Source organism: Brevibacterium sp. H602, assembly GCF_051172395.1.
In the GTDB taxonomy this organism is placed as follows: domain Bacteria; phylum Actinomycetota; class Actinomycetes; order Actinomycetales; family Brevibacteriaceae; genus Brevibacterium.
Genome location: NZ_JBPIZD010000025.1, coordinates 1 through 46549, shown reverse-complemented (window position 1 = coordinate 46549; position 46549 = coordinate 1). Strand labels below are relative to the sequence as shown.

Sequence of the window (46549 nt, the reverse complement as noted above, 5' to 3'; positions counted from 1 at the left end):
TTGCTGCGCCGCCGTCAGGTAGTAATTAGGGGGTGCGGAGGGTTCTTGCCAGCTCGCGGCGCTTCGCCTGCTCCTTCGGGTCCGGGACCGGCAGCGAGGCGATGAGTCGCTTCGTGTAGTCCTCCTGCGGCGCACCGAGCACCTGCTCACCCGTGCCCTCTTCGAGCAGCTCGCCGTGGAAGAGCACGCCGATGCGGTCGGAGAGCATATCGACCACGGCAAGGTCGTGGCTGATGAACAGGGCCGCGAAGTCGAAGCGGTTCTGCAGCTCGACGAAGAGCTCGAGGACCTTCGCCTGCACGGACACATCGAGCGCCGAGGTCGGCTCATCGGCGATGAGCAGCTCCGGATCGAGCGCCAGACCGCGCGCCAACGACGCCCTCTGCCGCTGACCGCCGGAGAGCTCGTGCGGATACCGCGCCGCATAGGCCTTCGGCAGCTGCACGGAATCGAGGAGTTCGAGCACTCGCTGCGACCGGTCGTTCGCGCTCATCTCCCGACGGTGGATCGCGAACGGTTCGGCGATGCACTCCCCGATCGACAGATGCGGATTGAATGAGGCCGCCGGGTCCTGGAACACGAACCCGATCCGTCGCCGGATCTTCGAGAACTCACGCTCCTTGAACCCGACCATCTCGTGCCCGAGGACGGAGAGGCTGCCGCCGCTGGCCCTGGTCAGGCCCGCAATCGCGCGTCCGATCGTCGTCTTGCCCGACCCCGACTCACCGACGAGCCCGTAGACTTCGCCGGCCCTGATGTCGAAGCTGACCTTCTTCACCGCGTGGAAGTCCGACTTGCCGATCCCGCCCGGATAGACGATATCGAGCTCGCGCGCGGTCACGATCGATTCGCGTGCGTCCCCGTCCTTCGCCGAGGCGGTCCCGCCTGAGGTCTCCCCCGTCGAGGCGACCCCACCCGAGGCCTCCCCCGTCGAGTCAGTGCGCGCTGAGGCGGCGGCCGCCTTGCGGCTGCCGGCCACGGTCGAACCGATCCGCGGCACAGCGGCGAGCAGTTCCCGCGTGTACTGCTCTTGAGGATCGTTGAACAGCTGCTCGACGGTCGCGACCTCGACGAGGTCGCCGCGCAGCATCACGGCCACGCGATCGGCGAGGTCGGCGACGACGCCCATGTTGTGGGTGATGAGCACGATGGCGGTGCCCGTCTCGTCGCGCAGCTCACGCAGCAGGTCGAGGATCTCCGCCTGCACGGTGACGTCGAGGGCGGTGGTCGGCTCGTCGGCGACGATGAGCTTCGCCCCGAGAGCCAGGGCCATGGCGATGACGATACGCTGCTTCTGCCCGCCCGAGAACTGGTGCGGGTAGTAGTCGAAACGGCTTTCGGCATCGGGGATCCCGACCTGCCGCATGGCCTTGACGACGCGCGCCTTGAGTTCGGCTTTGCTCGCCTTCTTATCGTGCGCGCGCAGACCTTCGGCGATCTGCCACCCGACCGTGAAGACGGGGTTGAGCGCCGTCGACGGCTCCTGGAAGACCATCGCCACATCCCGGCCGCGCATGGCCCGCAGCTCGTCGGCGGAGACGCTGAGCACGTTCGCACCTGAGATGACGATGGCCCCGGTTCGCTGCGCCGTCTCGGGCAGCAGACCGAGGATGGACCGGGCTGTCACGGTCTTACCGGACCCCGACTCGCCCACGATCGCCAGCACCTCACCGGGCGAGACGCTCAGCGACACGTCCTTGACGGCGTGGACGTCCCCGCCATCGGTGGAGAAGGTGACGTCGAGACTGTCGACATCGAGGATGCTGCCCGTCGCCGAGGCGGCCTGCTCGTGTTTCTGCTTGCTCATGCCGTGACCTCCGCGGGCTTGACGTTCTTGACCTTGGCTTTGCGACGCACGCGCAGACGCGGGTCGTTGAGGTCGTTCATCGACTCACCGACCAGGGTGATTCCCAGCACCGTGAGCACGATGGCCACGCCCGGGAACACCGCCGTCCACCACACGCCGGAGGTGACGTCCGGCAGTGCCTTGTTGAGGTCGTATCCCCATTCCGACGCCGAGGTGGGTTCGATGCCGAATCCCAGGAACCCGAGTCCGGCCAAGGTCAGGATCGCCTCGGAGGAGTTGAGTGTGAAGATCAGCGGCAGGGTCCGCGTGGCGTTGCGGAAAATATGCTTGGAGATGATCCGCGTCTTCGAGGCGCCGAGGACGATCGCCGATTCGACGAACGGCTCGGCCTTCAGCCGCAGGGTCTCGGCACGGACGACGCGGAAGTACTGCGGGATGAAGACGACCGTGATCGAGAATGCGGCCGCGGCGATGCCGCCCCACGCACTCGACTGACCGCCGGAGATCGCAATCGACATGACCAGCGCCAGCAGCAGGGTCGGGAAGGCGTAGACGGCATCGGCAATCACGACGAGGATGCGGTCGAGCCATCCGCCGATGTAGCCGGAGACGAGACCGAGGATGACACCGGCGAAGATCGACATGACCACGGCCACGACGATGACGGCCACTGCGGTCTGGGCGCCCCAGACGACACGGGAGAAGACATCGTAGCCGCCGACGGTCGTGCCCCAGATGTGGGTGCCGCCGGGTGGCAGCTTCGACCCGAAGTTGCCTTCGGAGGTGCCCAGCTGGTTGAAGCCGTACGGGGCGATGAGCGGTGCGAAGATCGCGCAGATGAGCACGATTCCGCAAAGCACGAGACCGGTGATGAGCATTCCGCGCTGCAGCCCCACGGACTGGCGCAGATGCGAGATGATCGGCAAGCGGGAGAACCAGGATTTCTTTGCCCGGTCGTCGAACGCCACTGCCGGGACTCCGGAGCCGGGTGCCTCCTCGGCGAAGGTCTGGGCTTCTTCAACTGGGCCCTGGTTCTGCGGGTTGTCTGGAGTGGACATCAGTACCTCACTCTCGGGTCGATGAACGCGGCGATGACGTCGACGAGGAAGTTCGTGACCGCGACGATGACGGCGAGGAACACGACGATTCCCTGCACTGCCACGAAGTCACGAGCGGTCAGGTACTCGGCGAGTTTGAAGCCGAGCCCCTTCCACTCGAACGTCGTCTCGGTGAGCACGGCGCCGGCGAGCATGAGCGCGATCTGCATACCCATGACCGTGATGATCGGGATCAGCGCGGGACGGTAGGCGTGCTTGGTGACCAGGCGGTATTCGGAGATTCCGCGGGATCGACCGGAGTCGACGTACTGCTGCTCGAGCGTGCCGATGAGGTTCGTGCGCACGAGCCGGAGGAACACTCCGGCGGTGAGCACGCCGAGCGCGATCGCCGGCAGCACCGCATGGGCGAGCACGTCGCCGAGGACCGAGAAGTTGCCGATGCGCAGGGCGTCGATGAGGTAGAACCTCGTTGGGCCGACGACACCGGACATGATGTATTCGGTCTCTGTGGTGCCGCGGCCGGCGACGGGCAGGATCGGCAGGAACACGCCGAAGACGAGTTTGAGGATCATGCCCGCGAAGAACACCGGGGTCGCATAGCCGAGAATCGCGAGCACACGCAGTGCCGCGTCCGGGGCCTTGTCGCGGTGGTAGGCGGCGAGCATGCCCAGCGGGATGCCGAGGATGAACGCGACGATGAGCGCGTAGAAGACGAGTTCGACCGTCGCTGCTCCGTAGTTGAGCAGGATCGACGAGACCGGCTGCCCGTCAGAGACGGCGGTGCCGAAGTCGCCCTTGAGCAGATTGCCCAAGTATTCGAAGTACTGGACGAGGATGGGCCGGTCGTAGCCGGCGGCATGGACGCGTTCGGCCAGTTGGGCCTTCGTCAGGCGTCCGCCCAGCGCTGCGGTGATCGGGTCACCGGTGATGCGCATGAGGAAGAACACCAGAGTGGTGAGAATGAAGATGGTGGGAATGATGAGCAGGAAGCGGATGAGGACATAACGTCCCAGACCGCCTCCCGAGGGCTTCTTGACCGAGACCGAAGTCTCGGCGGCCTCAGCCCCTGGTTCGCTGATGGCAGCAGACATGTGTTCCTTATGGGATGTGTTTCGATGCGCCAGCGGCAGGGGACACCTCGGCGAGGGTCACTTCAGGTGTACGGACCTGACCGCGGACGCGCCACGAGGTGCAGGCGGCCTGATCGGCTCACCTGCACCTCGTGTGGGTGATCACTTGCTCAGCAGTGCCAGACGGAACTGGAAAGCGGGGTCGAGGGTGTCATCGACGCCCTTGACGTCCTTGCCGGACACGGCGATCTGGTTGCCCTGCAGCAGCGGCAGGGTCGGCAGTTCGTCGGCCAGCTCACCCTGGATCTTCTTCAGGGCATCTTCGCGCTTGCCCTCATCAGCGATCGAGGACTGAGCGTTGAGCTCCTTGTTCATCGCTTCGTCACGGTAGTGGTTGGCGAGGAACGACGGAGTCTCATCCGTGTCGTAGAAGAACGGCACGAGGTAGTTGTCGGCATCCGAGTAGTCCGGGAACCAGCCCAGCTGGTACATCGGGTAGACGTCGTCGGTGCGGTCCTTCGAGTACTGCACCCACTCGGTCGACTGCAGCTTGACCTTGAACAGCCCGGTCTTGTCCAGCTGGTCCTTGACCAGGGCGTATTCATCACCCGAGGAGGGACCGTAGTGGTCGGGGTTGTACTGTAGCTTGAGTTCGACCGGGGTCTTGACCCCGGCATCCTTGAGCGCCTTCTTCGCCTTCTCGACATCGGCGCCGCCCTTGCCGTCGCCGTATTCGGACTTCAGCGGTTCGTCGGAGCCGGGAAGCCCGTCGGGCACGTGCGAATACAGCGGTGTGAAGGTGTCCTTGTAGACCTGGCTGGCGATCGCCTGACGGTCGACGGAGTCGGCCATGGCCTTGCGGACGGCGAGCGCCTTCTTCTCGTCGGCGTCGTCGGTCTTCGCACCGAAGGGCATCGTGTCGTAGTTGAACACGATGTAGCGGATCTCGCCGCCGGGCCCCTTGTGGACCTTGAGGTCCTCGTTCTTGCCGAGGTCCTCGACGTCGGTGGCCGAGAGCGAACGCCAAGCGACGTCGATGGTGTTCTCCTGGACGTCGAGCTTCATGTTGTTCGCGTCCGAGTAGTACTTCATCTGCACGGTCTCGGTCTTCGCCGGCTCGATGAAGCCCTTGTAGTCCGGATTGGCCTTGTAGGTGATCAGCTCGTTGAACTTGAAGCCGTCGATCGTGTACGGGCCGGCGAAGGCCTTCCCGTCGACGATCTCCTGGTCCTTCGTGACCTTGTCAGCCGAGAACACGTCTTCATCGACGATCGGTCCGGCAGCGCTGGCCAGGACTCCGGGCCAGGTCTGGTCGTTCTTGCGCTTGAGGTTGAAGACGACGGTCTTCTCATCCGGGGTCTCCACGGACTTCAGGCCGCCGAGCAGAGAAGAGGGCCCGTTGGGGTCCTGGATCTTCAGCTGACGGTCGAAGGAGAACTTCACGTCCGAGGAGGTCAGTTCGTTGCCGTTGGCGTACTTGAGTCCGTCCTTGAGCTTGACCTCGTACTTCGTCGGCTCAGTGAAGTCAGCGGACTCGGCGATCGAAGGGTTGAGCTCGGCCGTACCCGGCTTGTAGGCGAGGATGTACGGGTAGATCTGCTGTTCGACGAGCGAGCTTCCGTTGTCGTACGCAGCAGCCGGGTCGAGAGCCACGACCTTGTCCGTGGTTCCGACCGTGAGCATTCCGCCTTCGTCGTCCCCGCCGCCGCCTCCGGTCGTCGAGGTCGAGCAGGCGGAGAGGAGCAGAGCGCCGGCCGCAGCGATGGCCACGGCCTTTGCACCAGTTCGTCGTTTCATGGTGTTCCTGTCTTTCACAAGTGCTCTTCGTGTCTTCTTTGCGCGAAGAGATCCGCACCACATCTTACGGTTCCCGTCCCAAATAGTGAACTGACGCACATGAAGTGACTCAGTTCGCAACGACTTCGCGACAATTCGCCGAGGCGGCCCAACCGACACACCGAAACGCCCCTTGCCGCAATGGCTGAGATTCCTTCCGGCGTCGCGACTCACAGCTCCCGCCCCTGCCGCGCAACGCTCCCCGGCCCAACGAATCCCCCGGCTCCGACGTCGACAGCGCAACTGGGAGCCGCCTCGGCGAATGCGATTTGCGTCACCGATGACAATCGGCTTGACTTATGAGGTGCATCACAGAGAACGCTAGGGAAACTCTCGTGAAACTGGCCGGTCCCCCGCTGGCCGGTGCTCTGGCACAGACGCTAGATAAGCAACACCGTGTCGGCGATCCCGGCGCGGAAGAACGAATGGAGAAGCGTGTCCGCTTTCATCGACTGGCTCAACGGGATTGTGTGGTCATCCGCCCTCGTCTACCTGTGCCTCGGCGCAGGTGTCTATTTCACGATCCGCTCCCGCGCGGTTCAGATCCGTCAGATCCCCGCCATCTTCAAGCAGATGTTCACGGGCAAGAGCTCCAATGAGGGAGTCTCTTCCTTCCAGGCCCTGGCGATCTCTCTGGCAGGTCGCGTCGGCGTCGGCAATATCGCCGGTGTCGCCACCGCCATCGGCTTCGGCGGCCCCGGTGCCGTCGTCTGGATGTGGATCTCGGCCCTCCTCGGCGCCTCGACGTCCTACGTCGAATCCACCCTGGGACAGATCTTCAAGGAACAGGATCCCCGCACCGGTGAGTACCGCGGCGGCCCGGCCTTCTACATCGAGAAGGCCTACCGCCACACCAAGGCCCGCGGCCTGTTCAAGGTCTACGGCATGGTCTTCGCGGCCGTGACCGTCATCGCCATGTCCTTCATGCTGCCGGGCATCCAGTCCAATGCGATCTCCGGCGCCGTCGAGAACGCCTGGAGCGTTCCCACCTGGGGCACCGCAATCGCGCTCGTCATCATCATGGGCTTCATCGTCGTCGGCGGAATCAAGCGCATCGCGCACTTCGCCTCGCTGGCGGTTCCGTTCATGGCCGTCATCTACATCATTGCAGCCATCGCGGTGACCATCATCAATGCCGACCAGATCGTTCCGGTCTTCCAGCTGATGTTCACCTCGGCCTTCGGCATCGACGCCGGTCCGGAAGCCGCCTTCGGCGGCATCATCGGCATGGCGGTCCAGTGGGGCGTCCAGCGCGGCATCTACTCGAACGAAGCCGGGCAGGGAACCGGACCGCACGCAGCGTCGGCTGCCGAGGTCTCGCACCCCTCGAAGCAGGGACTCGTGCAGGCCGGCTCGGTCTACATCGACACCCTGTTCGTGTGCTCGGCGACCGCGTTCATGATCCTCTCCACCGGCATGTACCGAGTCTTCGACGCCGACGAGACGACGATCATCGGCACCGGCCGCGGACAGATGGTCGAAGAGATTGCTGCGACTCCGGGCGAGAAGTGGCCCCAGGCGGGACTCGACTCGATGATCCACGGCTTCGGCGCCAGCTTCATCGCGATCTCGATCTTCCTCTTCGCCTTGACCACGATCGTCGCGTACTACTACATGGCCGAGACGAACCTCGTCTACCTGCTGGGCAAGGTCAAGAACACCTTCGTCCTCGCGGCCGGCAAGCGCGTGCTGCAGCTGCTCATCCTCATCGCCGTCGCCGTGGGTGCGATGTCGACGGCAGGCAGCGCCTGGGCGCTCGGCGACATCGGCGTGGGCCTCATGGCCTGGCTGAACATCGTCGGCATCCTCATTTTGCAGCAGCCGGCGTTCAAGCTCCTGCGCGACTTCGAGCGCCAGACCAAGCACGGTCTGGATCCGGTGTTCGAACCCGAGAAGGTCGGCGTGCGCAACGCCGACTTCTGGGATCAGCGCGTGGCTCGTCTCAAGGCCGGCGAGGCGGTGCCGGAAGGCTGATGCCCCACACGATCGACTGCCTGCCACCCGGCAGGCGGCCCGATCGGCGGGCAGGTCATTCGGATGACGGCTCATCGCTGGTCCGTGGGACAGACTGCGAGGCCCGGGACAATGGCGTCCCGGGCCTCGTGCCATTCACAGCGACGCACAGAGCAGCGGCCGCCGCCCTGAATCGGGCGACGGCCGCTGTCGGTTCGCGGGGCAGACTCTGCTGCCCTCCGGCTCACCAGCCGAGCTGACTGAGCCGGCTTCCCCTCACTTCTTCAGGCTGGTGCCAGCCGAGCCGAGGTTCTGGCAGGCTTCGACGATGCGCTCGGCCATGCCCTTCTCGGCGGCCTTGCCGTAGGAGCGCGGATCGTAGAGCTTCTTGTCACCGACCTCGCCGTCGATCTTGAGCACTCCGTCGTAGTTGCGGAACATGTGCTCGACGACGGGACGCGTGAAGGCGTACTGGGTGTCCGTGTCGATGTTCATCTTCACGACTCCGTGGCGGACCGCCTCGGCGATCTCTTCTGCACTCGAGCCCGAGCCGCCGTGGAAGACGAGATCGAAGGGAGCCTTCTTGCCGACCTCGGCACCGACCTTCTCCTGAATCTCACCGAGGAGTTCGGGACGCAGCTTCACATTGCCGGGCTTGTACACGCCGTGGACGTTTCCGAAGGTCAGAGCCGTGAGATAGCGGCCCTTCTCGCCGGTGCCCAGGGCGCGGGCGGTGGCCAGCCCGTCCTCGACGGAGGTGTAGAGCTTCTCGTTGATCTCGTTCTCGACGCCGTCCTCTTCGCCGCCGACGACGCCGACCTCGATCTCGAGGATCGAGTGAGCTACCGCCGAGAGCTCGAGCAGCTCCTCGGCGAGGGTGAGGTTCTCGTCAAGGGGAACGGCCGAACCGTCCCACATGTGCGACTGGAAGTAGGGCTCGCCGCCGTTCTTCACGCGTTCGGTCGACGCAGCCAGAAGGGGCTTGACCCAGGCTTCGACGGCGTCCTTCGGTGCGTGGTCGGTGTGCAGCGCGATGTTGACGTCATAGCTCTTGGCCACCTCGGCGGCGAAGACGGAGAACGCGATGGCGCCCCGCACGCGGTCCTTGACCGTCGGACCGGACATGTATTCGGCACCGCCCGTGGAGATCTGCACGATGCCGTCGGATCCGGCCTCGGCGAAGCCGCGGATGGCGGCGTTGATCGTCTGCGAGGAGGTGCAGTTGATCGCGGGGTAGGCGAAGCCCTGGGTCTTCGCGCGGTCGATCATCTCGGCATACACTTCGGGGCTGGCGATGGGCATACATGCTCCTTGGTCGGGTTCGGCCGTTTCTGCTGCCACCAGCCTACTCGTTCCGTCCCGCCCATGGCAGGGAGGCCCGGGGCGCGGCTTCCCTCGCCGAGGCGGCCCTCCCTTGGCATCGGCCGTGAACGAGTCCCGGAACGCGATTTCGGATCCTGTCGCCGAGGATGCCCTCCCCTGGCATCGGCCGTGAACGACGCAACCGCCCGACCGGATGGTCGAGCGGTTGCGTCGGAGGTGAGCCGCCTCGGTGCGGGACCGTGCCTCGCCGTGGAGGGCAGGCAGCGTTCCCGGACCGAGCCGCCTCGGTGCGGGTCAGGACTCGGTGTCCGGAGGTGTCTCCGTCTCCCGGGTCGGAACCTCACGAACGCCGCGCTTGTTGTCTCGGGAAGAAGACTTCGCACGCTGTTTGCCGAGCAGACCCTGGGAGCTCTTGAGCCGGTAGTCGATGCGTTCGTCGACCTTCTCACCCAGGTATTCGTCGAAGTCGTCGGCCAGGTGCTCGCCGACCGCACGGTAGCGTGCGGCGCGTTCGATCGCGGCCGTCCGCTTGGCCTCCATACTGAAGGCCTTGAGGGTGGAGACGCAGACGAGCAGCAGCACGATCGAGAACGGCAGCGCTGTGACCAGTGACCCCGCCTGCAAGGCGGTGAGCCCGCCGGCCATGAGCAGTGCGATGGCGATCGCGCCCTCCATCAGCGCCCACAGCACGCGCGACCAGATCGGCGGGTTCGGGTGACCGCCCGAGGCGAGCATGTCGACGACGAGCGAGCCCGAATCCGAGGAGGTGATGAAGAAGATCGCCACGAGGATGATCGCGATGACCGAGAGGACCGAGCCCAGCGGCAGGTCTCCGAGCACGTCGAAGAGGACACGCTCGGCGACGATTCCTTCGTCCGGGTCGACGAGGTCGCCGGAGCCGAAGATCTGACGGTAGATACCGGTTCCGCCGAGGACGGAGAACCAGAAGAAGCCGACGATCGAAGGGACGAGCAGGACGCCTGCGATGAACTCGCGGACGGTGCGCCCGCGGGAGATGCGGGCGATGAAGACACCGACGAAGGGTGCCCAGGAGATCCACCAGCCCCAGTAGAAGAGGGTCCAACTCGAGTTCCATTCGGCGCCTTCCTTGCCGGAGTAGGCACCGATGTCGAAGGTCATGTTGAGCACGTTCGCCAGCCAGACGCCGAGTGATTCGACGAAGTTCTGGAACAGGAACAGAGTCGGGCCGAAGACGAGGACCGTGACGAGCAGGACGCCGGCCATCGTGAGGTTGATGTTCGACAGCCACTTGATTCCTGCGCCCACGCCCGAGACCACAGAGGCGGTGGCCAGCAGGGTGATGATGACGATGAGGATGATGAGGAATGTGTTGTCGTAGTCGCCGACGACGCCGATGTGCTTGAGTCCTGCGGAGATCTGCTGAACGCCGAGACCCAGCGAGGTGGCGATGCCGAAGACGGTGCCGAAGATCGCGATGATGTCGATGACGTCACCGGCCCAGCCTTTGACCTTGTTGCCGAGCAGCGGTTCGAGTGCCCATCGGATCGACAGCGGGCGACCGCGGCGGTGGATGGCGTAGGCCAGAGCCATACCGAGCACGGCATAGAGAGCCCAGGGGTGCAGACCCCAGTGGACGAAGGTCTGTGCCATGCCCATCTGGGCGTTCTCGACCTCACCGCCGGGCCAGCCGGGCTTCGGTCCGGTCGTCGCATAGGTCAGAGGTTCGGCCACACCGTAGAAGACGAGGCCGATGCCCATGCCGGCAGCGAAGAGCATGGCGAACCAGGACAGGACGCCGAATTCGGGTTCGTCGTCGTCCTTGCCGAGCTTGATCTTGCCGAACTTCGAGAAGCCGACGATGATCGCGAAGCCGACGAACAGCCCGACGACGAGCATGTAGTACCAACCGAGCTGGGTGACGATCCAGTTCTGGATGTTCGAGATGACATTGCCGGTGCCCTCGGGCAGTGCCACGGAGAATACGACGATGCCGACGATGATGATCAGCGCCGGCCAGAAGACGCGCGGGGCGATCATGCCCTTGCCGATGCGCACTCCCTGGCGTTGCAGCTTCTGAGTGATTGCGTCATCGGAGTCGGATTCGCCGATGTGGAGTTTCTCGGGCAGATGAAGTTCTACGGGGTCGGGTTCGCCGAAGAGCAGCTGCTCTTCCGGCCCCGGGCCCAACCCGTTTCCCGACTGGGAATTGGTGTCGGGGTCGCTCATGTCGCCCTCCTGATCGAATGATTGGATTACCGCTTCACTCTGCCGTATTCCCCAGCCTCCTTCAAGGCAACTTTCAGCCCGAACCCGCACAACAGGGGTGATATCCCTGGTCACGGCGGGATTTCGAGGCCACCGTGATCAAGAAATGAACCTTGTGGGAGATGAGGATTCGGAACAGTTCTCGGTCCTTTTTCGGCCGCGGCATTCAGTACAGTGGCCTCATGGCCTCGACGCTGACTCCGCCCGGTTCGGGCACCGGTTCGGGCAATCGCCTGCGCATCTTCAATTGGGCTCTGTGGGATTGGGGGTCGGCGTCCTTCAACGCCGTGATCATCACTTTCGTCTTCGCCCCATATCTGACGAAGTCCGTCGCGGCCACCGAGGAAGCCGGATCCTCGGCATTGGGCTGGTCGATGGCCGCGGCCGGTTTCGTCATCGCCTTCATTGCGCCCGCCGCCGGCACTCGGGCCGATGCCGGTGGTCGGCATCGCCTGTGGCTGGGTGTGCACACCGCAATCGTCGTGCTCACGATGTTCGGCCTGTTCTTCGTCCGCGACTCCCCCGATTATCTGTGGCTGGGTCTTCTGCTCCTGGCCGTCGGCAGCGTCTTCTTCGAATTCGCCGAGGTGTCGTACAACGGCATCATGGTCCGCATCACCACCCCCGACAACGTCGGCAAGGTGTCCGGATTCGGCTGGGGAATGGGCTACGTCGGAGGGCTGGTCCTCCTCGTCATCCTCCTCGTCCTCGTCATCCAACCCGAGGTCGGGTTCCTCGGCGCCAGCGACGAGGATGGACTGCGGTTCCGTATCGTCGCGGTCCTGTCCGCCGTGTGGTTCGCAATCTTCGCGATCCCAGCTCTGTTCTCAGCACCGGGAGCAAAGGTCAAGGGCACATCGGGCGGGCACCCGATCAGGGCATTCATCGCTGACTACGCAGCACTCGTGCGCCGTCTGATCCGGATGTGGTCGACCGAGCATCAGACGCTGCGGTTCTTCATCGCCTCGGCGGTCTTCCGGGACGGCCTGGCTGCGATCTTCTCCTTCGCGGGCGTCCTCGCCGCCGGCAGCTACGGGTTCTCCGCGTCGGAGATCATCATCCTCGGCGTGGCCGCGAACGTCGCCGCCGGTGCCGGGGCGATGATCGCCGGGTGGTTCGACGACCGGCTCGGGCCGAAACCCGTCATCATCGCCGGTCTCATCGTCATCATCCTCGGCGGGCTGCCGATCCTCTTCAGCGCCGAGGCGGCCGTGTTCTGGGTCTGTGCCCTGATCCTCAGCTTCTGCGTCGGCCCGGTCCAGGCCTCGAGCCGGTCGTTCCTCGCCCGCATCACTCCACCGGAATCGGCCGGGGAGAACTTCGGACTCTACGCCACGACGGGCCGGGCCGTGAGCTTCCTGGGCCCGGCGATGTTCGCCCTGGCGATCCAGATCTTCGGCTTCCAACGGGCTGGGACGCTGGGTATCCTCATCGTCCTGGCGGTCGGCCTGGCGCTCATCATTCCCGTCCGACCCGACGCCCCGGCCCACTCCGTGCAGGCCCGCGTCGAGAGCTGAGCCATTGCGGAGAGGTCGGGCGCCGGCCGCACCGGCTCACTGCCGGGCGAGCAGATCGTCGATCTGGTTGATCGCTCCGGTCGAGCCTTCGATGACACCCATCTCCAGCACGGTGCGCAGCCCCTCGGCCGAGTCGAACACCGATTCGTAGGTGGCACGAGTCCCGGTCTCGGTCGTCTCGAAGCGGTAGATGCAGCTGCTTCCGGGCATCGATTCGACGACGGTGAAGTCCTCATCGGCGAAGTAGTCGCGGAATTCCAAGCGCGTGGGGCGGTCGACGGCGGTCAGTTCCCACAGCCCGCAGAACTTCTCACCCTCCGGGCTCGTCATGAAATAGGTGACTCTGCCACCGGGTTCGAGCGCATGGTCGACGACCGTGGCCGGGTACGTCGGTGGACCCCAGATCTGCTCGAGTTGGCGGGGATCGGCATAGACCTCCCACACTCGCTCGAGCGGCGCCGCGAACTCGGCGACGATCGTCAGGGTCAGTGTCTCTTCGTCATGGTATGTGTCGATGACCGGCATGGCTGCTCCTCAAGCAATGCGGTGGTTTGCCTCACGACCCGGCCTGCTCGTCCCCGGCCAGAAGGTCGTCGATTCTCTGCACTCGTTCGACCCACTGGTCTTCGAGTTCGGCGAGCATGCTTCTGATGGTGCGAAGCGGACCCACCTCTGCGTGCGCAATCTGCCGCTTGCCGACTCGGCGCTTCGTCACGAGTCCTGCACGTTCGAGGACCGCAACGTGCTTCTGCACTGCGGCGAAGCTCATGTCGTAGTCGGCGGCCAGATCGGACACCGAAAGCCCTTCTCCAGCGACTCGGCGCACGATATCGCGCCGAGTGCGGTCGGCCAATGCCTGGAACAGCGCATCCGCCTCATCGTCGAGAAGTCCTTTCATGCCATTAATCATACAACCGGTTGGTTGTATGTAAATAGGCGGAACGAGATTTCTCAGAACAGACTGCTTCACCCGACACTCAGGAGAAGCACCTGCTGCCCCTCGATCAATACCGCAAGTCAGGTGCGGGAATCCGCACGTGCACACAACTTCCGCCCCCTGGCGACCGTCCGAACAATACGGTTTCTCTATGACTACGATCCGAGCCATGACACCCGACGCATTCCTCACCAGCCTGCAGAGATTCGGTGATGTCAGCTACCAACAGACTCCATTCTGGGCGGAGGCACGGCGAGTCGATTGGCCCGATTACGTGCCGGTGGGCTGGTATGCCGACGGTGCAGATCCGATCTCGGTCGCAATCATCCGTTACCGCCGGATCCCCGGAACGAAGAAGCGCTTCGCTTTCATTCCCTACGGCCCACTGATCGATTGGGACAATGCGGACATAAGCGAGCAGCTCTCAACGTTGCGTTCATTTCTCGAAGCAAACGATGTCATCGGCGTCCGCATGCTCCCGTACCTCAGCCTCCGACGGTGGGACAATGCAACGGTACGAGCCGGACTCCGCGAGCCGATCGCCAGGCACTTCCGTGACCTCGCTCCCGATTACACCAACCCCACAGCTCTGCAGCTGAGGGCGATCATGCGCGACTCCGGATGGATCGAAAAGTCTGCCCCCCAGGAGACGCATATCGATTACGGCCGCTTCAACTTCCTGCTGAATCTCGAAGACCGCACCGAAGATGACATCCTTGCCGGAATGCACAAGACCTGGCGATACAACGCGAAGAAGGCCTCCCGTGAAGGCGTCAAGATCGAATTGGCATCCATTGCCGACGTCGATGATTTCCAGCTCCTGTACACCTCAACCGGGAATAGAAACGGATTCGCGACCCTGTCCACCGACTTCTTCAGGACCATGTGGACCCATCTCACTCAAGGACTGCCAGGCCGCTTCACCACGCATTTCGCCCGCTTCAACGGCGAAGTACTCGGAGCCACGACCACAGCTCGGGTGTCTTCGACCGCTGAATGCATCCACACCGCGACCGACACGACCAACCCACGAATGAAGCCCTCGAATGCCCTGTATCTCGCCTTGATTCGACAGCTTCTTTCCGAAGGCGCTAAATCCTACGACCTGGGTGGAGTCAAGGACTGCCTCGGCCTCGATATGGGCGGTAGCGGTCTGGTCCGCTTCAAGACTGAAATGGGCGCTGACGCCCACGAATACATGGGGGCGTGGGAACTGCCCATCACCCCTCGAACCTACGCCGCATTCTCCCACGCCGTCCCCGCCTATAACGCTGCCCGCTCACGCATAGATCCACTGCTCGCCTCCGCATCTCGACTGCACTCCCGGTTACCAGCACTCGCACGACGCGGCCCCTCCTGACCGCGGCCAGCTCAGCACGGTTCACACCATCTATTGACACCTTGATTGAACGCGCGTTTAATATTAAACATGCGTTCAACGACTCGCGACTCCAATTCGCACCGCTCTCCCAACACCTCACCGGAGACGGCGCAGAGGATCCTCTCGGCCGCCGTCGCCGAGTTCGCCCGCCACGGGTTCACGAAGACGACGGTCCGCGGCATCGCCGCTGCCGCGCAAGTCTCCCCCGGCTTGGTCATTCATCATTTCGGCTCCAAGGACGGGCTGCGCAGCGCATGTGACGAGCACGTGTTCGAGCGAATCGCTGAGTCGAAGGCGGCGAACGCTGGCTACGCCTCCATGGCAGTGCAGATGATGTTCGACGACCCCGAGATGTCCACCGCTGTGGACTACCTCGTCAAATCCCTGCTCGACCCCAGCGACCACGGTCAGCGCTACTTCGACCACTACGTCGACCTCGTCGAGTCCTATATCACCGACGGATTCGCCGGCTACACCTTCCGACAGAGCGAAGACTCCCGTGGACAGGCGGCGACCATCGCGGTCATGGCCCTGGCCCCTTCACTCCTCGAACACCGCCTGCATTCGGTCCTCGGCACCGAGGACACCACAGGAATGATGACCAGACTCGCGCCGCATCTGCTCGACCTCTACCTGCACGGTGCCCTCGAGTCCGTCCCCGAAGACTCCCAGTTAGGAGATGAGGAACCATGAGCACGTTGACCAGCGCCCGCCGAACCGACGGCAGCCGAGCATCCGCCTCGGCGGCGATCTCGATGCGGGACGTCGTGAAATCGTACGGACGCGTTCGCGCCCTTGATGGTCTCGATCTCGAGGTCGCCCGCGGCGAGGTCCACGGCTTCCTCGGCCCCAACGGCGCCGGCAAGTCGACGACGATCCGGATTCTGCTCGGAATCCTGCGACATAACTCGGGTACGGTGCGCCTCCTCGGCGAGGATCCTTGGTCGAAGGCGGTCCCCCTGCACCGCCGCCTGGCCTATGTTCCCGGCGATGTGGAACTGTGGCCAGGGCTGACCGGCGGCGAGGCGATCGACCTGTTCGCCAGGCTGCGCGGAGGTGTGGACAGACGTCGTCGCGATGAGCTCATCGAACGCTTCGACCTCGATCCGCGGAAGAAGGGACGGACCTATTCGAAGGGCAACCGGCAGAAGGTCGCGCTCATCTCGGCTCTGGCCTCGGATGTCGAACTGCTGCTCCTCGACGAGCCGACGGCCGGGCTCGACCCGCTCATGGAAGCGGTGTTCCAGGACTGCATTCGCGAGGCGAAGGACGCCGGGCGCACGGTGCTGCTCTCCAGCCACATCCTCGCCCAGGTCGAGGCCCTGGCCGATCGGGTGTCGATCATCCGGTCGGGTCGCATCGTCGAGACGGGGACCCTGTCCGAGCTGCGGCACCTGTCACGGACGACGATCACCGTCGGGCTCGAACACGATGTGCCCGCCCTGTCCGAAATGACCGGAGTCCACGACCTCGTCCGCGAAGGTTCGCGATTGCATTTCAGCGCCGATACGGCGCAGCTGCCCCGTATCATGCGGGCGCTCGGCGAACACGATGTCGAATCGCTCACCGCGACCCCGCCGACCCTCGAACAGCTGCTGCTGCGTCACTACGGCAAGGAGGAGTCATGAATCTGCTGGCCGCATACACGGACGACGGGGATCGCACTGTCCACGGAGGTCCCGGGAACTCACCGCAAACCGGGCATCATCATGGTGCACATGAACGTGTTCGGCGTGGCCGCCTCGGCGAGGGAAACCTGGCAGGGTTGGGGAATCTGCTGAGATTCATGCTGCGGCGGGACCGCCTGTGGCTGCCGGTCTGGGTGATTGCGCTGTCTGCGCTCACCGCGTATTTCGCGAATGCAATCGCGGTGGTCATGGATTCGGATTCGCTGCAGGCGATGACGGCGTTCTCGAAGAATCCGGTGATGGCGCTCATCACGGGGCCGGGTTACGGGCTCGACCAAGTGACGATCCCGCGGTTCATCGTCGGCATGTACGGGGTGTTCCTCATGATCGGGGCGACTCTGATGTCGATCCTCACCGTCTCCCGGCATACGCGTGCCGAGGAGCAGACCGGGCGAGCTGAACTCGTCCGCGCCGGCGTCACCGGTCGGCACACTCAGCTGATCGCCGCCCTTGCGCTCACGGTCTTCATGAATCTCCTGCTCAGCGCGGGTATGGCGGCGGCGTTCGGCTTCTCTCAGGCCGAGCCGGATTCGTGGTCGGCCACGGTGCTGTTCACGGTCGGAATCGGCGCGGTGGGGTGTGTCTTCGCCGCCGTCACCGCGGTCACGGTGCAGCTGAGCGCGTTCGCCAGGGCCGCCTCGTCGATGGCCGGAGCAGTGCTTGCACTCAGCTTCGTCCTCCGCGGGATCGGCGATATGTCGCACGTGTCGGGGGGTTCGCTCGATTGGCTGTCGTGGCTCTCACCGTTGGGATGGTCGCAGCAGACGGCGTCGTTCACCCTCGATCGCTGGTGGCCGCTGCTGTACTCGGTCGGATTGTTCGCGGTCCTCGTCGTCGTGGCCGTCGTCTTGCAGTCACGCCGTGACCTGGGAGCCGGGATCGTCGCCGAACGGTTGGGCCGGTCGCAGGCGGGACCGCTGCTGTCGACGTCGTTCGGTCTGGCACTGCGCCTGCAGGCATCGAGCCTGATCTGGTGGTCGATGAGCATGTTGGTCATGGGTGTGGTGTTCGGTTCGTTCACCGGGCCCATGGACGAAGGAGCGGCCGGAATGCCGCCGGAGATCCTGTCGATCATGGGCGGACGGTCCGGAATCGTCGACGGCTACCTCGGATACATGGCCCTGTACTTCGCGATCATCGTCGCCGCGTATGCGGTCATCGCCGCTGGTGGGCTGCGTTCCGAGGAGTCCTCCTTCCACACCGAACCTGTGCTCGCGACCGCGGTCTCCCGTGCTGGCTGGTTAGCTTCGTGGGCTGTGGTGACGCTGTTCGGGGCGGGATGGCTGATGGCCATGGCCGGCCTCGGCGAGGGTGTGGGAGCGGCGATGTCAATGGATGATTGGTCTCTGCTGTGGCCGACCCTGCTCGGGCATCTCGCTCAGGCGCCGTCGATCTGGGCGCTGCTCGGGTTCGCCTACCTGCTATACGGCTTCGCCCCACGGCTGATGAGCCTGAGCTGGATCGTCTTCGGTGCCTCGGCGGTGCTCGCGCTCTTCGGCGGGCTGATGCAGCTCGACGATGCGATCCTCGACCTGTCCCTGTTCACCCATATCGGCCAATATCCGGCACAGGATCTCTCCGCCGAGGCGGTGCTGTGGTTGGTCGGCATCGCTGTGGTCCTCGTCGGGGCTGGGATGGTCGGGTTCCGGAGGCGGGACCTCGTCACTGCGTGAGGTACCCCAAGGACCGAGCGCGGCTGAGGACGTCCGCCCGGTTCGAGACTCCGAACTTGCGGTAGAGAGCGGAGAGACGGTTCTTCACGGTTCCGGTAACCTGCTGCAGTTCGCCGGCGATCTCGGCGACTGACAGACCCCGTGCCAGCAGGTCGATGAGTTGGGCTTCGCCGGCGTTGAGCTGCGGCGCTTCTGCCAGGTCCACGGAGACCGGGCCGATACGGCGCAGCCGCTCCCTCAGCTGCGCCGGTGAAGCGAAGGTCGCGGCGAACTCACTTGCAGCTTCCGCCCATACGGGCGAGTCGGCCGTGAGGTCGACGAGTCGGCTGCGATCGGTCAGCGGCAGCAGTGCAAGCGGCAGCAGCGAGCTCACCCAGGTCGAGAGACTCACAGCCATCATGAAGTCACTCTGCGCCGCGGCCTCGTCCCCCGTGCGCAGTTTGGCTGCGGCTCTGATAGCGGCGAGTTCTGCGCGGCTGCGCGGACTGAGCGAGCGGTGATAGAACCAGGTATCGGCGCACGCTATCGCCTCGTCGTTGCGACCGGCCACGAGCTTTGAGCGGACGTCGAGGACGATGCGCGCATCACACGCTGGCGAGAGCCTCTCTCGGTCGAGCTCGGCCCACCGCAGCTGGCCGAGTGCGATGAAGACCGTGCTACGTCCGAACGCAAGCAGATCCTTCTCAGCGGCGGAGAGGACTCCGGAATCGCGATATCGCTCGGCATCATCGTTGACGAAGAGCAACCCGGATTCGGACTTTGCGGACAGCACTGCCAAGGTCCGGGCGATGAGAGGCAGATAGACCCACAACGTTCGCAGCTCGGGGTAAGCGGACAACGCATCGAACTCCGCCTGGGCTCGTTCCAGGTCGAGTCGGTCGAGAGCCCTCAGTGCCGCTGCGATACGCAGCGGCGGAGTGACGTGTTCGTCGATGATGACGCTCGGCGGTGTCTCTGAACGACCTGCGACAGAGCCGGTTCCGGCACCGACTCGGCTGGTCTCGGACGGCTCTGCCGCCGATGCGAGATGGGCATCGGCTCGTTCACAGTCGCCGCTGACGGCCGAGATGAGAGCCGTCCACGCGATGATTGCCGGCAGCAGGAAATCACCGTCGATATGACCGGCCCGGGCTGGCCCCTCGATCTCATTGAGCAGGGACAGTGCCCGGCGAGACTGGGTTGCATGGTGGAGTGCGATCGCAGTGAGGAGTCGGACGACGGAACGCCCACGCACACTGGGCATCTTCGCCGCGGCACGGATGCCCAATTCTGCGGCGTCACCGTGCCGGCCGGAATCGGCGAGACCGATCATCTGACGAACGGTGCCGACGACGTCCACCGACAATCCGTCCGGCCGGATCTCTCCGCTCTCATCTTCTCCCGGTGCCGAGGCGCCGAGGATCGCCGGCAGTCGTGACCTCAGGAGTCCCGGGCCGGTGTGCCTGATCGCGGCGGCACGGATGCGTGCTGGATCGGCGGCAGCGGAATCAGCGTCGATATCCTCGGCGAGGGTTCCGAAGAATTCGAGTCCGGGCCAGTTCGCACGAATCTTGGGCGGCAGAAGCCGAAACGCGGTGCAGGCGGTCCGTGGCGTGAGCAGGAACATCGGAATGCCCACCGCCTCGGTCACTCGCAGCAGCTGGGTCCAATAGCCGCCGTGTCGGGCCAAGAGCAAAACGTCGCTGAGAAGTTCGGGTTCGACGGCGCCCGCCGATTCCATATGCTCGATGAGCACTTCGAGCAGGGCTGCGACCGCGGATCCCCCACCGGCTGTGGTGGCGAGCTCATGGCGCAGCTTGGCTGCGATGAGGGAGGGCACCTGCAGCAGTGACCCCCTCACCTGGTCGTCCGCACGAGTGAGTATCCCGCTGGAGTGGAGTCGGACCAGCACGCCTTCAGGGTCGTTGACCCCGATTCCGCCGAGGAGGTCGTCGGCCACCGCTGTCAGCGCCCGCAAGGCGGTCGTCTCTGACACAGCGCTGAGTTGAGCGAGTATCGAGGCGGCTGCTGTGTCACCGGCTCCCAGCTCGAGGGACAGTCGTGGACACAGTTCGACGACCCAATCGGCGAAGGCCGCAGATCCAGGATCCACCGTGACCCCTGCGGTGGCAGCGGCGCGGAGGACCGCCTCGGCGAAGCGAGCACGACCGGCGCATTCCGTCCACAGCAGGTGGCAGAGCTCGGAGTCAACCGGACCCACCCCTGAGGATTCGAGTTCGACGATGAAGTCTCCCAGGCTGAGGCGAGGATCGTACGCTTTCCCTTCAGCTTTCGAGCTCATGGTCACCCATCCTTCATCTCGGCGGATCACACCCGCGTCACGCTCATCGACGTACACGTGAGCTCCCCTCTTAGACGTCCGGTCTTCGATGCCGGTCTGCCAGCACACTGCCCGCGCGTTGGTTCCGATTTCTAATCTGCCCGGAATCAATCACTAGGCACGTCCTGCGGCAGGCGATGTGCGGTAGTCCGCCACTACCATGCGGCAATTCGACTGCGTCGGAACCGATCCGCCGACCGAGTCACCAGCAATAGCACCCGAGTCTTCGCTAGGCGCGAAGAAGCGTCACAGCCTCTCAGACTTGCCCGGTCACCCGAATACTCTCGTATTTGGCGGACACAACACCCAACTCGTATTTGTTCCAGCACTCATCGACCTCGATATCGAATGCCTGAGAAAGGTAGTACAGCGGCACATCTGCACCGGCAAGGTGGACGAATGGATACCCACCACCGAAGCGAGGGTTGATGTCGATCACGGAAGCCTCGCCGAAGTCATCGACGAACACGTCGACGTCGATGAGCCCCGTCAGATCTGAAGCTCCGGCAATCAGCTCAGAGATTCGAGCGAAGGGTGCGGCGTCGACAGTCACGGCTTTGTCCGTCTCTCCGGCTCTCATGCGAACCTTGCGGCGCGCCAGCACGCCGCTGAGCATTCCGCCGTCTGTCAGACTCCCGATGATGTCGACACCGTATTCAGCCCCCGGGAGCTTCGACTGCACCACAACATCATCCCGGGTACCCGGATGCCCGCATGCCGCCGGGGCAGAAAGTGCGGCTTCTGTCACCGCCTGGCGAACCTGATCCGCTGAGACCACTCTCAGGCCCGAGGACCCGCTGCCGAATCTGTGCTTGACGACGAATTCGTCGGCCCGAGCGCTCAACTCATCGATTCCTTGGTCATCCGCGCCGCTGACGGTCGCCGGCGTCGGTACCTCAATGGCGGCGAGCATCTGCGCCATCTGCAGCTTGTCGGCGCAGCCGGCCTGCCATGCTGCCGATACTCCCGGCACCAACACGCCACTCTCCCGAAGAGAGTTCGCCAGTCCGCTATTCACATGGACATGCATGAGCTCGTAGTCATTCGCCGAAACGAAGATCTTGGCGTCGAATTCGGCAACCAGACTCATCAACTCGGGACCATAGTCTGGATCATCGTATTTCGGCAGACTCCGGCCCACGTCGCCGTAGGAGGCGGAGGAACTTGTCGGATCGTTTTCCGCAACGACCACTCGCCCTTCGAAGTCAAGAGCCTCGAAAGCCTCGCGAAACCAGTCGATGAGATACAGGCGTCTCCCCGCTGAGCTGATGATGATCGTCTCTGGTTTTGCTGTCATACCATCCTCCTCGATCTGGTCTGAGTCCCCCGGGCCGGAAGGCGTCGGGGAGTGCAGGCGCCCCCCCTCGGTTGGACACGAATGCAATCAGCTGCCGTTTCAAACGCGAATGAGACAACACGAGTCAGCACGCTCACCGATCACATCAAGCGAATTCTGTATAGATGGATTTCGCCTGGACCGAAATCATGAATTACAGAATTCAAACATCACGACGCAGACGATTACTGCGAAACAGAGATTCAGATCCGTCTACGCCGACTTGATTCTATTTCTATCATCGGACACCTCGATTGCAGCATGCGGTTCTCCGCAATAAACAGCGGAATGTCCCCGCACCCCAGATGCTCTCCGTAGACTAATTGAATACACGACATGAAACACAGAAGAGAGTGATTGAAGTGGCGCAGCACGGGACCCGGCAGCACGAGCCCCAAACGCCGGCTTTTGTCTTGGACTCATCAGTCCTCGAAGAATTCATCGATCGATTTCGCCAAGCACTTCTGAATCAATGGCCGAATTCAGTGCTGTCATATTCTTTCAAAACGAATGCGCTGCCATGGCTTCTGTCTTTCATGAATACGCAAGGCATCTGGGCAGAGGCGGTATCGGATGCCGAGTACCAACTTGCACTGTCCGTGGGATATCGCCCGGATCGCATCGTGTTCAACGGCCCGGTCAAGAGTCGGCAGCGATTGCGCCAAGCTCTCGCCCACGGGTCAGTCGTCAACCTGGATTCAAAGAGAGAGGTCAGGTGGGCCGCAGAATTTGCCAAGGAACAGACCGAGCAGACGCTTTCGGTGGGATTGCGAGTCAATTGGAATCTTGAAGACAGATGTCCCGGGGAGAGCACGACGTCGGGACAGCACAGCCGTTTCGGGTTCAATGCGGAGAATGGTGAACTCGGCGCGGCGATGTCCATGCTGACGGCCGCAGGGGTGAGGGTGGCTGGTCTCCATATGCACCGGAATTCGCTCACACAGAGTTTGGGAGTCTATAAGGCGTCGGCAGAACTCGCTGCCGAGCTCATCTCCGAGTTCGACCTCGATCTCGAATGGATCGATATCGGCGGCGGGTTCTTCGGCAGTCCTGCTGGGACTCCGACATTCGACCAATATGTGTCGACGATTCGCAGAGGACTTGAGGGAGCGGTCGACATCGATCGAACTCAATTGATCGTCGAGCCGGGCGGTTCTCTGATTGCGGTGCCTGTGGAATTCCATTCACAAGTAGTCGACGTCAAAGACGTCGGAGATCACCGGTACGTTGTCACTGATGCCAGTCGCACCAATATCGATCCCCTCTTTCGGAGACAGAGGGAGTTCGATGTGCGAATCGATGCCGCTTCCGAGGAAGCGATTCCCGAACAGGTGATCTGCGGCTTCACCTGTATGGAGGACGATCGCCTAACAGTCCTGAGAGACGCGCCGCGGCTATCGGAAGGTGACCGGATCGTCTTCTACCGGGTCGGTGCCTACACGATGTCCTACCAGTCTTCCTTCATCGAATTCCCTCCAGCTGTCTTCGTCCGGAACGACGATTCTCTGAAATTGGTGAGGCGGAGGGGCTCGGTGGACGACTATCTGGGCGGACATACGTGGCTCGATGCCACGGCATCGGTACCCGCCGCGGTCGCAGCTGGTTCGTGACAGAACCTCAGGCAAAGTCCTGGCACTCCAAGGCGACTTACGTCGGCCGTTGGACGGCGCTATAGACGGAGAACGGAGAATTCGTCTCTTCTCGCCGTCGTCATCCCGATCTCATAGTCCAACAGTGATGGAGCATCGGCCAGTCCCGCCAATTCACGGACCAGGTAGGCGGGAACATCCGCTCCTGCAAGGTGGCAGAACGGGTACCCTCCACCGAACCGCGGATTGATATCGATGATCTGCGGGGAGCCTTCGGCGTCTTCTCTGAAGTCGACATCGATCGGCCCAACAGGCTTGAGGAGGTCTCCGAGTTCGGCCAGTGCCCAGGTGAAGCCGTTCGCTGCGACTGTTGTGGCGACATCGGTGTCTCCGCCTCTCATCCGGTCTTTGCGCCGCGCAAGTGCCCCATTCAGACGACCGGTCCCATCGAGAGCGAACACTCCATCGACGCCGAACTCCGCTCCGGGCAAGAGGGTCTGGATGATGACGGCGTCCTCGCCGCGAGTTGTCGGTTGTCCGCCGGCGTCTCTTGCCGTCTTCGCCGATTCGATGACCATTTCCAGCAGAGTCTCACCCGTGGCAGTGCGAAGCCCATCTGATCCGCTTCCGAAACGATGCTTGACGATGAATCTCCCGCCCGAGTTCGCCGCCTGCGCCGTGTCAGCCTCACTGCCGAGCCAGGTTGCGGGGGTAGGAAGTCCTCGATCGCGCAACCTCGAAGCCATCAGGTGTTTGTCGAGGACGATGTTCTGCGCATCGGCGTCGAGTGCTGCGACTGTGCAACCGAACCTACGCAGCTCGTCTGCCAGGCCGCCTGCCAATACCTGAAGCTCGTAGTCATTCACCGAGACAAAGAGGGCAGGTGACTCTCGCCGAACCCAGTTCAATACCTCTTCGCGATACTCAGGAGAGTTGTATGCCGGCATCACCACGCCACGGTCTGCCAAAGAAAGGGTCGGAGCCGTGCCTCGGTACTCGAACGCGATGACTTCGCCGTGGATTCCTTCGGATCTCAAGGCCGCTTTGAACCACTCCACATAATGTGCCCGGTGGGCGGCAGAGGCAATGACAACCTTGAACCCGTTCGAATTCTTCATACTAGGTCCTCCCTCGAATGCATTTCGAACTTCTCACTGAGCACTCGAATCACTGTATCGAAGCAGGCAGCACTGGCTGGGAACGAAAACAGCAGCAAGCGCCGACGCACTTGCACATTGCCCTGTGCAGCCGAGGTCGGGCCGATGTCGAGAATCATTGCGGTTCCGAGACAGCTGAGAATTTCACGTACTGGGCCGTCCGCCGGCGTCGGTGGTCGAGGGAGTCGGCGAATGAGTCTTCTTTGTCAGCACGTCGCTCCGGCTCCCCCTGCTGGAAGGAGACGAATTGCGGGATGATTCGGCGTGGAACGTAGAAGGTGAGCAGCCAGAGGACGACGAGTGCTGCAATTCGTGCGTACATTCGCACTATCCATGTGTGGAATCCGGACCAGACGATGTCCCCGACTCCGCCCAATAGGGCTGCGAAGAACACCAAGAGCAGAAGGTCGCGTGGCCCCTGGACAGCACGTCGGTAGCTGCGGATCGTCCATGAGTCGATGCGATCAAGCATCACGGCGAGAAGCGGAACCCCGATCACCAAGCCCAGCGCTCCGAAATTCCACCAGAGATCGCCATAGACGGTTGCCACCGTGGAGAACCCGGTTCCATACAGCTGCGGATCTGTCAGAGCAGCGAGTTGATAGCCGATAGCGTCGGGTATCCAGTCGGGCGCGAAGCCATCGGGCAGCGCTGCCCGCAATGGTGACAGAAGCGATGCTCCGAGAGTCGGGAGCCCTCCGAGGTCGAAGTCATGTATCAGAGACCCGAAGTTGCCGATGCCGACGAACATCGACGAGAGGCCCGTATCGTTCCCGTGCTCGCCGCTCAACGAGGCTTCGTATTCCCTGCGCCATACACCCAACACCACAAGAATCATCGGGGCGAGGAGTACTCCGACCACTTTCAGCCATTGACGCCCGTATCTGAGGAAGAAGACGTAGACAGCAGCCAAGATGAGCGCTATGGCTCGCAAACGGCCTGTCCCCGAGATGATGGCGGTCGGATACACCAGGAGTGCTCCGGCGATGGTCACGGTATTCCAAGGGTTCCTCAGACCGCGCGGGCTGAGCAGAATCGCAATGCAGATGAGCAGAATCGCCGATGACCCGAATCCGTCCGACAGCACCCCCAGCCGATCTCCCAGAAGAACTGTGGCCGCGAGCGTAACGACTCCGGCGCCGAGGGCCCACTGCACGCAGCGGACAGGCAGCACCACCTCATGAGGACGTCCTATTGAATCGGATCTCAGGCAGAGCATTCCGATCCCGATCTGAGTCAGCGTACTGCCGAACAAAGCCGTATTGAGGTAGACCTCGGGGTGGGAGCCGACGATGAAAGTCGGATCTGGGATGACGAGCAATCCGCTGACCCCGACGATTGCTGCACTCGATGCCATGAACAGTCCCGGCATAGTGATCCGATCACGTCCGAGTAACACGAAAAGCGTCATGCCGTGGGCAAAGGAAATTGCGGCGATGACCCCGCTCGAGTATGCGGCTGCTTCGACATCCGTGGAGAACCACAGGCGAGCAATGACGACGATCAGTACACAGACTGCGGTCAGTGATGCCACAAAGATCGGAGAATGAGCAGGGTCCTTGAGGGCACTCCTCCGGGCCTCGGACGAGTCCCTCTGAGGGCGGACAGGCGGCAGCACGTCACTCACCCTGCCCGAGCTCAATCATTGCTGATCGCCCATTCCCCGGGGAAGACAGATCCACGACCTGAAGCCTGACGCAGAGAGCTGTCAGAAGCTGAGAGGGGGATCTCACGGTCGGAGTCTGGAGGAGCCTCCGCCTGCCGGACCGCCACTTGCTTCGAATAGACGGGCTCCGGCTCAGCACGGTGCGCCCAAGTGTCGGGATCTTTCCGAGTTGAATGCGCGGCATAGCTGCTGCCATAACTCTGCGAATATGTTGTGCCTGTGGTCCGGGGTACCCCATTGAGCACGAGTCCGAAAAGGCGCGCCCGCACAAGTTGGATCTTTCGCAGCGCCTGAGTGATCTGCGTTCGACGCACAACCCCGTTTCGAGCGACGAAGACGGTTCCAGACACTCGAGTAGCCATCGCTATTGCGTCTGTCGCAGCAAGCACTGGCGCAGAGTCCAGGACAACGGCGTCGTACTGCTTGGTGGCTTCTTCGAGGAAGACTGTCATCTGCTCGCTGTCCAGCAGTTCAGCCGGGTTCGGGGGTATCGGCCCGCTCGCAAGAACGGCGAGATTGACGAGTTCCATAGGTTGGACGACGTCTTTCAACTCGGTATCCCCGATCAGCACTGTCGACAGGCCTGCGCCCCCTTCTATTCCGAGATACCGGTGCACAGAGGGATCGCGTAGGTCAGCATCGACAAGAAGCACGCGGTCCCCGCCGCGGGCGAGGGCGGAAGCGAGGTTGATGGAGGTCACCGATTTTCCTTCGCCTTTCACAGAAGAAGTCACGAGCAGAGAGCGGCTCCTGCCCCGCGGCTCAAGGAAGCGGAGATTCGACCGCAGCTCCCTGTACGGTTCAGCCTGAACGTTCTGCGATCCGTGCTCTGAAACGAAGACGTGGTTCTCTCCTGCAGTGATCAGCGGGACCGTCCCGATCACCGCGGCGTCGGTCAGCTGCTCAATGTGATCTGCTTTCCGCACCTTGTTGTCCAGTCGATCTCTGAGCACGGCAGCCAACATCCCTGCGAGTATCGCGGCGATCAATCCGAGCACGAAGTTCTGTGTGAGGTTCGGCGAGGACGGCGCTTTCGGCGCCGTCGCCGGAGTGACGACCGTCAGTTGGACTGTCGCCTTTCCGCTGGTGATCTCGAGATCTGCGACCTGCTCTTGCAGGCTTTCAGCCACCGCATTCGCAAGTTTCGCCGACGCTTCGGAACCGTCTGCTCTTGCGGTGATCGAGATGAGGAGGGTGTCTTCGGGCACTTCTGCTGAGACCCTGTCAGAGATCTGTCCGGCGTCGGCATCCAAGTCGAGGGATCTGATGGCGGGATCAAGCACGATAGGAGTGCTAACAAGATCCGCATAGGTGTCGATCTGCTGCCGAGCGTAATCAGCCGCGGCCGAGCGGTCGGTGACCGAATTGCCGGGATCGGTACGGACGAAGACGTTTGCGGACGACTCGTACACAGGGGGCTGCAGCGCCGTGATCCCGGCTACCGCAGCTATCACGACGAAGGCGGTCGACAGTGCGTAGACCCACCGTTCGCGGAGGATCGTCAGATAGTGCTGAACAATCATGATCGTTCACTTCCTACGCGGCAGTGTTCAGTTGACTGAGAGGTGTGAGAAAGAAGTGCGCGGCGCTGCCCCTGTGGGTGGACATGACCACCCAGGGAGCCTCCACGATCAATGTGCATCGAGGACCACCCCTCCGAGGCGTTCGTACGTCTTTGACCGGTCGAAATGGTCTTCGGCCATTCGTCTGGATCCTCGGCCGCGTTCTGCCAGTCGACGGTCATCGGCCATCTTCTTCAGGGCCTCGGCAAATGCGGCCGGAGTCGATTCGCAATTGATACCCGCTCCATACTCGGTGAGGAGATCTTGGTACTCGGCGCACTGCTGAGAGTTGACGACAGGGAGTCCTGCGGCTGCATAATCGCAGACTTTGTTGATGATGCTGGCCGCCGAGTTCGCAACAATGGGATTGATGGCGATATCGCACCCGCGCAGACGCGAAACCATCTCCGGGTATTCGAGCTTGCCGTAGAACACCACGTCCTCATCCAGATCCCCTGCTTCATCACGCCAGCGATCTTCGAAGGGACCCGTACCCATGACGTGCAGGCGCATGCGGATGCCTTCCTTTCTCAGTTCGCGCAGAGCCCCGAACACCGAAGGCAGGTCGTAGCTGTGTCCCAGAGTTCCGATATATGCGAGCTCCGCGATTCCTGTTCGGAGAGGACGCAGAACCGGATAGGTGTCGAATCTCGCCAGATCCGACCCGAGGTACACGGTGGAGACAGTCGAGCCGTCCCTGCGTGCCGAACTCACTCGTTCTGAATAGGTTTCGGAGACGGTCACCACTGCATCCGCAGCTCGGTAGATCGCCTCGGCACGCCTACGGATGGGGATCAGAGCCTGGCGCACCATCCAGCGTGGTCGCAAGACCATTTCAAAGGCCTCTGGCCATAGGTCCTGCACGTCGAGGATGAATCTCACATCGTTCTTCTCCGCGAATTCGGCTGCGGCATGCGCCACCTCGAGAGAAGGCATGGAACAGTAGATGATGTCCGGGACCTTCCGCCGCCGCAGGTATTCAGCAAGGTTCCTGCCGAGGGCTCGGTGGCTGCGCAGACGACCGGCAGAGACGTTGCTCCGATACGACGGTTCATGCACATAGGTGGTCGAGTACAGCGGGTTCCGTTCCACCGAAGTGTCGCGTTGCGTCTTGAACGCGTGCAGGAACGAGGATGTGACCAGCTCGACTTCTGCACCGCGGCGAGCAAGAATGCTCGCCAAGCTGTCGAAGCGATCGTTCGGCAGCCATCCAGTCGCTGTGTAATGGGCGATCATCAATACGTCCATGACTTCACTTCCTTGTCCGGTCCGGATATCGGTCTATGAGCTCGATGTCAGATCCTGCAGGCTGTGCAGCCGTCGGTGCGGTGTCTGACAATTCCACGCCACCATCGGCAACGTCAGCGCTCGGCCCATCTGCATACGACGGCCTTGCTTTGCGCCTGATCACCCGCGCGAGCGTGAAGGCTCCGGCAGCGGCGCAGACGGCATATCCGATGATCGACCCGTAGGCCGCGCCGAACATTCCGTAGTGCGGTATCAGGGTGATGTATGCAATGAGCGAGGCCACGGTGCCGATGATTTCGACGACCGACACCGTTCCCGGGGAGTCCGCAGCGATGAGGAGGCCCTGTTGGACGCGTGTTACTCCGAAGATGACGGCGGATACAGCCAATGGGATGATTGCGGCCGCCGCCGGCGCATAGGAGTCCGGCAGAACAAAGACGATCATGGCGTATGCTGCAGCTGCGAGTACCGCGGCAGAAGCCACCAGCAGCAGAACACTTCGGGCGATTATTCGCACCGCTGGGAAGGAATGGGAAGAGAAGCCCTGAGACCAATTCCGTAATGAGGCATCAACCCACTGCTGCACCGGCCAGGTGGCCATCTCGAGAACAGTGGCTACTGTGACGTACAGGCCCAGCGCAGCTGAATTGCTCAAGATCGGCAGAAGCAGTCGATCGGATCGAAGCATGGCGGAATTGCTGAATTCGGATGGGAGCAGCACCCAGCCCCGCCGGCGAAGTCCTCGCTTCTCGGTTCGGGTGGGTTCCAAGTGCTTCGAGGGGCGGGGTGCGACGAATAGGAGGATCGCTGTCGGTACCGCGGAGGCCGCATAGGCCCACATCCACACCACCGGGTCATTCACACCGATCAGCACCAGCAATACCGCTCCGACGACGATGATCAGCTGGGTGACGATCGCATTGACGGCAAACCATTTCCACTCACGGCTGCACACATAGGCGACGCGCAGAGCATGCACCAATGAATTGAGCGCAACGTAGGCGGCGATCGCAATCACACCCATCCACATCCATCTGGTGCTGAACGGCGACAGCGCTGCTGCGATGAAGGCGATGGGCAGAACGCAGAGCGTGCCAGGCGTCACCATGCGTGCAAAGACACGATATTCGGTGCCGAATCCTCCAGAACGCGAAGCGATGAAGGGCCGTTCGAGCCCCATGACCGCGAACACGGAAAGAAAGTATGCCAATTGCAGTGCAAAAGCCAGGTCTCCGCGCCCCGCCGGACTCAACACGACAGCGGCCAGCAGATTGACTGTCACTGCACCACCGGCCGCCAAGATCTGGGCTGCCACCAAAACTGCTGCGGCGATCTTCGTGCCCCTCTGCCCGTCACTGGCTGACATCACTGGAGTTCTCCCATCCAGTGAACACAGGCATGGTGTCGTGCCCGTGTTTGCTGATTCCCCGCCGACCGACGACTGTTCGCACCGTCTGCAGAACGATGGAGATGTCGATTCGCAGACATCTGCCGTCGACGTATTCCACGTCGAGGCGGAAACGGTCTGCCCACTCAAGATCGTTGCGACCCCTGACCTGTGCCAATCCGGTGATGCCCGGACGAACCTCATGCCGTCGAGCCTGCTCAGGCGTATAGAGATCGAGATATTCGACAATCAATGGTCGCGGACCGACAAAGCTCATATCACCGCATACGACATTCCACAGCGAAGGGAGTTCGTCGAGGCTCGAAGCGCGTAGGAACCGGCCGAGTCGCGTCAGGCGCTGTCCGTCAGTCACACGCTCTCCGTCGGGCTCCACCATGGTTCGGAACTTCAGAATGTCGAAGACCTTGCCACCCAGCCCTGGCCGAGACTGCCGGAAAAGCACCGGTCGACCGTGGACGGCCAGGACAACCAGGGCCACTCCGGCGATCACAGGGGACGCCAAGATGAGTCCGATCACGCTGAAACAGATATCGGCAATGCGTTTCACATTGTCATAAGAGGTCCGTCCGTCCGAAGTGTGCGCACGTCGCGTACTCATTGCCGCCGGCCGTCGTCTGCCTTTCAACATCATTCCCCCTCGCCGAGGTTCAGCGCTCTTTGAAACAGAACCGATACCCCTTCGACAGCAGGGGCGAGCTGGAGGGCCGAAAGTGCATAGATGTCCCGAGAGCAGCCGTAGGGGTCAACGACATCGTCGTGCGCCGGAAGTGTGAGGTTCCGCCTCCTGCTCCGGCGCCGACCAGCTGCTTCGACTGCAGCACGCAAGCGGGTTGCGCGGTCAGCTGTCCGAACTGCACCTTCAGTCACAATGTCCTCATCTCGGGTGACTGCCGCGAGACTCGAAATCTCTCGGATTGTGAAGGTTCTGCGAACGATGCGAGGGTTGAGCTCGACGACCTCACGCCTTTGATCGCGTGTCATCGTAAGCACGAGGTCAGCAGCGCCGAGCAGATCTTCGTCCACTTGCCGAGCGTGTACGGCCCGCCCTTCGATGACCCCCATGAACCCGGCGATCTCCCACACTTCTTCCGGCGTCCGATGCCCCAAGGCCGCATGAGTGCCGGCTGAATGAACGCGGATCTCGCAGACTTCGGCAAATCGCTGCGCAAGCGCGAGCTCTGCCAGGGGCGACCGGCAGAGATTGCCCGTACACACCGTGAGGACATTGAATTCTTCCGACATCAGTTCTTGACCGTCCGCCTGCAACTTATATACGCGACCGCAGATTCCACCCGACCGGTGTTCTCCATGCCTGTACCCTCCTTGACCATGGAATCCGTGCGACAGATCCGAACTGAAGCGCGCGATTCCCTTGCGGCGGCTCACAGAACGCCGCTGCACTGCCCGCCCATTGATCGAAGCCCGGAGGCGAGTTCGAACTCACGCTATCTTCGATATTTCCTGCCCGGCCCATTCCGATCCTTGCCCTGCGGAGGCCCGCAAATGGAGTGCGGATATCCACTCTCGCTATGCCGTCTACACAAGAAGTGGGCGCTGAACTGTTGGCTTGGCATTTCGACACACATCGCGGGGCTCAACGAGCTCGCCGGTCGAGGAATACTTCGACGGTCGCGATAACTCGCTCGATATCGGCGTCGCTCATCGTTGATCCGCTCGGCAGGTTGAGACCGGAGGCGAAGATGCCTTCGGAGACCTCACCGCCGTACATCTGTGCTCCTGCGAAGACCGGTTGCAGATGCATCGGGTTCCACAGCGGACGGGTCTCGATATCGTGCTCGGCCAGCCACGCACCGAGCTCGCCGGCGTTGAAGCCCGTACGACTGTGATCGACGAGGATCGCCGACAGCCAGGCGTTGTCACGGTGTTCGTTGTCGTCACCGAAGAGAGTGATCCCGTCAGTCACCGCGACGATCGAGTCGCGATAACGGCGGCGGATCTCCCGACGCCGTTCGACCAGACCATCGAGTCGTGCCAACTGCGCCCGCCCGAGCGCGGCGAGCAGATTGCTCAGACGGTAGTTGAACCCGATCTCTCTGTGTTCGTAGTGCGCCACAGGCTCTCTGGCCTGGGTCGACAGATACCTGGCGTACTCAGCCAAGCGCTCATCATTCGTCAGTAGAGCACCCCCACCCGAGGTCGTCATGATCTTGTTCCCGTTGAAGGACACCACCGCAGCTTGGCCGAGGCTGCCGCAGGCTCGGTCGCGAAAGCGAGATCCCAGCGATTCCGCCGCATCAACGAGGACGGGAACGTCGAATTCGGCAGCGATCGGAATGATCCGATCATAGTCCGCAGGCCGACCCAGAAGATCAACCGGGACGACAGCCGCTGGCTTCGTTCCGCCCACGATCGAGTCCTTCAGCGCCCGATGGAGCTGAATCGGATCCATGTTCCCGTCGTCGACACAGTCGACGAACACCGGTTCGGCCCCGCAATAGGTGATGGCGTTCGCCGTCGCAGCGAAGGTCATCGTCGACGTGATCACCCGGTCTCCCGGTTTCACTCCCAGACCCAGCAGCCCGAGATGGAGGGCGGCCGTCCCCGAGGAAAGTCCGACCGCGTAAGCGACTCCGACCTTGTCTGCCAGTTCCTTCTCAAAGGCGTCGAGGTCGGGGCCGACGGGAGCGATCCATCCGCTGCGGAAAGCACGGAGCAGGTATTCTTCTTCGAGTTCTCCGACATCCGGACCTGACAGCAGAATCCGCTTGGCAGCCGGGACAGTCTGAGGCGGAGCAGCTGTCTGAGGCGGAGCAGCTGTCTGAGGCTTCGTCGGCACCGCGTCCGAAATCGTCATTGCCTGACCTCATCCTTCACCAGCTTGACCGGCTCCGGCAGATAGACGGGCCCACCGACCGGGTCTCGACGGCCGACTTCCGGTTGGGGCCTGCAGGAGCGGTCACAGAAGTCGTCGATGATGCCGCGGTCGGCCGTGAAATCCGGCAGATCGACGGGCGAGAGCACCGGAGCCTCAACGCGGCTGATCTTGTCATGGATGCGAATGACAGTGCCTTCGTAGTCGCCGAAGAGCTCCTCGTCGAGCTTCTCACCTTCACGCAGCCCGGTATAGACGATCTCGGTATTCTGATTCGACATCGCAACCAGACTCCGGGCGATGTCGACGATTCGCACGGGTTCACCCATGTCGAGAACCATGACGTAACCGTCTTCGCCGATCGTCGCCGCCTGCAGCACCAACTGACACGCCTCCGGAATCGTCATGAAGAACCGTCGGACCTCCGGGTCAGTGACTGTGATCGGACCACCCTGTCGGATCTGTTCCTGGAACGACAGGAGCACAGATCCGCGGGAGCCCAGAACATTGCCGAAGCGAACCGAGAGGTAGGTGCCGGGCGACTTCGCCGCGAATCCGCTGACGAGTCTTTCGGCGATCCGTTTGCTCCGGCCGAGCTCGCTCGTCGGTGCGGCGGCCTTATCCGTCGAGATGTTGACGAAGGTTTCGACTCCGACCGCGCGTGCTGCTTCGAGGACGTTGAGGGTGCCGTGGACATTCGTCTTCCACGCCTCCTCGGGGAACCGCTGCAGCATCGGCAGATGTTTGAGCGCCGCTGCGTGGAACACGATCTGCGGCTTCGCCTCGGCGAAGATATGATCAAGTGCAGCCCGGTCTCGGATGTCTGCAAGCACGGTGTTCGGCGACATCAGCAGCGCCGAGCCGTAGAGAGTGAGTTCGACTCCGTGCAGAGCCGTCTCATCGCGATCGAGCATGACGAGGCTCTCCGGGTGGAGAGCGAACAGCTGTCGGCAGAGTTCGCTGCCGATCGATCCACCTGCTCCCGTGACGAGGACCCGTTTGCCAGCCACCTGCTTGGCGATCTCCGCCAGATCGGTGTGCACCGGGGCACGGCCGATGAGGTCTTCGACCTTGATGTCGCGGATATCGCCGATCTCGACCTTGCGATTGACCATCTCGGCCAGCGGCGGGATCGTCCTCAGCCATTTCCCTGTCGGTTCCAGGCTCTCGCGGCATTTCTGCAGGAATTCCGCGTCGGAATCCGCGATCGCGACGATGACACCGGAGACATTCAGCCATCCGGCCGCCTCGGCGATGTCCTTACTCGTCCCACGGACACGGACCCCATGAATACTCAGATGACGCTTGTGCGGATCATCATCGATGAGTCCGACGGGCAGATACTCACCGTCGGGGTTCGAGAGCATCTGGCGGATCAGGGATTCAGCCGCGTCGCCAGCACCGACGACGAGCACTCGCTCACCCTGGAGAGGACGGGTCGCCAACTGATGGGACCAGCGGATGAGGTAACGGCTGCCGGTCATGAAGATGACTGCGGAGAAGACAGTGAGCAGAACGAATGGCGAATCCCCCAAGGTGACAGCCATCAGTCCACACGCAATGATCAGGGCGATGACGGCGATACCACCGTATTCGGCGAAACTTCCGTAGTGATAGCGACTGCGATAGAGACCGGTGAGCAGACCGAGCAGCACTTGCAGAACCGCTGCCGCCCCAAGGGCGGAACCGAGTTCGACTCCGCTGACGACTCCTGGACCCATGACCGTCGAAGCGAGCAGGCCGGCCCCCGTCCAAGCGACGAGATCGAGGACGAGCTGGAACCTGGTCTTGCCCTTCCAGATCCGCGTAGTCAACCGTGCCGGCCACGCCGCACCAGTTGTCGCTGAAGGTGGCGAAGCCACGGCCACAGCACTCCCCCTGGTGAGTGGATTCGGATGTTCTGACACAGTCATCGTGATCTCCCATGCTCGACAGTTCCGGCCCCGTCGATGTGGCTGCCGGGCATCGTCGGTGAGAGCCGGCGATGCAGTGCTTCCTGCTGCGGAATGCGTCGACTTCACGCTATGGGTGCGATGGCTCTGCTCTGGTGCTTGCGGAGGGGAGACTGCGGTCATCCGCGACTGCGGTGCGGGTCTCCGCGGGGCGTTCTGCCGCAGACAGTGAGATCCGCCTGCGGCAGGTGCTCCGACACGATGTCGGTTCAGACAGCGGCGAGACGCGGGTTGCCCGCGAGCCTTGATACGAGCTCTGTGCGTGACCCGACATCGAGCTTGCGGTAGACAGCGGTGAGCCGGAGTTCGACGGTGCGCAGGGAGACGAAGATCCGTTCGGAGATCTCCCGATTTTTCAGTCCGGCACGGACCAATTCGACGACCTTGAGCTCCTCATCGCTGAGTTCGCCGAGGCGGGGCAGCTCAGGCATCGTCGGCGCCTTCGGCTCGTCGACGATCTGCCCTGTGCGGAGATGGTCGGCGAGGCGGCCGGCCCCGACTTCGCGAAACAGCGCCGCAGCGGCAAGTCTCTGTTCGCGTGCTTTCAAGTTCGAGCCGTTGTCGGACAGGCGAGAGGCGAACGCCGCATGCGCGACCGCCTTCTCGAAGACGAATTCAGAAGTGCTTGACTGCCGCAGCACTCGCCCGAACAGTTCGGTGGCGGTCTCCCCGGCGGCCAAAAGCGCTTCGCTCCGAGCGACGACCAGATCGGTCCACCGAGAAGGGCATGCCTTCGCGTGGTCACGCAGCTTCTGGAGCAGAAGAGTCGCATGCTCTCTTCTGCCGATACCCACCAAGGCTTCGATGAGGTCGGCCTCGAAACGACGCACGTTCGGGTTGGTCTCGTCCTCGGACAGCTGTTCGCAGCGCCGAAGGTGTCCGATCGCTTCGGCTGCGCAGTCGGTGCGCAGCAGATATCTGCCCTGGAGCGCATTCAGCTCGGCCAGCAGACGGCGGTTGTTCGTCGCCGACGCTCGGACCGCGGCCTGTTCCTCGACGAGCCCGGCTTCACCGGCGCGTCCGGTCAGCAGCAGCTTCCAGGCGTGCAGCAGCTGGATCCGATCCTGCCGGACGACGACGAGCCCTCTGCGCTTGTCGGCCTCCGATTCCGCGATGAGCCTGTCGATGACGTCGACGGCCTGGCTGACTCGGCCGAGGCGCAATTCCAGATCAGCGCGGACACAGTCCACCTGCCGCTTCCAGACCCTGGTCGCGGCACAGGTCTCACCGATGTGGTCGAGCACAGCCGAGGCGGCTTCATAATGCTCGGTGAGCACCAGTCCCTGGGCGACGGCGAGTCCGAAGCTCGGCCTGATCGCATCCTGGTGTTCCTGCAGGCTCGCGAATCCGGCGAGCGCCGACCCGTCCTTTCCGCAGTTGCTGTCAAGCAGGATGCGCACGGCATGGACAAGCTGTGCCTCGCTGTCGCGAAAATGCTCGTCGGCGGATTCGGCAAGTGCCAGAAGCTCCTGCGCTCGAGCGAATTCGCCTCGTTCACAGTGGCAGAGCGCCAGCGTCAGCTGCAGGCGCGCCACCTCGGCGGGCGCCTGCTCCGATTCGCCCCTGCTCCACGACGTGAACAGTGAGGACGGCAGCGTCTGCGTCTCGAGGAAGACATTGCGGACTTCGAGAGTCCGAGCGCGAACCACGACCGCGGCCCGGTTCGAACGAGAGGCGATCTGCACATAGCGGCGGGAGAAGGCGAATTGCCCGTGATCGGACAGCGTCTCGGCGATCTCGACAAGCTGACCGCGCAGCTCCTCGAGATCGTTGCAGACCCGGATGGCCCGTTCGGCGAATTCGGCCCCTCCGGCAGTGAGTCCGCGTCGCACGAGCCCGAGAGCGTGTGCAGCCAGCTGCTGTGCTGTCTCCTCACCCGGGTCGATGAACGAGACGTGCCAGGCTTCGATCTGCGGCCACGTGTCGGCGCAGTCTTCGGCCAGGACGAGGTGGGTTCGGCGTCGCTCGCTCGCCCCCATCGACTGCTGCACCATGGCACGGACGAATCCGTGGGGTATCCGCAGAAAGGCTCCCCGACGTTCGATCGTTCCGCGCGATTCGAGTTCGTCGACGGCTTCCCAGAATCCGGGCAGCCTCCTGGCCAGGGGCCGCAGCGGAGTCAGTGGGGACAGCGACAGGCATCTGAGCAGCGCTTCGGCGTTGGCCGTCAGTCCCTCGACATAGTCGGCGATCATCGGACGGCTGGCCGGTCCCACTCGCACCGGGATCGACAGCGCGATCTCCCCGCGCATCTCACTGGGCGCCATCTCCTCGAGGATGTGGCTGACGGCCAAGGGACGACCCGAGGCGGCGTGGGCGGCTACCTGGGCTGCCTCCTCGGCGATCCTTGTGTGACCGAAGCGGGCCAAGGCGAGGTCACGGGCGAGCTCGATGAGCTCGGCGATGCTGAGATCCGCAAGTTCGATCTCCGGCACCGAGGCGAACGGACCGTCATCGTCGATCGACCGCGCCGTGATGACGATGTGCAGTCGTCCTGACTTCAACCGGCGCAGCACCTGACCGAGCACCCGCTGCGAGTCCATGTCCATCTCATCGGCATTGGGCACGAGGATGAGCGTGTCCTCATCTCCTGGAATCGATCGGAGAGCCGTCATCATGTTCGGCACTAACTCATCATCGGCGAATTCCGCCGGATCGGCAGGGCCGTTCACGGATGCGCTGACTGCGGCGAGCAGACCGCCTATCCCGGACCAGGGCGTGTCCTCATCGAGCGGACTCGATGCGACTCTGATGACCGTGCCGTCCCACTCCGACTCGAGTGCCCGCAGAATCGATCGCCTCCCGGACCCGAAGCCGCCGGTGAGGGCGGCGGCACGGTGCCGCGAGAGGAGGGAGCGGAGGTCGCCGACTTCCTTGCGACGAATCACCTGACGCATGATCCGCCTCCCGTCGTCGAGTCCGGAGAGCTCTTTCGGACAAGGATTTCCGGCCCGGAGACGGACGCTGCCGTTCGCACGGCGCGGGGATCGGTTCGCTGAGGAGACTGAGGCGTGATGTCCATACTCAGATACTCCTCGCCGGCAGCCGTCTCGGACCAGGTGGTCGATACGGGAATCGCCTTCGGGTCACTACTCAGTCACTGCCAGGTCACCACTGGAGCACCGCAGTGAGTACTCACTCGAGTCCGAAATCCCGCAGGTGCGGATACTCGGTTCGCGCTCAGGCGCGCAGTCGGCCTTCGGTATCCCGCATCGCCTCGGCGACCTGGTCCCTGCGCTCGATTCCGAGTTTTCGGAACAGCCGGTACGTGTGACCCTCGACCGTTCGCACCCGCACCCCCAGTTCCAGCGCGATCTCCGCATTCGATCGGCCCGCGACGATGAGCGCGCTGATCTGCTTCTCCCGGGCGGTCAGCCCTATGTTCTGCCTGCCCGGTCCGCTGCGCTTGCCGGCTCCGAATCGCGCGGCCAGAGCGATGCACTTACCCGCCAGGTCGGGCATCGACGCTCCGTGTTCCTCTGCCATGGCCGTCAAGGCTGCACGATCATGATCACGCAGTGCAGCGCCGAGGCGGCCGACGATGTCGAACTCACGCCCGGTTCCGCGCGCTGCTTCTTCGCACATCGCCTCGGGTGCGATCTCGTCGAAGTGCAGGAAGAGGTGCAGGCGGATGAGCACGACGATCGCCGCCGCCCCATCGGCTTCGGCGTCGTCCAACATCCGACGCAGCTCGTGCTCGTACCGGGTCTCACCGGTGCGTATCGCCCGCGCGGTAGTTCGCAGAACGAGGGCCCGACGATATTCGTGGTAGAGGGCTGTGACGGGCAGCTCGTCGAAGCGGGCGTGCAGATCGTCGGCTTCGGCAGCGGTTCCGACACGTGACACCGCATACTCGGCCTCCGCCAACGCAATGGCCAGCTGGGTGCCCATGTTCCAATAGGTGAGCGATTCGATCGCGGCGCGAAGCGCCTTCATCGCCCCCGACAGATTGCCTTCGAGCAGGTGAGTCTGCGCCCACAGCAGGTCGATCGGCCCGGACCGAGCTGACAGGTACGCGATGTCATGCGTCGACAGTGTCGTCATCAGCTCTCTCGCCTCAGCGATCCGTCCCAATTGCAGCAGTGTACGACCGCGCAGCATGGTCAGGTGAAGTGCCCCTGTGCTTTCGCTGCTGAAATCGGCTTGAGCGGATTCGAGGAGCGCGAGTGCTTCCAAGGTGTGTCCCGAGTCGAGCATGTCCGTCGCGTGCAGCATCGTGTCGAGCAGATGGAAGTTGCCCGTTGCCCCGCCCTCGGGTGTGAGTCCGTCGAAGACATCCACGGTGATCGGTCGTTCTTCGGCAACGACGGCAGCGACTCGGTCGAGGAACTCGAGTCCGAACGCTGCGTCCACTCCCCCTCCGGGGTGTCCGTCACCTTCCTCGTATAGCCGTTTGAGAGCGGTGCGGAAGTCCGCAAGTCGCAGGGCAGGAGACATGGATGCGGAAGCGCGGTTCATCCACACCACGAGCGCGTCCACGACGAGCTGGGCACAGCATGCGGTGCGTACCGCATGTGCCAGGATGTCGAGTCCGAGGGGAATCTTATTGCAGCCGCAATAGAGGAGAGCGACGGAGAGCAGCTCGTGCGGGCTCATCTTCTCCGTCGGGATCTCCGCGATCAGACGCATGGCCCGATGCCAGTCTCCGAGGCGAGCGGCGATCAGTGCGGCGGCGATGGTCCTCGACTCGCTGACTTCCGCTCCGCAGATCTGTCCCCACTCGGCCCTGACCACCTGCGACCACTCCGCGGGTGCATCTCCGCTGGAGTCGATGAAGTCGAACCACTCTCGACTCCGACCGGTTGGGGTCGTGTATCTGATCGTGTCCGAGGTGTGGTTCTCCACCGCCTCATAGATATGGGGCCTCTGCGAGTCGATCTTCAGCTCTCCAGCGGCCACGAGCGCATCCGCGGCTTCCCCGAGCCCAGCTTTGAGCAGTGTCGCCAGCTCCACCTCTCCCGCGAGGACGACCAGCTCGAGGGCCTCCGTCTCCTGCGGCGAGTGGTCGGCGAGTCCGATCCGCGCATAGTCGCGGGCACGCGCATCGTAGTCGGTGTCGTGTCCGTCGAGGATCCACACTCCTCGGCGCATGAGGAAGCGCGATCGTCGTGCGGTGTATTCGAGGAGTTCGATGAGCTTTCCCGGATTGCGCTTCGAATGGAAGTCGACGATGTCGACCACGGCTTGGGACACGATGTGACCGAGGCGGTGTTCGATCATCGACCGATAGTCCTCTCGCGGCAGGGGGCCGAGGACGAGATGCTGGAGCACACGGTCTTCGACCAGAGTCGAGAACGGCATGACCCCACTCTCGGGATTGGACCGCGACATCGCGACGAGCTTGATCGAGCCGACGCTGGCCAAGTCGGTCAGGACCTCCTGCGAGCGGGGGTCGAGCAGGTGGGCGTCGTCGACGAAGACCACCTGCGGGGTTCGAGTCGTGGTGAGACGGGACACGGTTCGTCCCAGCAGTGTGGACGGGTCACCGTCGAGGTCGATGAGCAGACCGAAGACGCCGAACTCGGTGTTCCGATGCACTCGGTCCCCGCGGATCCAGATTCCGTCGTTTCCGTCCTCGAAGGCCGTTCTCGCCAGGAGAGTCTTGCCGACGCCGATCTCGCCTTCGATGAGGATGCCGGAGCATTCCGAGCAGCGCAGCGACTGACGAATCAGTTCGAGTTCGCCCTTGCGCCCGAAGATCTCTGCTCCGTCACGAGCACTCGAGGCGGCGGTCAGCTCTTCAGCCATTCCGTCACCACCTCTCGCAGCTCCTGCCGATTGGCCACATGCACTCGACGGTAGAGGCGACCGAGGTGCCATTCGACGGTTCGGGTCGACAGGTGCAGCTCATCTCCGATCTCTGAGCTCGTTCGGCCCTCGACGATGCCCGTGATGATCGAGTGCTCGAGCTCGCCCAGATTCGCGTAGAACCGTTTGCCGTCGGCATCGAAGTCGAGCACGCGCCGGCTCCGGCCCAGCAGGATCCGGGCTTCTTTGGTGGCGGCAGCATCACCTGAGGCAACGGCGCGTTTTCGGGCCTCGCCGGAGAGCTGGGCGCAGAGCACGACCGCGCCGAAGATCAGCGCCTCACGGGCCGCGGTGATGAGCGCCTGCAGATCGTCAGTGCTGAAGGCATGTGCCACGGCGCGCAGCAGGCGACCGAGGGAGCCGTCGACCCTGCCGGACGACGCGGACAATCCGCCGATGGCCTGTTGGTGCCCGAGTCGACCGGCCTCGAGCCAGGCCAGGCATGCAAGGGTGTGCGCACCGTGTTCTTCTGCCCAGGCCCCGAGCTCATAGAGTTGTGGGGCTGCCGGCCCCGGCGACGTCTGCGCCAGTGCCTGCAGATCGAAGAGTCTGGCTTCGAATGAAGCCCACCACGAATGCCGACTGGCTTCGGCCTCCTCGTCGACAGCGATCGAGACGACCTCCGTCCGCTGGTCTGTCAGCACAGCGGACAGAGACAGAGCCGACCTGGCCATTCCCGCAATATCGACGATGTCGCAGGGGTCGGCACCGAGATTGAGTTCGCCGAGGATGCAGTGGGCTTTCGCCGCGTTGCCGGTGCGCAGGTCGATGAGCGCGTTCGTCAGCCTGGTCAGCCGCCGACTGGAGGTCAGTTCATCCATTGCCGTCCGCGCCTCGGCCCAGTTGCCGGCGATGAAATTCGCCACGAAGAACTGCGGGATGGCATCTTCCCGTTCGAACGATTCGGGTCCGGGAAGTCCGAACATCAGCCGGGCCTGCGCGATATAGCTCAGTCCCAGTTCGATCCGCCCGGACATCACTTCTGCCACGCCGAGGAACGCACATGCGCGCAGACGGTGGCGCACCGAGCTCGCATGGTTGAGATAGACGCTCTCGGCCAGAGCGCAAGCAGCGGCGATACGACCTCCTTTGAGGTCGAACCTGGCGCGCGTCGCATCGAGCCGACCGACGTCGATCGGCAGCGAAAGCGTGTCCCGGACCCAGTCCAGCCGCAGACCCTCGGGCTTCCTTGGGTCCATCAGCCTCAGTTCCATCGAGGCGAGACGGGACAGATACTCCTGTGCTGAGGTGACCGGATTCAGGCAAGCCTCGGAGACGAGCGGGTCGATGATCTCCCTGGCCTGCCTGAGACGGCCGGCTCCCCATTCGCTGCGGGCGTGCTCGAGGTCGAGTTCGGGACCGCGATAGCCGCTGGTGCGGATGATCTCTGCGGCTTCGCGGTATCTGCCCCGCGCGTTTGCCCAACCGGCGGCATCCAGAACCTGCTTGGGAGTCGGCACCCGGCCCAAGGAGATCGACCACGCGGCGTAGCCGAAGAGCGTCCTGCCGTGAAGTGCCGGAAGATCCGCTCCGGCATCGAACCGGGTGAGCAGCTCGAGGCTGCGAGAGGGAGGGACCATCGCTCGGACGTTCTCAGCCGTGACGGGTTCGTGCATGCTCACCGTTCCCCCTCGACCCTTCGAAATCGAGAGCAGACCATCCTCCGCCAGAGAGTCGATCGTCTGCGGACTCGCGAACCCGACGAGCACGTCATAGGGCACGGCTTCGATGAGAGCGACGGTTTCGATGACCTCTCGGCTGGGCTGATCGACCCGGGCGATCGCGGTTTCGACCCCGCTGGTCCGGCTCCGCCCGAACAGCAGCCTCTCGAGCAGCCGCGGATTGCCATGGGCGAGCGCGGTCAGCTCCGAGACCGATCTCGTCTCGGTCTCCATGAGTCCGATGCTGTTGATCATCGCAGCCGCATCCGCCTCGTCGATACCGTCCAGATCGATCCTGACAACGCTTCCGGACAGCCACAGTCCGGCGATGAGATCGACCGGCGGACGGGCGGATTCGGCGGCGATGACGAGTTTGATCCTGCGCGCATCCGTCAGCTGGGCCAGCACTGCGAGGGAATGATCGTCCACGAGATCGGCATTGTCGACGACGACCAGAGAGCGCCCGCCCTCGGCTCTGCGCTCGAACAGACCGCCGATCACCGACAGCGCTCGACCAGGCGGGAGGTCTGTGCCGATGCCCTCCCGCGACAGCAGGATTTCGAAGATTCCGAGATTCCGGACCCGCGCGTTCTCCGAGCCGCGCAGGCGGGTGACCGCAAGATCGGGGTCGAGACGAGAGAGCGAAGCATTCACCAGCGCGGTCTTCCCGATGCCCGCCGCGCCGATGATGAGAGCGCCCAGATGCCTCTGCCCGGAGATCGCGTCGACGACCGTCGAGAGTTCGGACTCGTAACCGAAGAGCCGGCGCGACGGTGCGACCGGGGGGATGCGTGTAGTCCTGCCTGACACGTCACTCAGCTTTCCGTACCTCTGGGGATCTTCTGCGGCGGGGAATGCGGAGCCCAGCGGTGCGGGGTTCAGTCCGGAGAGGCTCACGTCTCGGAATCAACGATGAAATTCCTGAATAAGTAGTACCACCCGCGATAGGTGTAGTAATACATTTCTGAAATAAAGTTAGGCGATTGTGACATCAACATCCGACCCCACCGGAGGGCCGCCTCGGCGAGAATCTCCGTCGTCTCCCACTTGTGAGCCCGAACACCGAACCGTACCATTGGAGGAAAGTTACTGAACGATCTATAAGGAGTTCGCATGGACACCCTACTGAATGCTGAAGAGCGCGAGTTCGCGCAGCAGATGCGTCAGTTCTACCGCACGGAGATCCCCGAGGAACTCCGCTTCAAGGTCGCCACCGGCCAGGAGCTGAGCAAGGAAGACATGGTCACCTCGCAGCGGATCCTCAACCAGCACGGCTACGCCGTGCCGAACTGGCCGGTCGAATGGGGTGGCCAGGACTGGACCCCCGTGCAGCGTCACATCTGGCTCGAAGAGATGCAGCTGGCCTGCGTTCCGCAGCCGCTGCCGTTCAACGTGTCCATGGTCGGACCCGTCATCGCCACCTTCGGCTCGCAGGAGATCAAGGAACGCTTCCTGCCCGCCACCGCGAACATCGACATCTGGTGGTCGCAGGGATTCTCCGAGCCCAACGCCGGCTCGGACCTCGCCTCGCTCAAGACCACCGCGGTGCGCCAGGGCGACAAGTACATCGTCAACGGCCAGAAGACCTGGACGACCCTGGGCCAGTACGGCGACTGGATCTTCAACCTCGTGCGCACCGACCCGGACGTGAAGAAGCAGGCCGGCATCTCCTTCCTGCTCATCGATATGAAGACCCCCGGCGTCACCGTCCGTCCGATCCAGCTCATCGACGGCGGCCATGAGGTCAACGAAGTCTTCTTCGACAATGTCGAGGTCCCCGTCGAGAACCTCGTCGGCGAAGAGAACAAGGGCTGGACCTACGCGAAGTTCCTCCTCGGCAACGAGCGCACCGGAATCGCCCGCATCGGCGGCTCGAAGGTCAACCTCGCCCGCGCCAAGGCCTATGCCGCGGTGACGAAGACCGCTCGCGGCACTCTGCTGGATGACCCCCTGTTCTCCGCTCGTCTGACGAAGATCGAAGCCGAACTCACCGCGCTCGAGATGACCCAGCTGCGGATCCTCTCGACCCAGGCCGCCGGGTCCGACAAGCCGGATCCGCGCTCCTCGGTGCTCAAGCTCAAGGGCTCCCAGCTGCAGGAGGACATCTCCGAACTCCTCGTCGACGTGCTCGGTCCGCAGGGTCTCGACTTCGTCGCCGACCGTGTGCAGGGCCAGGGTCTGTCCGACCTGCCCAACGGAGCTGTCGATGCCCTGCCCGGCTACTTCAACACCCGCAAGGTCACCATCTACGGCGGTTCGTCCGAGGTGCAGCGCGGAATCATCTCGAAGGCACTGCTCGGTCTCTGAGATACCGACGCTCACTCGATCTCCCAAGAAGGACAACAATGGATCTTGAACTCAACGACATTCAGCAAGAACTCGCCAGCACTCTGAACAAGTACCTGCGCAGCGAGTACGACATCGCAAAGCGCGAAGAGACCCTTCGCAGCGACGAGGGCATCTCCCGCGAGAAGTGGCAGGCCTTCGCCGAAATGGGTCTGCTCGGACTTGCGATCCCCGAGTCCTACGGCGGCGCGGACATGACCTTCAACGAGGTGGCCGTGGTCGCCGAGGCGTTCGGTCGCTCACTCGTCCTCGAACCGTTCCTGGCTACCGCAGTCCTCGGTGCCAATGCCGTTCTGCTCGGCGGCAGCGAGGAGCAGAAGCAGGCCATCCTGCCCGGTGTGGCAGAGGGCCAGACCTTCCTCGCTCTCGCAGCGCTCGAACCCGGACTGCGCTACGCGGTCGACGCTCCGCAGACCCAGGTCTCCGGCGCAGACGGCAGCTTCACCCTCACCGGTGAGAAGAACAACGTGCTCGGCGGAGACGTCGCCGACCACTTCGTCGTCACCGCCACGCAGAACGGCGAACTGGGCCTCTACCTCGTCGCCGCCGATGCCGAGGGTCTGAGCCGTGTGGCTCAGCGCCAGGCCGATGGCCTGGGCAGCGCGAACCTCAAGCTCGAGGGTGTCGCCGCCCAGCGCCTCGACGCCGCCGACGCCAATGCCGTGCTGTCCGAGGTCCTCGACCTGGGCAACGCCGCGATCATGGCTGAGGCCGTCGGTGCGCTCGAAGCCTCGCTGACGATGACCGCCGAGTACCTGAAGACCCGTGAGCAGTTCGGTGCTCCGATCGGTGCGAACCAGGCTCTGCAGCACCGCGCCGCCGACCTCTACGCCGAACTCGAGTACGCGCGCAGTATGGCTCTGTACTCTCGCCTGGCCGTGACCTCCGAGGTCCCCGGCGCCGAGAAGGACCGCCACCGCGACGTCATCGCCGCGAAGATCATCGTCGACCGGGCTGCCCGCAACATCAGCCAGGAATCGATCCAGATGCACGGCGGCATCGGCATGACCATGGAATACCCCATCGGTCACTACGCCAAGCGCCTGACGCCGCAGCCGTGCACATCGTCGGCAAACGCCGCTGGAACCGTCGCGGAGCGATGGTCACCGACAAGTACCAGCACGTCATCCACCACCCGAGTGTGGACGACCTGCTCAGCTGGTGCGCCGAAAA

The 46549-nt window shown here is 63.2% G+C and carries 30 protein-coding genes and 2 pseudogenes; 10 read left to right on the top strand and 22 right to left on the bottom strand.

Features of this window, described 5'->3' with window-relative positions; all coding sequences use genetic code 11:
* Positions 1-25: 25 nt before the first annotated feature.
* The 4 genes from ACSBQT_RS15595 to ACSBQT_RS15580 all read right to left on the bottom strand — a co-directional run bounded on the left by ACSBQT_RS15595 (position 26) and on the right by ACSBQT_RS15580 (position 5732).
* On the bottom strand, positions 26-1807 hold the full coding sequence (locus tag ACSBQT_RS15595; RefSeq protein WP_435002060.1) for a dipeptide ABC transporter ATP-binding protein: 1782 nt from the start codon (positions 1805-1807) through the stop codon (positions 26-28).
* A complete protein-coding gene (locus tag ACSBQT_RS15590; RefSeq protein ID WP_410708980.1) occupies positions 1804-2865 on the bottom strand; it encodes an ABC transporter permease in 1062 nt (353 codons plus the stop codon). The genes ACSBQT_RS15595 and ACSBQT_RS15590 overlap by 4 nt, the downstream gene beginning before the upstream one ends.
* Positions 2865-3956, bottom strand: coding sequence for an ABC transporter permease (locus ACSBQT_RS15585; RefSeq protein ID WP_410708981.1), 1092 nt, complete (start codon positions 3954-3956; stop codon positions 2865-2867). The genes ACSBQT_RS15590 and ACSBQT_RS15585 overlap by 1 nt, the downstream gene beginning before the upstream one ends.
* A gap of 141 nt (positions 3957-4097) precedes the next feature.
* A complete protein-coding gene (locus ACSBQT_RS15580; protein WP_410708982.1) occupies positions 4098-5732 on the bottom strand; it encodes an ABC transporter substrate-binding protein in 1635 nt (544 codons plus the stop codon).
* Between the two features lie 474 nt (positions 5733-6206).
* On the opposite strand from ACSBQT_RS15580, the gene ACSBQT_RS15575 reads away from it, so the two are divergent.
* The gene (locus ACSBQT_RS15575; RefSeq protein WP_435002059.1) at positions 6207-7745 is read left to right on the top strand and encodes an alanine/glycine:cation symporter family protein; all 1539 of its coding nucleotides are present in this window, start codon (positions 6207-6209) and stop codon (positions 7743-7745) included.
* A 255-nt stretch (positions 7746-8000) separates the two neighbouring features.
* Here ACSBQT_RS15575 and fbaA read toward each other — a convergent pair whose 3' ends face one another.
* The gene (gene fbaA / locus ACSBQT_RS15570; RefSeq protein WP_435002058.1) at positions 8001-9026 is read right to left on the bottom strand and encodes a class II fructose-bisphosphate aldolase; all 1026 of its coding nucleotides are present in this window, start codon (positions 9024-9026) and stop codon (positions 8001-8003) included.
* Between the two features lie 315 nt (positions 9027-9341).
* On the bottom strand, positions 9342-11255 hold the full coding sequence (locus ACSBQT_RS15565) for a BCCT family transporter (protein WP_435002057.1): 1914 nt from the start codon (positions 11253-11255) through the stop codon (positions 9342-9344).
* A gap of 221 nt (positions 11256-11476) precedes the next feature.
* Here ACSBQT_RS15565 and ACSBQT_RS15560 point away from each other — a divergent pair, with 221 nt between their 5' ends.
* Positions 11477-12811 (top strand): MFS transporter, encoded by a 1335-nt coding sequence (locus ACSBQT_RS15560; RefSeq protein WP_435002056.1) that lies wholly within the window; start codon positions 11477-11479, stop codon positions 12809-12811.
* Between the two features lie 36 nt (positions 12812-12847).
* On the opposite strand, the gene ACSBQT_RS15555 is transcribed toward ACSBQT_RS15560, so the two are convergent.
* Both ACSBQT_RS15555 and ACSBQT_RS15550 read right to left on the bottom strand, forming a co-directional pair.
* The gene (locus ACSBQT_RS15555) at positions 12848-13336 is read right to left on the bottom strand and encodes an SRPBCC family protein (RefSeq protein WP_435002055.1); all 489 of its coding nucleotides are present in this window, start codon (positions 13334-13336) and stop codon (positions 12848-12850) included.
* A 31-nt stretch (positions 13337-13367) separates the two neighbouring features.
* Complete coding sequence (locus tag ACSBQT_RS15550) at positions 13368-13709, bottom strand: ArsR/SmtB family transcription factor (protein WP_039212082.1); 342 nt, start codon at positions 13707-13709, stop codon at positions 13368-13370.
* Positions 13710-13917: 208 nt separating this feature from the next.
* Here ACSBQT_RS15550 and ACSBQT_RS15545 point away from each other — a divergent pair, with 208 nt between their 5' ends.
* The 4 genes from ACSBQT_RS15545 (at position 13918) to ACSBQT_RS15530 (ending at position 18490) form a co-directional block, all read left to right on the top strand.
* A complete protein-coding gene (locus ACSBQT_RS15545; protein WP_435002054.1) occupies positions 13918-15108 on the top strand; it encodes a lipid II:glycine glycyltransferase FemX in 1191 nt (396 codons plus the stop codon).
* Between the two features lie 69 nt (positions 15109-15177).
* Positions 15178-15822, top strand: a complete 645-nt coding sequence (locus ACSBQT_RS15540) for a TetR/AcrR family transcriptional regulator (protein WP_435002053.1) — start codon at positions 15178-15180, stop codon at positions 15820-15822.
* A complete protein-coding gene (locus ACSBQT_RS15535) occupies positions 15819-16757 on the top strand; it encodes an ABC transporter ATP-binding protein (RefSeq protein WP_435002052.1) in 939 nt (312 codons plus the stop codon). Before ACSBQT_RS15540 ends, ACSBQT_RS15535 begins: the two co-directional genes overlap by 4 nt.
* A 158-nt stretch (positions 16758-16915) precedes the next feature.
* Positions 16916-18490, top strand: coding sequence for an ABC transporter permease (locus ACSBQT_RS15530; protein ID WP_435002051.1), 1575 nt, complete (start codon positions 16916-16918; stop codon positions 18488-18490).
* Here ACSBQT_RS15530 and ACSBQT_RS15525 read toward each other — a convergent pair.
* A complete protein-coding gene (locus tag ACSBQT_RS15525; protein WP_435002050.1) occupies positions 18480-20771 on the bottom strand; it encodes a LuxR C-terminal-related transcriptional regulator in 2292 nt (763 codons plus the stop codon). The genes ACSBQT_RS15530 and ACSBQT_RS15525 overlap by 11 nt on opposite strands.
* A 295-nt stretch (positions 20772-21066) precedes the next feature.
* Entirely contained in the window at positions 21067-22107 is a 1041-nt protein-coding gene (locus ACSBQT_RS15520) for an ATP-grasp domain-containing protein (protein ID WP_435002049.1), read from the bottom strand.
* Positions 22108-22499: 392 nt separating this feature from the next.
* On the opposite strand from ACSBQT_RS15520, the gene ACSBQT_RS15515 reads away from it, so the two are divergent.
* Complete coding sequence (locus ACSBQT_RS15515; protein WP_435002048.1) at positions 22500-23756, top strand: hypothetical protein; 1257 nt, start codon at positions 22500-22502, stop codon at positions 23754-23756.
* A 59-nt stretch (positions 23757-23815) separates the two neighbouring features.
* On the opposite strand, the gene ACSBQT_RS15510 is transcribed toward ACSBQT_RS15515, so the two are convergent.
* The 12 genes from ACSBQT_RS15510 to ACSBQT_RS15455 form a co-directional block, all read right to left on the bottom strand.
* Positions 23816-24853 (bottom strand): ATP-grasp domain-containing protein, encoded by a 1038-nt coding sequence (locus ACSBQT_RS15510; RefSeq protein WP_410708995.1) that lies wholly within the window; start codon positions 24851-24853, stop codon positions 23816-23818.
* Positions 24854-25007: 154 nt separating this feature from the next.
* The gene (locus ACSBQT_RS15505) at positions 25008-26426 is read right to left on the bottom strand and encodes an O-antigen polymerase (RefSeq protein WP_410708996.1); all 1419 of its coding nucleotides are present in this window, start codon (positions 26424-26426) and stop codon (positions 25008-25010) included.
* 104 nt (positions 26427-26530) lie between these two features.
* A complete protein-coding gene (locus ACSBQT_RS15500; protein ID WP_435002047.1) occupies positions 26531-28081 on the bottom strand; it encodes a polysaccharide biosynthesis tyrosine autokinase in 1551 nt (516 codons plus the stop codon).
* Between the two features lie 108 nt (positions 28082-28189).
* Complete coding sequence (locus ACSBQT_RS15495) at positions 28190-29368, bottom strand: glycosyltransferase family 4 protein (protein WP_435002046.1); 1179 nt, start codon at positions 29366-29368, stop codon at positions 28190-28192.
* A gap of 4 nt (positions 29369-29372) precedes the next feature.
* Entirely contained in the window at positions 29373-30734 is a 1362-nt protein-coding gene (locus tag ACSBQT_RS15490; protein ID WP_435002045.1) for a lipopolysaccharide biosynthesis protein, read from the bottom strand.
* Positions 30721-31323, bottom strand: a complete 603-nt coding sequence (locus tag ACSBQT_RS15485; protein WP_410708999.1) for a sugar transferase — start codon at positions 31321-31323, stop codon at positions 30721-30723. The genes ACSBQT_RS15490 and ACSBQT_RS15485 overlap by 14 nt, the downstream gene beginning before the upstream one ends.
* An 80-nt stretch (positions 31324-31403) precedes the next feature.
* Entirely contained in the window at positions 31404-32018 is a 615-nt protein-coding gene (locus ACSBQT_RS15480) for a low molecular weight phosphatase family protein (RefSeq protein ID WP_410709000.1), read from the bottom strand.
* A gap of 352 nt (positions 32019-32370) precedes the next feature.
* Entirely contained in the window at positions 32371-33591 is a 1221-nt protein-coding gene (locus ACSBQT_RS15475; protein ID WP_435002044.1) for a DegT/DnrJ/EryC1/StrS family aminotransferase, read from the bottom strand.
* Positions 33588-35423 (bottom strand): polysaccharide biosynthesis protein, encoded by a 1836-nt coding sequence (locus ACSBQT_RS15470; RefSeq protein ID WP_435002043.1) that lies wholly within the window; start codon positions 35421-35423, stop codon positions 33588-33590. The genes ACSBQT_RS15475 and ACSBQT_RS15470 overlap by 4 nt, the downstream gene beginning before the upstream one ends.
* A gap of 347 nt (positions 35424-35770) precedes the next feature.
* Positions 35771-38458 carry a helix-turn-helix transcriptional regulator gene (locus ACSBQT_RS15465; RefSeq protein ID WP_435002042.1) on the bottom strand — a complete coding sequence of 896 codons (2688 nt, stop codon included), beginning with the start codon at positions 38456-38458 and terminating at the stop codon, positions 35771-35773.
* Positions 38459-38741: 283 nt separating this feature from the next.
* A complete protein-coding gene (locus ACSBQT_RS15460; RefSeq protein WP_435002041.1) occupies positions 38742-41309 on the bottom strand; it encodes a LuxR C-terminal-related transcriptional regulator in 2568 nt (855 codons plus the stop codon).
* Positions 41294-42043 (bottom strand): helix-turn-helix transcriptional regulator, encoded by a 750-nt coding sequence (locus ACSBQT_RS15455; RefSeq protein WP_435002061.1) that lies wholly within the window; start codon positions 42041-42043, stop codon positions 41294-41296. Before ACSBQT_RS15455 ends, ACSBQT_RS15460 begins: the two co-directional genes overlap by 16 nt.
* A gap of 2100 nt (positions 42044-44143) precedes the next feature.
* On the opposite strand from ACSBQT_RS15455, the gene ACSBQT_RS15450 reads away from it, so the two are divergent.
* The 3 genes and pseudogenes from ACSBQT_RS15450 to ACSBQT_RS15440 form a co-directional block, all read left to right on the top strand.
* Positions 44144-45337: an acyl-CoA dehydrogenase family protein gene (locus ACSBQT_RS15450; protein ID WP_369865829.1), complete on the top strand. Its 1194-nt coding sequence runs from the start codon at positions 44144-44146 to the stop codon at positions 45335-45337.
* 38 nt (positions 45338-45375) lie between these two features.
* A pseudogene (locus ACSBQT_RS15445) lies at positions 45376-46356 on the top strand (acyl-CoA dehydrogenase family protein); the annotation flags it as partial.
* A gap of 65 nt (positions 46357-46421) precedes the next feature.
* Positions 46422-46549, top strand: a pseudogene (locus tag ACSBQT_RS15440) (rRNA methyltransferase); the annotation flags it as partial.

Coding starts and splice junctions, on each gene's coding strand:
- ACSBQT_RS15595 (WP_435002060.1), bottom strand. CDS start 1,807: ATGAGCAAGCAGAAACACGAGCAGGCCGCCTCGGCGACGGGCAGCATC.
- ACSBQT_RS15590 (WP_410708980.1), bottom strand. CDS start 2,865: ATGTCCACTCCAGACAACCCGCAGAACCAGGGCCCAGTTGAAGAAGCC.
- ACSBQT_RS15585 (WP_410708981.1), bottom strand. CDS start 3,956: ATGTCTGCTGCCATCAGCGAACCAGGGGCTGAGGCCGCCGAGACTTCG.
- ACSBQT_RS15580 (WP_410708982.1), bottom strand. CDS start 5,732: ATGAAACGACGAACTGGTGCAAAGGCCGTGGCCATCGCTGCGGCCGGC.
- fbaA (WP_435002058.1), bottom strand. CDS start 9,026: ATGCCCATCGCCAGCCCCGAAGTGTATGCCGAGATGATCGACCGCGCG.
- ACSBQT_RS15565 (WP_435002057.1), bottom strand. CDS start 11,255: ATGAGCGACCCCGACACCAATTCCCAGTCGGGAAACGGGTTGGGCCCG.
- ACSBQT_RS15560 (WP_435002056.1), top strand. CDS start 11,477: ATGGCCTCGACGCTGACTCCGCCCGGTTCGGGCACCGGTTCGGGCAAT.
- ACSBQT_RS15555 (WP_435002055.1), bottom strand. CDS start 13,336: ATGCCGGTCATCGACACATACCATGACGAAGAGACACTGACCCTGACG.
- ACSBQT_RS15550 (WP_039212082.1), bottom strand. CDS start 13,709: ATGAAAGGACTTCTCGACGATGAGGCGGATGCGCTGTTCCAGGCATTG.
- ACSBQT_RS15545 (WP_435002054.1), top strand. CDS start 13,918: ATGACACCCGACGCATTCCTCACCAGCCTGCAGAGATTCGGTGATGTC.
- ACSBQT_RS15540 (WP_435002053.1), top strand. CDS start 15,178: ATGCGTTCAACGACTCGCGACTCCAATTCGCACCGCTCTCCCAACACC.
- ACSBQT_RS15535 (WP_435002052.1), top strand. CDS start 15,819: ATGAGCACGTTGACCAGCGCCCGCCGAACCGACGGCAGCCGAGCATCC.
- ACSBQT_RS15530 (WP_435002051.1), top strand. CDS start 16,916: ATGCTGCGGCGGGACCGCCTGTGGCTGCCGGTCTGGGTGATTGCGCTG.
- ACSBQT_RS15525 (WP_435002050.1), bottom strand. CDS start 20,771: ATGAGCTCGAAAGCTGAAGGGAAAGCGTACGATCCTCGCCTCAGCCTG.
- ACSBQT_RS15520 (WP_435002049.1), bottom strand. CDS start 22,107: ATGACAGCAAAACCAGAGACGATCATCATCAGCTCAGCGGGGAGACGC.
- ACSBQT_RS15510 (WP_410708995.1), bottom strand. CDS start 24,853: ATGAAGAATTCGAACGGGTTCAAGGTTGTCATTGCCTCTGCCGCCCAC.
- ACSBQT_RS15500 (WP_435002047.1), bottom strand. CDS start 28,081: ATGATTGTTCAGCACTATCTGACGATCCTCCGCGAACGGTGGGTCTAC.
- ACSBQT_RS15495 (WP_435002046.1), bottom strand. CDS start 29,368: ATGGACGTATTGATGATCGCCCATTACACAGCGACTGGATGGCTGCCG.
- ACSBQT_RS15490 (WP_435002045.1), bottom strand. CDS start 30,734: ATGTCAGCCAGTGACGGGCAGAGGGGCACGAAGATCGCCGCAGCAGTT.
- ACSBQT_RS15480 (WP_410709000.1), bottom strand. CDS start 32,018: ATGTCGGAAGAATTCAATGTCCTCACGGTGTGTACGGGCAATCTCTGC.
- ACSBQT_RS15475 (WP_435002044.1), bottom strand. CDS start 33,591: ATGACGATTTCGGACGCGGTGCCGACGAAGCCTCAGACAGCTGCTCCG.
- ACSBQT_RS15465 (WP_435002042.1), bottom strand. CDS start 38,458: ATGCGTCAGGTGATTCGTCGCAAGGAAGTCGGCGACCTCCGCTCCCTC.
- ACSBQT_RS15460 (WP_435002041.1), bottom strand. CDS start 41,309: ATGGCTGAAGAGCTGACCGCCGCCTCGAGTGCTCGTGACGGAGCAGAG.
- ACSBQT_RS15455 (WP_435002061.1), bottom strand. CDS start 42,043: ATGGCCAGGTCGGCTCTGTCTCTGTCCGCTGTGCTGACAGACCAGCGG.
- ACSBQT_RS15450 (WP_369865829.1), top strand. CDS start 44,144: ATGGACACCCTACTGAATGCTGAAGAGCGCGAGTTCGCGCAGCAGATG.